The organism is Geobacillus sp. PK12 (assembly GCF_004123125.1).
GTDB lineage: Bacteria > Bacillota > Bacilli > Bacillales > Anoxybacillaceae > Geobacillus > Geobacillus zalihae.
On the sequence record NZ_SDKL01000021.1, the window covers coordinates 1 to 44410 of the forward strand.

Below are 44410 nucleotides of genomic sequence, written 5' to 3' on the forward strand. Positions count from 1 at the left end.
AGTGAACCGAAAAAATGTTCTCCACAAAGTCTTGACTGACTCGGGACGAAGATGACGGTTGACGGACGGCCGTTTCTATGTTACGATAGATGACGTTGTAGACTTTTTGTCCTGCCAACAAGGGCAAAAGAGGGCGGCTGTCGCAAAAAGACGCACCCGCACTACAACCGCTCAGCGCGGGCGATGAAGCGCTCCGTCTTGGGCCGCCTTGGCGCTGGCGAGTCTGAGTCTATGAAGGAGGTGCGATGCATGTACGCAATTATCGAAACTGGCGGCAAACAATTGAAAGTCGAAGAAGGCCAAGAAATTTACATCGAAAAATTGGATGCGAATGAAGGCGATACGGTCACGTTTGACAAAGTGCTGTTCGTCGGCGGGGAAACGGTGAAAATCGGCAACCCGACAGTCGAAGGCGCAACCGTGACGGCGAGAGTGCAAAAACACGGCCGACAAAAGAAAATTATCGTCTTCAAATATAAAGCGAAAAAGAACTATCGCCGCAAACAAGGCCACCGTCAGCCGTACACGAAAGTCGTCATCGAAAAAATCAACGCGTAACGATGATCCGCGTCACGATTGAACGGGAAGCGGACGGCCGCATCCGCGCGTTTACGATGGAAGGGCACGCCCATTTTGCGAAACGCGGGCAGGACATTGTATGCGCCGGCGCTTCGGCGGTCTCGTTCGGCACGATCAACGCCATCGAGACACTTATTGGCGTAAGCCCGCATGTTTCGCTCGGCAAAGACGGCGGCTACCTCCGCTGCGAGCTTCCGGAGCTGGAAGAAGCGGCGGCAGAGAAAGTGCAGTTGTTGTTGGAAGCGATGGTCGTTTCGCTAAAGACGATCGAACGCGATTACGGAACATTTATCCGCGTGACATCCATCTAGCGGGAGGTGACTGCCATGCTGAGACTTGACCTGCAATTTTTTGCTTCGAAAAAAGGGGTCGGTTCGACGAAAAACGGCCGCGACTCGATCGCGAAACGTCTTGGCGCAAAACGGGCTGACGGTCAATTCGTCACCAGCGGTTCGATTTTGTACCGTCAACGCGGAACGAAAGTCCATCCGGGCTTGAACGTCGGCCGCGGCGGCGACGATACGCTGTATGCGAAAATCGACGGCATCGTCCGCTTCGAGCGGCTCGGCCGCGACCGCAAACGCGTCAGCGTCTACCCGGTCAGCCAAGAAGCGTAATCGATGTGAAAAAACTCTAACCGTTCGGTTAGAGTTTTTTCTTTTTGGCGTAGAAAAATCGTTCCCGTTCAATGTCAAAAAATGTTATAGTAAAAGTACATATGCCTCCCCCATGGAGGCGGAAGTCCAAGCGAGGCAGGGAGCCTACGCTTAGTGGATAGGGGAGCGTTGGATGGAGAAGCGATGGACTGTCGTTGAGGTGATGCGCCATGCCCGCCATGACTGGCTGAACAAAATCCAGCTCATCAAAGGGCATTTGGCGCTCAATAAAATCGAACGGGTGCAGGAAATCATTGAAGACATGATCGCCGAGATGCATCAGGAAACACGGTTGACGAACTTGAAAGCCGAGCAGTTCGCTGAGCTTGTCATGACTTATAACTGGGAGCCGCGCCCGCTTTTTCTTGAGTATGAAATCACGGACGGCGAAGCCGATTGGTCGCGGTGCGATGAGCAGCTGACTGAATGGTGCCGCCAATTTTTTCACCTGCTTGAAGCGCAATCCGATGAGCGGACAGAAAACCATTTATGTTTGTCCATTGAGCTGTCCGACCGACGGGCGGCGCTGTTTTTGGATTATTGCGGCACGTTTCGAGATGGCGAAGCCATTCGCACTTGGCTTAAGCGCTGCGAACCATCACCGCCGCTTCGGCTCGCGTCGTTTGCCGTTGGCGAGGGCGAATTGACGGTGGAGCTTGAGCTTTTGGCGGCGGAATCTTGACCATTGGTTGGACGAAGGAAAATGGAAGGCAAAGCTTATTTTGCCCTAAGAGGTGCGAACGGATCGATCCAATCGGACCGAAAAGCGGCGGCTGGGCTTGAACCGCCCGCCAGCCCGCAGACGGCCGATGCTTGCGTACATATTGACATCATGGAATCGACTCTGTATACAATAATAAGTATTAGTCATACTCATTTCGCCATGATACCATGATGGAAGCGAATCGGAGGAACAGCCATGTTTGTTGATCAGGTGAAAATTTATGTGAAAGGCGGGGACGGCGGCAACGGCATGGTCGCGTTCCGCCGGGAAAAATACGTCCCAAAAGGCGGGCCGGCCGGCGGAGACGGCGGCAAAGGCGGCGATGTCGTCTTTGTCGTTGATGAAGGGCTGCGGACGTTGATGGATTTCCGCTACCAGCGCCATTTTAAAGCGCCGCGCGGCGAAAACGGCATGTCGAAAAACCAGCATGGCAAAAATGCGGAAGACTTGATTGTCAAAGTGCCCCCAGGCACCGTTGTCATCGATGCGGATACGAACGAAGTGCTCGCCGATTTGACCGAGGCGGGGCAGCGGTTTGTCGTCGCCAAAGGCGGGCGCGGCGGGCGCGGCAACACCCGATTTGCGACGGCGTCCAACCCAGCGCCGGAAATTGCGGAAAACGGCGAACCGGGCGAAGAGCGCAACATCATTTTAGAGCTGAAGCTTCTCGCTGACGTCGGGCTGGTCGGGTTTCCAAGCGTCGGCAAATCGACGCTGCTGTCGGTCGTCTCCGCAGCCCGTCCGAAAATCGCCGAGTACCATTTTACGACGCTCGTTCCGAACTTGGGCGTTGTCGAAACGGAAGACGGGCGCAGTTTTGTGATGGCCGACTTGCCGGGATTGATTGAAGGGGCCCATCAAGGGGTCGGGCTCGGGCATCAGTTTTTGCGCCATATTGAACGGACGCGTGTCATCGTCCATGTCATCGACATGGCGGCGGTCGAAGGGCGCGATCCGTACAACGATTATCTCGTCATCAACGAAGAGCTGAAACAGTACAATTTGCGCTTGACCGAGCGGCCGCAAATTGTTGCCGCCAATAAAATGGACATGCCGAACGCCGAAGAAAATTTGCGCCGCTTCAAAGAGAAAGTCGGCGATGCGGTGCCAGTCTTTCCGATTTCTGCAGCGACAAGACAAGGAGTGCGCGAGCTGTTGTTTGCCATCGCCGACCTGTTGGAAACGACGCCGGAATTCCCGCTTCATGAACGGGAAGATCCGGCCGTGCAGCGCGTCGTGTACAAATATGAAAAAGAGGAGCCGCCGTTTACGATCACCCGCGCCAGCGACGGAGCATTCATTTTGGCGGGCGACAAAATTGAAAAGTTGTTTAAGATGACGGATTTCTCGCGCGAAGAATCGGTGCGCCGCTTCGCCCGCCAGCTGAAGGCGATGGGGGTGGATGATGCGCTGCGCGAGCGCGGCGCGAAAGACGGAGACACGATCCGGTTGCTTGATTACGAGTTCGAGTTTGTCGACGACTGGGATGAATAGAGCGGGGGAAGGTGCGGTGGAGAAAAAATTTTATTTGGTGCGCGAAGACGTCCTGCCGGAAGCGATGAAGAAAGTCGTGCTCGCGAAACAGCTGCTTGAGCGGAAAAAAGCCGCCTCGGTCGCCGAGGCGGCGCAGCTCGCCAACATCAGCCGCGGTGTGTTTTACAAATACCGCGATGCCATTTTTCCGTTCCAAGCGGTGACGAAAGAAAACATCGTCACGCTCTTTTTCCATTTAGAAGACCGCTCCGGAACGTTGTCACAGCTGCTTGGCGTTGTGGCGGCGGCCGGCTGCAACGTGCTGACCATCCATCAAACGATTCCGCTTCAAGGGAGGGCGAACGTGACGCTGTCGGTCAGCACAAACGATATGAACGAGGAGATCGATGAACTCCTCGCTAAGCTCAAACAGCTCGAATTTGTCGAAAAAGTGGAAATTGTCGGTTCGGGAGTGTATTAAAGCAAGGGAGAGGCAAACGAGATGAAAATCGGTTATTTAGGACCGAAGGCGACGTTCACCGAAGCGGCGGCTGCTCTTCTTTTTCCGTCGCAGCCGCGGGAGCCATATGACACGATTCCCGATTGCATTGACGCCGCGGCGGCCGGAGAGATTGAAGCGGCCGTGGTGCCGCTCGAGAACGCCTTGGAAGGATCGGTCAATTTGACACTCGACTATTTAATTCACGAACAGCCGTTGCCGATCATCGGCGAAATCGTTGTGCCGATCGAGCAACATTTGATGGTGCACCCATATTTCACCCCTCATTGGCGCGAAGTGAAAGAAGTGTATTCCCACTCGCACGCCATTGCCCAATGCCGGAAGTTTTTGCATACGGTGCTGAAAGGGGCGAAGCAAGTGCCGATGACGTCAACGAGCGCCGCCGCGAAATTTGTGAGCGAGCATCCGCACTTGCCGGCGGCGGCGATCGCCAACCGGCTGGCGGCGGAAAAATACGGGCTAGTGATCGTGCAGGAAAACGTCCACGATTACGATTACAACCATACGCGCTTTATTGTCGTCAGCCGGCGCAAAGAGCCGCTTTCGCCTGCTTCGCCTCTTTATGCCGGCGACAAGACGACCGTGGTCGTCATGCTGCCGCAAGACCGTCCGGGCGCACTCCATCAAGTGTTATCAGCGTTTGCCTGGCGGCGGCTCAACTTGACGAAAATCGAATCGCGCCCAGCGAAAACGGGCCTTGGAAATTATTTCTTTATTATTGACATCGACGCGCCGATGGATGACGTCCTCATCCCGGGGGCGATCGCGGAAATTGAGGCGCTCGGCTGCACTGTGCAGCTGTTGGGCAGCTATCCATATTATTTTGCTTGACACAGACAAAAACACGCGGGCGGTCTGCTGCCGTCCGCCTGTTCCTTTTTAGACGGCCCGCCGCGCAGTATTCCGCAGGGAATGAACCGATGTTCGGCCAGGTCCAGTTTACGCTTCGATGAGAAAGCCGGCTTGTTTCAAGGCGCGGCAGGCGGCGTCAAGCTTCACTGGTGAATCGGCTTCCAGCGTATGCAAATGGGTTCCGTCCGTCAGCTGCAACAAATACGACGATTTTGTCGCCTCGATTTTGGCGATGAATTGGTCGACTTCCAGGCGGTTGCTCACCATGATCGAGGCGGTTAAATCGCCGTAAACCGGATGCTCGATTTTGACGTCCTTGACTGTCACGCCGCAATCCACGAGCAAATACAACTCTTCTTTCGTCTGTTCTGGCGTATGGAAGCAGGCGACCGTCCTCGTGTACGTTTTGGCCGGTTCAGCCGGCTTTAAATACAAATAGCCTTGGCTTGTGGCGATGATTGGTTCGTTGCGCGCCTTTAACAGTGAAATGTCTTGGACGATCACTTGGCGGCTGACGTTCGTTTTCGCTGCCAGCTCAGCCCCCGTGAGCGGCGCTTCGCTTTCTTTCAACCATTGCAAAATGAGCTGGCGCCGCCTTTCCCCTAAAATTTTCTTTTCCTCTTTCACCTGCCATTCCTCCTTTCATGCCGATGTAAGTCGCTCCAATGTGGAAACGAACTGGTCGATCTCCGCTTCGGTCGTGGCCGCGCCCAATGAGACGCGGATGAATTGCTTCGCTTCTTCAGGCGTTTTCCCGACGGCGAGCATCGTCCGCGACGGCGCTTGCAGCCCGACTTGGCAGGCGCTGCCGGTGGAAATGGCGATGCCGGCGCGGTTGCATTCAAGCATCACAAGCTGCCCTTCGTACCCAGCGACGGACAAACCGATAATATGGGCAAGACGGAAATCGGGATGGCCTTCCACCGCCACCGGCAGCTGTTTGGCGGCGATGGCGTGAAGCAACCGATTCCGCAGTCGTTCCAAACGCGACTGTTCGTCCGCCATTCGTCGATGGAGCTGCTGCGCGGCCGTAATGAAGGCGGCAATACCCGGTACGTTGACCGTTCCCGGCCGAAAGCCTGATTCGTGCGTCGCTCCCGGGAATACCGGCTTCCAATGCCGGCGCGGGTTGATGTACACAGCGCCGACCCCTTTGGGACCGTACACTTTATGGGCGGAAACGGATAGGCTGTCTAGTCCTATCTCTTGAACATCTAGCTGTATTTTAGCAAAAGTTTGCACGCAGTCGCTATGAAAAAGGACGCCGTGCGCCCGCAGGAGGCGGCCGATGTCGGCAAGCGGCTGAATCGTGCCGATCTCTGAGTTGGCATGCTGAATGGAAACGAGAACGGTCTGCGGCGTGATGGCGCGTTCCAAATCGGCCAGCCGAATGCGCCCGAATCGGTCAACGGGCAAATACGTGACCGTATATCCTTCTGTTTCCAGCTGTTTGAACAGGTGATGGAGCGAGGCATGCTCGATTTCGGTCGTGATCAGGTGGTTTCCCTTATGCCGGTAGGCGGCAGCTAGCGAACGGATCGCGAGCACGTTCGCTTCCGTTCCGCCGCTTGTGAAATAGATCCCTTCCGCTTCTCCGTTAATCATGGCGGCGAGTTCGCGCCGGCATAAGACAAGCAGTTGTTTCGCTTTCGTTCCGATGTCATGCAAGCTGCTTTCGTTGCCAAAGTAAACGGACGCCGCTTCAGCGTAAGCGGCGATCGCCTCTTGGCACATTGGCGTCGTTGCCGCGTAATCCAAATAAATCATATTCCCCCGCCTTTGCATCATTTTTTTCGCCAAACCTCTTGCCATTAGTTTAAATATGTGTAAATATAGATGTCAAGACAGGTGAAAAGAAAGGGGCGTCCGAGAGTGAAGGAAGGTGGCGTGATTATCGTCGGAAGCGGGCTGGCGGTGTTAACGGTCGCGTATCATTTATCTGAGCTCGACCATGTGATGATATTCACGAAAAAACGTTGCACCGACAGCAATTCATGGCGGGCGCAAGGAGGGGTGGCCGCGGCGCTGGCAGAGAGCGACGATTGGCGCGCTCATTTCCGCGATACGATGGTCGCCGGCTGCTTTCATAACGATGAACGAATGGTCGAACGGCTCGTCCGCGAAGGGCCGAGGCGGCTGCAAGAATGGATCAACGCCGGCATGGCGTTTGATCGGGACGAACGCGGCCGGTTTTGTTTCGGCCTTGAAGGCGGGCATAGCCACCGCCGGATTTTGCACGCCGGCGGCGATCAAACGGGCAAAGCACTCGTTTCGTTTTTGCTTGAGCGGCTCGAGGGACGCGTATGGATGGAAGAAGGCGAGCAGGTGATTGATTTGCTTGTGGAAGAGGGGCGTTGCGTTGGGGTGAAAACGAAGCGGGAAGACGGTTCGGTGTCCATTTGGCCGGCGTCGGCCGTCGTGTTGGCGACCGGTGGATGCGCCGGATTGTATACGTTCACTTCCAATGCGCCGACGGCGACTGGCGACGGCATTGCCATGGCGTACCGCGCCGGTGCGGCGGTGGCGGATATGGAGTTTATCCAATTTCATCCGACGATGCTCGTTGCCGGCGGAAAAGCGGTCGGGCTCGTCTCGGAAGCGGTGCGCGGCGAAGGGGCGGTGCTTGAGGCGGAAGATGGAAGACCGCTGATGGACGGCGTCCATCCGCTTCGCGATCTCGCTCCGCGCGACATCGTCGCCCGAGCGATCGCGGCGGAACTCGATCGCGGCGGCCGCGTCTATTTGAATATTTCCCGCGTGTCCCACTTCCGCCGCCGCTTTCCGACGATCGCCGCGCTATGTGAGGCCTATGGCGTCGACCTTGAAGCCGGCCGCCTTCCTGTCGCGCCGGGCGCCCATTTTTTAATGGGCGGCGTTGTCGTCAACGAGTGGGGGCAGACGACGGTTCCGGGCTTGTACGCCGTCGGGGAAGCGGCGTGCACCGGTGTGCACGGCGCCAACCGGCTCGCGAGCAACTCGTTGCTTGAAGCGATCGTCTTTGGATTCCGTGCGGCCTGCGCCATCCGCCGTCAAGCGGCGTGGCCGGAAACGGTGCACCGAGCGGATTCATCCAGCCCGCGTCGTTTGATTGTACCACGGCTGCCAGAGCGGGCGTTGCTCCGCGAACAGCTGTCAACGTTTGTCGGCATCGTCCGCAACGGCGATCGGCTTCGCGAAGCGGTCGACTGGTTGGAACAGTTTTCGTTGCCGGATTGGCTGGATGGCGACCTTGAACGATTGTCGGCAGAGGAGATTGAAACAGGATATATGTTGCTAGTGGGCTGGCTTGTCGCTTCATCAGCGCTTGGGCGCACGGAAAGCCGCGGCGGCCATTACCGGAGCGATTTTCCGCGTGAACGCCCGGAGTGGCGGGGGCGGCGCCTCGTGCGGACGAAAGAAGAGTGGGCCCGCCTTGGGGCTGGGAGGTAAAGCGGCAAAGAAAACGGAGGGATGAAAGATGAACCGGTTGAAGCTCGAACAACTGTTGCGACAGTTTTTTCTTGAAGATATTGGCGACGGCGATGTGACGAGCGAGACGATTTTTCCGGCTCATGAACGGGCATCAGGCATGTTTATGGCCAAAGCGGACGGGGTGGTGGCCGGCGTCGGCATTATTGCGGCGGGCTATCAGCTGCTGGATCCGCGCGTCGAAGTAACCATCATGAAACAGGACGGCGAACGGGTCCAAGCCGGCGAAACGATCGCCGTCGCATCCGGACCGGTCGGGCCGCTGTTGTCCGGTGAGCGCGTCATTTTAAACTTGCTGCAGCGGTTAAGCGGCATTGCCACCGTGACGCGACAGGCCGTTGACTTGCTTGGCAATAGCTCCACACGCATTTGCGACACGCGGAAAACGACGCCGGGGCTGCGCATGCTTGAAAAATATGCCGTCACATGCGGCGGCGGCTACAATCACCGCTTTGGCTTGTACGACGGTGTCATGATTAAAGACAACCATATCGCCTTTTGCGGATCGATCGCCCTCGCCGTCAAAACGGTGCGGGAGCGGCTTGGGCATATGGTGAAAATCGAAGTAGAGACCGAAACGGAAGACGAAGTGCTCGAGGCGGTCGAGGCCGGGGTGGATGTCATTATGTTTGACAACCGGACGCCGGATGAGGTGCGGGCGTTCGTCCGGCTTGTGCCAAAGCCGATCATCACGGAAGCGTCGGGGGGAATTACGCTCGCCAATGTGGCGGCGTACGGCGCGACCGGAGTCGACTACATTTCGCTCGGATGTTTAACCCATTCCGCCCCGGCGCTCGATATGAGTTTCAATTTGCGATAATGGAGGGGAGAACCGTGAACGTCCTTGAACAGTTGAAACGGCTGGATGAGATGCCCAAACGGTATAAAACGATGGAACGAAGCGAGCTCGAAGCACGCGCCCGCGCGGTGAAAGAACGGTTCGGCCGGCGCCTTTTCATCCCGGGTCATCACTACCAAAAGGATGAGGTCATTCAGTTCGCCGATGCGACCGGCGATTCGCTTCAGCTTGCCCAGCTCGCGGCAAAGAACAGCGAAGCCGAATATATTGTGTTTTGCGGCGTCCATTTTATGGCGGAAACCGCCGATATTTTAACGAGCGACGACCAAACGGTCATTTTGCCGGACTTGCGCGCCGGCTGTTCAATGGCCGATATGGCCGATATTTTTCAAGTCGAGCGGGCATGGGCGGCGCTTATTGAGCGGTTTGGCGAGACGATCGTGCCGCTTGTGTACGTCAATTCAACCGCGGCGATTAAAGCGTTTGTCGGCCGCCATGGCGGAGCGACCGTCACCTCGTCGAACGCGAAAAAGATGATGGCTTGGGCGTTTTCACGGAATGAACGGATTTTCTTTTTGCCGGATCAGCATTTAGGGAGAAATACGGCCTATGCGCTCGGCATCCGTCTTGACGAGATGGCGGTGTGGGATCCGCATGAGGAGACGCTCCAAGGGGCGGACGATCTCGACAAGGTGAAAGTCATTCTTTGGAAAGGACATTGCTCCGTGCATGAAAACTTCACCGTGCGACAAATCGAGCATATTCGACGGATGAAGCCGGGAATCCATGTCATCGTCCATCCGGAATGCAGCTGGGAGGTCGTCCAGCAAGCAGACTACGCCGGTTCGACAAAATACATTATTGAAACGATCCGCAATGCTCCACCCGGCACCCAGTGGGCGATTGGAACGGAAATGAATTTGGTGAACCGGCTGAAGCATGAACATCCAGACAAAGAAATTGTTTCTCTCAATCCATATATGTGCCCGTGTTTAACGATGAATCGAATTGATTTGCCGCATTTCGTCTGGGCGCTCGAATCGCTTGAGCAAGGAGCGATCGTCAATCGCATCACCGTTCCGAAAGACATCGCCGCAGAGGCAAAAGAGGCGCTCGACCGCATGCTTTCGCTTGCCTAGCTTTTTCCCTGGCTTGACGAGGAGGGATCCTCGTTCGGTCAGGGATTTTTTTATCATAAATCAACGATCATCGTCATACATTGTGTTGAAAGACGATAACGGGAAACAAGCATCGGTTCGATCGAGCGTAAACAGTCTCGGTTTAGGAGGGGAATGGAGTGAAAATCCATATTGTCCAAAAGGGCGACACCCTTTGGAAAATCGCCCAAAAATATGGAGTGGATTTTGAACAATTGAAAAAAATAAATGGGCATTTGAGCGACCCGAATATGATTATGCCTGGAATGAAAATCAAAGTGCCGACAGCAGGGGTGCCGGTCAAAAAAGAGACGAAGGCGCCTGTGTCACCCAAAAAAATGCACGTAAAAGAGCACCCGTACGCGGAGGCGAAACCGTTCGTCTCATTCCACATTGATACCGAGCTTGACACTGCTGTCGCCCCTGCTCCGGAAGGCGAGGCAGCGGTAAACGAACCGGCGGGTGAGGCGCCGAAAGCAGTGGTAAAGAAAACGCCCAAAGCAGTCGTAAAGGAAACACCGAAAGCGCCGGAGAAGAAGGCGGAGAATGTGCCAGTGAATGAAGCGCCAAACGTGCCGGTGAACGAAATGCCAAATGTATCAGTGAATGAAACGCCAAATGTGCCCATCAATGAAGCGCCAAAGGCCGTCGAGAAGGAAGCGCCAAAAGCGGCACCAAAAGCAGTGGTGAATGAAGCGCCGAACGTACTGGTGAACGAAACGCCGAATGCGCCCATCAATGAAGCGCCAAAGGCACCGGCGGGTGAGGCGCCGAAAGCGGCGATGAACGAAACGCCAAAGGCTGTCGAGAAAAAAGCGCCAAAAGCAACGGCACAAGAAGCACCAAAAACGCCGAAAGCGGAGGCAAAAGAAGGGGCAAAAGCGAAAGGCGCCTCTGTGCCGCCGCTTGTGCATACGATTCCGCCGGTGGCCCCGCCTCCTCAACTTTCGTTCGCTCAATCGCTGGCCAACGTGCCGCCGATTCCGCCGAAGCCGAGCAATATTTTGCCCAACATGATGAAAGAGGAGGACAATGAAAGCCCAGCTGAATGGAAAGGGGAACCGGCGGCTGAGAGCGAAGACGCGCCGCCGCTGCCGAACATTCCATACGTTCCTGTCGCCCCGCCGACGATCCCAATATTTGGCACTGACCAAGGATGTACGCCAGTGCCGCCAGTTTGGCCGGGGAGCGGTTTTTACGCGCCGCCGCTGCCGATCATGCCGACGTCCTATCCGCCATCGTCTGCGCCGTCGGCCGTTGGGAAAAGCGGTGAAAGTCCGGAAAACGGTTCGGCGCCGTTTCCCGGCATTCACGAAAGCAGCAGTGAATCATTAGAGCCGCCGTTTTCTGGGCCTGGGGCTGCCGCCCCGTTTGTCCCGTCCGCAGGGGGCGTTCTCCCGCCGCCCGGCGCTGCAACGCCAGTTTATGCGCCGCCTGCGGCGCACCCCTCGCCTGTCGGCTATCCGCCTTTTGGGTATGCACCGGCCTATGCGCCGCCCCCGTACTATTATGGAGGGTACGCCCTGCCGGCTCCATACGGATATGCGCCGCAGTCAGCGCCGCCGCTTCCGTGGCCAGGCGTCGTTTATCCGACAAGTCCAGCGGGATACTCGCCGCCATCCTACCCGCCATCATCCGCCCCGCCGGTTGCCGGCCCCCGTTTGTTTAGCGAACCGCCGGATGAGGAGAGCGGGCATGGCGAGGAACAATAACCAAGTGAAAAGAGACGCCGCCGGCCGTCTCTTTTTTCTTCTTGACCGCCAATATCGGCTTGTTATTCAACAAGTTGTGGCATTGAAACCGCATGTCTTAGCCATTGCCGCCCGGCAAGGAATGTTTGTCGCCAAAGCGTATCGCTTTCCTGTTGCGGCCGCGCGGCACGCCTGGCTTCTTGCCGCATTAAGGAAGACCGGTTTTTCCGCCGCGCCGGCCCCTATGCCGATCGGGCGCGGAGGAGTGGTTGAAGCCGGCGGATGCTATTGGCTGCTGACGGAATATGTAGCCGGAGCGCGTCCAATCTCGTTTGCCGCTTGGGCTGACGCCGCTGACGGACTTCATTTGCTCGAACGTTACCATACCATAACGGCAAACATCGCCAGCAGCAAGCAGGAGGCGATGGGGCTGCCGCGTGCGCAGCTGTATGACAAATGGCGGCGCCGCTATGAGGAGTTTTGCCGACATTTGCCTGTTGTTGAAACGATCATGGACAAAGAAGACATTTTATTTACGCTGCGCTGGGCGGATTACTGTCTATCAACGTGTCGCGAGCATGCTCCAGAGTTGACGGCGGATTCTGCTGCCATCATTCATGGTGATGTCGCCTCCCATAATTTTTTGCGCACCACAACCGGCCAGATGTACCTCATCGACTATGACGCGGCCGCTCTTGCCTCGCCCGGGCTTGACTATTGCCAATACGCCAATCGCCTCTTGCCGTATATCGGTTGGTCATATTCAACACTCGCCCGTTTCGCTCCGCTTCGCCGTTGGTTGGAAAAACGCTGGTTTTTGCATGCGCTCTTATTTCCGGCTGATGTGTTTCGCGAATGGCGGTCAGCCGCCGCGCGCCGCCGCCCCCTTGTGTTTGACCGCAAGCGGAGAGAACGGTTTGTCCGCCGCCTTTATGCTATGCTACAATGAAGAATGGAATCTTTGGAAAAGGAGTCGAGGGCGGATGCAAGAAAAAATTGACAAACTCGTGCAATGGTTGCGTGACCAAGTCTCATCAGCCGGTTTAAACGGGGCGGTCGTCGGCATTAGCGGCGGCATCGACTCGGCGGTTGTCGCCCATTTGATTAAGCGTGCCTTTCCGGACGATTCGCTGGGGCTGATCATGCCTTGCAAAAGCAATCCGAAAGATATGGAAGATGCGCTGAAAGTGGTGAAAAGCTGCGGCATCCGGCATTTGGTCATCGATTTGACCGAGGCGCACCGGACGTTGTTTGGCGCGGTCGAGGCCGAGCTGAAAGCCATCGGGGAATGGAGCGAAGAGCGCGCGCGCCTCGGCGATGCGAATACAAGGGCGCGTTTGCGCATGACGACGTTGTATGCGGTCGCCAACAATTACGGCTATCTCGTCGTCGGTACGGACAACGCCGCCGAATGGCATACGGGCTACTTTACGAAATACGGTGACGGTGGAGTCGATGTAGTGCCGCTCATTCACTTTACAAAAGGCGAAGTGCGCGAAATGGGCCGTCTGCTCGGCGTCCCGGAAGAAATTATCAAGAAAGCTCCAAGCGCCGGACTGTGGGAAGGGCAGACGGATGAAAGCGAAATGGGCACGACGTATGAAATGATCGATAAATATTTAAAAGGGGAAGAGATTCCAGAACGCGATCGAAACATTATTGAACGGCTTCATGAACGTTCGCATCATAAACGGCAGTTGGCGATTGCGCCGCCGAAGTTTTAGCTGTCACCTCGTTGGGTTGAACTGACAGCGATAAACCCCCCGCGTTTGCCGCAAGCTAAACGTAAGGCTGGCTTCATGCCAGCCTTGGGCGAAGGAAACCAAGGGGGGTTTTCCATTGAGATACGCGGTCAGATGGATCGGCGCGTTGTCGGTCGCCGGATTGCTCGCCTCATGCACCAACTACCGGGCGAATGAGGAAGGGGCGCAGCGTTATCATGATGCGGCGAGACCGATCGGTTTTTACTCGACGGAGCGAGGCGACGATTTCCGCTATGGCCGATACGGGACGAATGCGCTCAATTATGACAACCGTTATATATGGGCGCGCCGCGGTCCGGTCACCGATTATTTGACGGACGGCGGCCGCCTCGGAGGACCAGCAGCGACCCGGTTTGACACGGACGTTCCGGCTCTTCCGCCCGACGTCGATTTCGGTGACAGTGATTACAACTACCATGGGCATTTGCACTCGCTAAACGTCGATCCGCACCCGTCGTACTACCGAAGCTATGCCGGCGGTTTGGCTGAGAAGCTCTCCCGCCGCGCCGCAGCGGTGAACGGAGTCGACGATGCCCGCGCGGTTGTGTATGGCGATCAGGCGCTCATCGCGATTGCCACAGACGCCCGCCATCCCAAGCGGCTTGAGAAGCGTGTCGAGCAAGCGGTCGCTCCGTACGCGGACGGCAAGCGGGTGCGCGTCACCTCGAATCCGAGCATGTACCACCGCATTCGCACGATTGACAACGCGCTTCGACGCGGGACTCCAATCAATATGGAAGAAATCCGCCGTGATTTGCGCACCATTTTTATCGATGGCACGATTCAAGAACGGCCGGAAAACACTCGGTGACAAACGAAAAAGGCGTCCCAAAAAAGCGGGGCGCCTTTTTTCATGGCTGCTCCTTCGCTGGAGCTTGGCTGACAATTTCCGCGTTTTTTGCTATAGTAATAGTCGGAACATTCCGTTGCGATGAGAGGAGAACTGTCGATGGCTGGACATTCGAAGTGGAAAAATATCCAACGGCGGAAAAATGCTCAAGATGCCAAACGCGGCAAACTGTTCATGAAACTGGCGAAGGAAATTTATGTGGCCGCCAAAAGCGGCGGAGGCGATCCAGCGTCCAATCCGAGCCTGCGCCTTGTCATTGAGAAGGCGAAAGCGGCCAACATGCCGAGCGAAAACATTGAACGGGCGATTAAAAAAGCAACTGGAACCCAAGAACATACCAACTATGAGGAAATTCGCTACGAAGGATATGGACCAGGCGGCGTTGCCGTCATGGTCGTTTGCCTGACGGATAATAAAAACCGCACCGCCGCCAACGTGCGTGCGGCGTTTGCGAAAAACGGCGGCAATTTAGGGGAAACGGGCTGCGTCTCCTATTTGTTCGAGCGCAAAGGGCTGCTCGTGATTGACCGCGAACAGCACAACGTTGATGAGGATGAATTGCTGCTGTTGGCCATTGAAGCGGGCGCCGAGGAGATGGAAACAACGGACGAATCGTTCGAAATTTATACAGCGCCCGAATCGTTTGAAACGGTGAAAGACGAGCTGGAACAGCAAGGATTCACGTTTGCCAGCGCGGAAATTACGATGATTCCGCAAACGTATACGACGCTTGAGGGCGACGATTTGAAAAAAATGCTGAAGTTGATCGATACGCTTGAAGATGATGATGACGTCCAAGAAGTGTACCATAATTTGGACGAATCGGTGCTTGAGGAGTAGCGGCGTCCGTCGGCGAAGCCGGCGGATTTTTTTGTACATACGTTCGAAGGTCGTGGAACATAATGGAATATGATGATCGAGCGCCGTTGGCTCGAATCCCCGCCCCACTTTTTGGATCGGCGGCAGCTTGCTTGGCAAAAAAGCTGATGGATCAAGGAATAAAATGGCGTCCGCTGGTGAAACTAGTGGCGTAAAGGAACCATCATCCGAGAAGAGAGGAACAAACGATGCGAATTCTTTCCCTCATACTGTGGATCGCCGCCATCGTGTTGCCGGTTCATTCGGCCTCCGCCGCACCGGTTAAGATGACGATTGTGCTCGAGCGGCAATACTTGGACGGAGAGATGAGCGAAGAGAAAGTCACCGAAACCGTCGATTCGATGACAGAAATATGGAAAAAATATCGCGGTTGGCAACTCGTGACGCTCGATGATCAGACGATCGTGTTTCGCAAAACCATCAACGACATTTCGCCGTTGTTAAAAACAAACGGCTACTTCGGAATTACGGACGATGGCACGTTGTCTATCTTCAACGGCAAACCGGGCCGGTCGAGCGAAATCATCCAGTCGTTTTTCCAAATCGACGTGCAAAAGCTCGAAAGCCGTCAGCAAGAAAAGCTGAAGCAAGGAATTCGCGTCCTCTCGAAAGAACAATACGAACAAGTGATTGAAATGTACCGCCATTTTGCGGTTGTCCAGTAAAGCGGCGACAAGCCCGTGGTGCGATGCGCATCACGGGATTTCTTTTTGCTATAATGAAATCATATGATACAATGAAAGGACGAAAAAAGGAGAGGAGCATCCATTGATCGAGTTTATCCGTGGGTATGTCGATTACGTCTGCCCGGAATATATCGTCATCGACCATAACGGCATCGGCTACGAAATTTTTACGCCGAATCCGTTTGCCTTTCGCGAGAGCCGCGAGGCGGTGGTGACGGTGTATACATACGAATATGTGCGCGAAGATGTGCACGCTTTATACGGGTTTTCCACGCGCGAAGAGCGCAACTTGTTCACAAAGCTGCTTCAAGTGTCCGGCATCGGTCCGAAAGGCGGCCTCGCCATTTTGGCGGCCGGGCGTCCTGATGAACTGGCGCGGGCCATCGAGGAAGAAAACGAGGCGTTTTTATGCAAGTTTCCAGGCGTAGGCAAAAAGACGGCTCGGCAAATGATTTTGGATTTAAAAGGGAAGCTCGGGGCGCTTGCGGCGCCGGCGGCTGCACGTTCGGCCGCACCGCTTTCCGGTGCGCTCGCCGAGGCGGTGGCGGCGCTCAAGGCGCTCGGCTACGCTGAACGGGAGATCGAGAAAATCATTCCGGCGCTCCGCGAAGAAGCGATGTCGACGGAACAGTATGTGAAGCGGGCGCTGGCGCTGCTTTTGGGATAAACAGCGGCCAAAGGGAGGAATGACGGTGAAGGAACGGCTTGTATCCGGGGAGGTCTTAGGGGAAGAAACTGCGCTTGAACCGAGTTTGCGCCCGCAATATTTGCATGAATATATCGGGCAAGATAAGATCAAAGAAAACTTAAAAGTGTTCATTGAAGCGGCCAAGCTCCGCGAAGAGACGCTCGACCATGTGCTGCTGTACGGACCGCCGGGGCTTGGGAAAACGACGCTCGCCGTGATCATCGCCAATGAAATGGGCGTCAAGCTGCGAGCGACATCTGGACCGGCGCTCGAGCGGCCGGGAGATTTGGCGGCGCTTCTCACTTCGCTTGAGCCGGGGGATGTGCTCTTTATTGATGAGATCCACCGGCTGCCGCGGGCGGTGGAAGAGGTGCTCTATCCGGCGATGGAAGATTATTGCTTAGATATCGCGATTGGCAAAGGGCCGGATGCGCGCACGCTTCGCCTCGACTTGCCGCCATTTACGCTCGTCGGGGCGACGACGAGAGCCGGGGCGCTGTCGGCGCCGCTTCGCGACCGGTTTGGTGTCATCAGCCGGCTCGAATACTATCACGTCGACCAACTCGCCCAAATCATTGAGCGGGCGGCGGCCATCTTGCAAATCGGCATCGAGCGCGAAGCGGCGCTTGAGCTTGCCCGTCGGGCGCGCGGCACGCCGCGCATCGCCAACCGTTTGCTGCGGCGCGTCCGCGATTTTGCGCAAGTGCGCGGAGAGGGGGGAATTACGCTGCCGCTTGCTGTCGAGGCGCTCGAGCGGCTGCAAGTCGACCGGCTCGGGCTCGACCAAATCGACCATAAGCTGCTTTCAGCGATGATTGAAAAATTCGCCGGCGGCCCGGTCGGGCTCGAAACGCTGGCGGCCGTCATCGGCGAAGAAGCACAAACGATTGAAGAAGTGTATGAGCCGTACTTGATGCAGATCGGTCTCTTGCAGCGTACGCCGCGCGGGCGCGTCGTCACGCCGGCTGCGTACACCCATTTCGAAATGGAGGTTCCGAAGCGGTGAACAGCTTGCCAAAGTTGATCATGACGATCGGCGTTGTGCTCATCATGGTCGGGTTTGTCATGCAGTTTGTCAAACTCGGCCGCTTGCCGGGGGATATCGTCATCCGCAAAGGGAATATGACGTTTTATTTTCCCGTTGTGACATCCATCTTGCTGAGCGTTGTGTTATCGTTGATTTTTTACGTGCTCGGACGATTTCGCTGAAGGAAGGAGAACTGCGTCAACTACCCCCACTTAGCTAACGCTTGAAGTGGGGGCTTGNNATTGGAGTGCCTTTATTGAACGGTTTTCTCCACGCCTTTATTATATCATACACAAAAGAAAGGGGGGAACGCGCATTCCTCTCCCACTTACTCCCTTTGGTCGTTGAAGTGGGAGTCTCCTGCGCGAAATAGGATGAAAGTCGATTTGTTTGATTTTCATTTGCCGGAAGAGTTGATTGCGCAAACGCCGCTTCCAGACCGGGCGGCATCAAGGCTCATGGTGCTCGATAAACGAACGGGCGCCATTCGCCATGAAACGTTTCGCAACATTATTTCGTACTTGAATCCGGGCGACTGCCTCGTTTTAAACGATACGCGCGTCATGCCGGCGCGGCTTTACGGCGAAAAAGAGGAAACGGGCGGAACAGTCGAAGTGCTGCTGTTAAAGCAATTGGACGGCGACCGTTGGGAGACGCTCGTCAAGCCGGGAAAACGAGTCAAGCCAGGAACGAAACTCACCTTTGGCGGGGGGAAGCTTGAAGCCGTCTGCCTCGATACGCTGGAACACGGCGGGCGAGTGCTTGAGTTTTCGTATGACGGCCTGTTTTATGAAGTATTGGCCGAACTTGGGGAGATGCCGCTGCCCCCGTACATTAAAGAAAAGCTTGACGACCCGGAACGGTATCAGACGGTGTACGCCCGTGAAATTGGTTCGGCAGCGGCGCCAACCGCCGGTTTGCATTTCACCGAAGAGCTGCTTGACGCCATTCGCGAAAAAGGGGTGCATATCGTCTTCATCACCCTTCATGTCGGGCTTGGCACGTTTCGGCCGGTGCAAGTGGACGACGTCGAGAAGCACGATATGCACGCCGAATTTTATCAAATGAGCGAGGAAACGGCCGAGACGTTAAACCGCGTCCGGGAGCAGGGCGGCCGCATCATCGCCGTCGGCACGACGTCGACACGGACGCTCGAGACGATCGCCGGCAAACATAACGGCCGATTTGTCGCCGAAAGCGGCTGGACCGACATTTTCATCTATCCCGGCTATGAGTTCAAAGGGATTGATGGGCTGGTGACGAACTTCCACCTGCCGAAATCGACGCTCATCATGCTCGTGAGTGCGCTCGCCGGGCGCGAAAATATTTTGCACGCGTATCAAGTAGCGGTCAAAGAGCGATACCGCTTTTTCAGCTTCGGTGATGCGATGCTCATCATTTGAGAAAGGAGACGAGCACGTTGACGACACCGATTCGCTTTGAACTGATCAAAACGTGCCGGCAGACGGGCGCGCGCCTTGGCATCCTCCATACGCCGCACGGCTCGTTTGAAACGCCGATGTTTATGCCGGTTGGGACGCTCGCCACGGTCAAGACGCTGTCGCCGGAAGAGCTGAAGACAATGGGGGCCGGCGTCATTTTAAGCAACACCTATCATCTTTGGCTGCGCCCGGGGCATGACATTGTCGCGGAAGCGGGCGGGTTGCATGCGTTTATGAATTGGGATCGCGGCATTTTGACGGATTCCGGCGGCTTCCAAGTGTTCAGCCTCAGCGAATTCCGCCGCATCGAGGAAGAAGGCGTCTATTTCCGCAACCATTTAAACGGCGATAAGCTGTTTTTATCGCCGGAAAAAGCAGTCGAAATTCAAAATGCGCTTGGCGCCGACATCATCATGGCGTTTGATGAGTGCCCGCCGTATCCGGCGACGTATGAATACATGAAACAGTCCATCGAGCGGACGAGCCGTTGGGCGGAGCGCTGCTTGAAGGCGCACCGCCGCCCGAATGAGCAAGGGCTGTTTGGCATCGTCCAAGGCGGCGAGTATGAGGAGTTGCGCCGGCAGAGCGCCCGCGATTTAGTGTCGCTCGATTTTCCCGGCTATGCGGTCGGCGGATTGTCGGTCGGCGAGCCGAAGGAGGTCATGAATCGGGTGCTTGAGTTTACGACGCCGCTTCTGCCGGCGGACAAGCCCCGCTATTTAATGGGCGTCGGTTCGCCGGATTCGCTCATCGACGGGGCGATCCGCGGCATCGACATGTTCGACTGCGTATTGCCGACGCGCATCGGCCGCAACGGGACGGTGATGACGAGCGAAGGACGGGTGGTGATCAAAAATGCCCAGTACGCCCGCGACTTCTCGCCGCTCGATCCGAACTGCGACTGCTACACGTGCCGGAACTATACGCGCGCGTACATCCGCCATCTCATCAAATGTGATGAAACATTTGGCATCCGCCTCACGTCTTACCATAACGTCTATTTTTTGATAAAATTGATGGAGCAGGTGAGACAAGCGATCCGCGAAGATCGACTCGCCGATTTCCGTGAGGAATTTTTCGAACGCTACGGCTTCAACAAGCCGAATGCAAAAAACTTTTGACGACCGGAAAGGAGGGGGATTGCATGAACGCAGCGATCGCCAATTTGTTGTCGATTGTGCTGTTTTTTGTGATTTTCTACTTTTTGTTCATTCGCCCGCAACAAAAACGGCAACGCGCCATCCAGCAAATGCAGGCGAATTTGAAAAAAGGCGATAAAATCATCACGATCGGTGGATTGCACGGCATCATCGACTCGGTCGATGAGGACAAAATCATCGTTCGCGCCGGCGACGGCACGCGACTGACGTTCGACCGCTCCGCGGTGAGAGAAGTGGTGGCGGAAAGCAAGGCGTAGCGAAAGCGCGGCCATCGGCGTCTAAGCTTGAGCGCCGATTTGAACGGCGGTGTGAAAAGCGCGAGCGAGACGCAATCTCGTTTCTTACCATCGCGCTCTCCATCACAAAAGGTGTCCCGTTTGCTTTGAGGACACCTTTTGCTTTTGCGCTGGTTTGTCGTTTTTACGTCCGTTCATAGCGCGACGATGACAAATTGACCCCGACGATGCCGCCTAAGGAAGCAGCGGCGAAAAAGGCAAGGTGGTACAGCCATTGTTCGACGGTAAACGATTTTTCCATGCCAAGAAATTGAAACAAAAAGATGATCGCCGTAAATAAGAGGCCGGTCAGCCCGCCGGCGAGCCATCCTTTTTCTTGGCTTTTTCCGCCGGCGACAACGCCGCCGATAAACAGCGAGACAACCGAGGCGGCAAACACGATCCAGGTGAGCGACGATTCGTGAATGTCCGTCCATTTGAGCAACAACGAAAAAATGAAGCTGACGAGCGCCGCCAACACAAAAACTGTGGCGATTCCATACACCAGTGCGCTGCCAAGCCGTGACACCGCGATCCCTCCTTGGCCCAAACGCTTTTTACCACAATATATTCACCGCCGGACAGGTTTAGACGTTTATTTTCGCTTGTTTTTGCCGGCCAGCCAGTGCAGCCCCGGAAGGTAGACGAGCTCTTCGCGCCGGATGAGCCGGAACAGAACGAGGCAGGCGGCATATAGGGCGGCTGTCGCGGCCATGGCAAGCAGCGTCCAAAGCGGTGCGGGCACCGCCAAAAGCGGATGGCGGGAGAGCGCATAGCCGATTGCGCCCGCAGCGATGATGGCGCCAAGCGCTTTGATGTACTCGCGCGCATCGATGGAAAAAGACACCACCTTGACGACCGTGGCAAAGTGAAGCAACGTCACAAGAACGGTGCTGACTGCAGTCGCCAGCGCCGCGCCCATAATGCCCAAACTTGGACGGGAAGCAAGGACGAAGATGCACACGAGCTTCACCACTGCTCCGATCAAGCTGTTCGTCATGGCGGCGTTCGCCAAGTCCAGTCCTTGCAAGACCGCCTGCAGCGGGCCTTGGAAATAATACAATAAGAAAAACGGCGCCATCACTTGAATAAAGATCGCGGCTTCACTTGTGCCGTACATCCAGCGCATGAGCGGCTCGGCGAACAAGTAAAGAACGACGGTGGAAAGGCCGCCGGTGACAAGCGACAAGCGCATCGCCTGGGCGATCCGGTATTCGACCAAAAGCAGCTTGCGTTGCGCCATGGCTTCGCTGATGGCCGGCACCAGGGCGGTCGAAAGCGCGTACGTAATAAACGACGGCAACGTCAACAACGGCAGCGCGTAGCCGACAAGCTGTCCGTATTGCCTTGTGGCAGTGGAGGCGGCGATGCCGGCCAATGCCAAGCTGTTGGCGACGACGATTGGCTCAAAAAACCAAGAAAGCGAGCCGATCAAACGGCCGCCGGTCGTCGGCAAGGCAATGCGCATGAGGCGGACGAACGTCTCTTTGCCGGCTTGGACGTAGTGAAAAAACTTTGTCCGCAGGCGAATCGATTTTTTAACCTTAAATAAAAACAGCAAATACAATAATGCTGCCAGCTCGCCGAGAACGGAAGACGCCATGGCGCCGGCGGCGGCATACTCGACGCCGTACGGCAAAAGCGGCTGTGTGCATAAAGCGATCAAGCTGATGCGGACGATTTGTTCCATCAAGAGCGAGTAGGCGTACGGTTTCATTTGCTGGCGTCCTTGAAAGTAGCCGCGCAGCACCGAAGAGATGGCGACGATCGGCACAATTGGAGCGATGGCAAGAAGCGGATAGTACGTGCGCGGGTCGGTGAACATCGTCCGGGAGAGCCATGGCGCAGCAGCGATCAACGCCGGCAGAAGCACGATGCTTAGCGTGCCGGTGGTGGCCAGCGACACGACGAGAATTTGTTTCACCCGCTGCCGGTCGCCGGCCGCCTCTGCTTCGGCGACGAGTTTGGAAATGGCGACCGGCAGCCCGATCTGCGTCGCGGTAATCGCTAAAACGAGCGTCGGCACGGCCATCATGTACAGCCCGACTCCTTCATCGCCGATCATGCGGGCGACGACAATTCGGTTGATGAAGCCGAGAATTTTCGTAATAAAGCCAGCGGCGATTAAAATGACCGTACCTTGTAAAAATTTAGACATTTTCTCCCCCTGCCTTCTCAAATGCCTCCGTCTTTTATACAATATATGCAAGGCCCATGGCCAAGCATGACAAGATTGGCAGGCGGCAATGGATACAAGGGGGTATGGGGGATGGATGAAAACCGGAAGCTGCGCGAACAGCTCATGCCGGCGCTCGAGTCGAAGTGCGATGAGTTTCGTCTTCTCGGCTATACGCAAGTGACGATGGACGGGCTGTGGGAATGTTTATGTTCCCGCAAGTGGAAGCATCGGCCGGCGGAAAAAAAACTGCATGAGTTGGTCAGCGACATTTTCTCTCTTTCGCCGAGCGAGTATATGATGTTTTTGACGATGCGTTCGTATAAGCAGCAGGCGGCCGGCGATGATGAGTTGGAGCGGGTTTTAAAGGAATTGTTATAGTGGAAAATTGACACTTGCCGGCTGCTGTTTCATAATGGAAGGCGAGGCCAATGTTTTGCTTGGCGCTGCGGCGGACGGCGCCGAGGCAAGTTGAAGGAGGATCTTAAGGAGAATGGTAAAACGAAGCCGCATCGTCGCCTTTTTTCTGCTCCTGCTTTTGTTCGCCGGAGTGATGGGGCCGACGATTCAAGGAATTGTACATAACATCAAACTGGGCCTTGACTTGCAAGGCGGTTTTGAAGTGCTGTATGAAGTGAAGCCGGCCAAAAAAGGCGATAAGATTGATCAAGAGACGCTGCAAAGCACCGTCAGCGCGCTGAATAAACGGATCAACGTCCTTGGCGTCAGCGAGCCGCGCGTTGACATCGAGGGAGGAAACCGCATCCGCGTCCAGCTCGCCGGGGTGAAAGACCAAAATGAGGCGCGCGAAATTTTGTCCACGCAGGCGAAATTGACGTTCCGCGATGTCAATGACAACGTGCTTATGGACGGAAGCGACCTCGTCCAAGGCGGAGCGAAGCTGTCGTTTGATGAAAACGGCCGGCCGAGCGTCGCTCTGAAATTGAAAGACGCCGACAAGTTCCGCCAGGTGACGGAAAAAGTATATAAAATGGGGCCGCCAAACAACATTTTAGTCATTTGGCTCGATTTTAAAGAAGGGGTGGACTCCTACCGGAAAGAAGCGGGCAAAGCTGATCCGAAATTTATTTCCGCCGCTTCAGTCAACCAAGTGTTCAATCAGACGGATGTGTCGATCGTCGGCAATTTTACGGTCAAAGAAGCGCAACAGCTGGCCGATTTGCTCAATGCCGGCGCGCTGCCGGTCGAGCTGCATGAAATTTACTCCACGTCCGTCGGCGCTCAGTTTGGGAAAAACGCCCTGCAAAAAACGGTGTTGGCCGGCATCATCGGTGTGGCGGCGATCTTCTTGTTCATGATTTGGTTTTACCGGCTTCCCGGGATCATCGCCGTCATTACGCTGTCGGTATACATTTATTTGATTTTGCTTTTGTTTGATTGGATGAACGTCGTTATGACGCTGCCGGGCATTGCCGCCCTGATTTTGGGGGTTGGGATGGCGGTCGATGCCAACATTATTACGTACGAACGGATCAAAGAGGAGCTGAAGCTCGGCAAGTCGATGCTGTCGGCGTTCCGTGCTGGCAACCGCGGGTCGTTTGCGACGATTTTTGACGCCAACCTTACGACGATCATCGCCGGCGCTGTTCTTTTTATTTACGGGACAAGCTCGGTGAAAGGGTTTGCGACGACGCTCATCATCAGCATCGTCGTCAGCTTTCTCACCGCCGTTTACGGCACGCGGCTGTTGCTCGGACTGCTTGTGTCAAGCCGCTGGCTCGATAAAAAGCCGGAGTGGTTTGGCGTCAAAAAGTCGGAAATCTTAAACATTGCCGAAACGACCGAGGAAACGGAAGTGCCGACGAAGTTTGACCGCTGGGATTTTGTCAAACATAGCAAAAAGTTTTTCATTTTCTCTGGCGCATTGACGATCGCCGGCGTCATCTCGTTGTTTGCCCTGGGGCTGAATCTTGGCATTGACTTCACGAGCGGAACGCGCGTTGAGGTGACGAGCAGCCAGCCGATCGATGCAAAAGAGTTGAGCGGCTATTTCGAGCGGCTCGGCTACAAGCCGGAAGATGTCGTCCTGTCCGGCACGGATGGGAAAACAGGCGTCGTCCGCTTGATTGGCGTGCTCGATAAGCAAGAAATTGCCAAGCTGAAAAATGAATTGAAGCAAGCGTATGGCAACGAACCAAACATCAGCACCGTCTCTCCGGTCGTCGGCAAGCAGCTGGCTCGCAACGCGCTCATTGCTGTGCTTATTTCATCCATCGGCATCATTCTTTACGTGACGATTCGCTTTGAGTGGCGAATGGCGCTCGCAGCCATTGTCGCCTTATTGCACGATGCGTTTTTTATTATTACCGTGTTCAGCTTGACGCGTCTTGAAGTCGATTTGACATTCATCGCCGCGGTGCTGACGATCATCGGGTACTCGATCAACGATACGATCGTCACGTTTGACCGCATCCGGGATTTGATGAAAAAGCGGAAAGTGAAAACGGTCGACGACTTGAAGCATATCGTCAACCGGGCGTTGCAGCAAACCTTTACGCGCTCGGTCAATACCGTATTGACCGTCTTGTTTACGGTCATCGCGTTGCTCATCTTTGGCAGCGAAGCGATCCGCAATTTCAACCTCGCCTTGCTCGTTGGACTTGTGTGCGGCGTCTATTCGTCGCTTTGCATCGCTTCTCAGCTTTGGGTCGTTTGGAAAGGACAGGAGCTCAAAAAAGGGAAAGGAGCCAAAAAAGCGGCGGCCGAGGCCGAACCGCAGGTGTAACAGCGCGCCGGAAAAGTGAATGTGCTTTTCCGGCGCCTTTTTTGTTCGGTGCAATGCTCGGGGCGGAAAATGGATACACTAACCGTCAGATGCAACATAGGCAGCGCGTGAGGCTGCTGAATGCAAAGGTGGGGGAGATGGCCATGGAACACGAACAGCGGTTCAGGCAGGCGAAAACAGCAGCGGTCGTCGGCATCGCCGGCAACATGGCGCTCGCCGTCGTCAAGGCGGCGGTCGGCGTGTGGAGCCAAAGCCAAGCGTTGATCGCTGATGCCGTCCATTCAGCGTCCGATGTTGCCGGCTCGTTCGCCGTTTGGGTCGGACTGCGGGCCGCTGCGCGCCCGCCGGATGAGGATCATCCGTACGGGCATGGGAAAGCGGAATCCATCGCCGCCATTATTGTGGCGGTTCTTCTATTTCTCGTTGGGATCGAGATCGGGCGCTCGGCGTTTCTGTCATTTTTCGCCCCACTGTCGCCGCCCGGGGCGGCCGCCATTTACGTCTTGTTGTTGTCGATTGCTGTCAAAGAAGCGATGTTTCGCTATAAATACCGGCTCGGGAAAAAGCTAAACAGCGATGCGCTGATCATCAACGCCTATGAGCACCGATCGGATGTGTTTTCGTCGTTTGCTGCGCTCATCGGCGTCGGCGCCGCCATTGTCGGTGGAAAATGGGAGATTGACTGGCTTGTATATGCCGACCCGCTCGCCGGATTGTTCGTCTCGCTGCTTGTTCTGAAAATGGCATGGGACCTTGGCCGACAGTCGGTCCATACGGCGATCGACCATGTGCTTCACGAGGAGGAGGCCGGCTATTTGCGCGAGGCGGTCTTGTCCATTCCCGATGTGCGGCAAATCAATGAGCTGCATGCGCGCGAGCACGGCCATTACGTCATCGTCGATTTGAAAATCGCCGTCGATCCGCGATTGACGGTCGAAGAGGGGCACCGGATCGGAAAGAAAGTGAAAGAAAAACTGCTGACGCTGCCGCGCGTCCGCAATGTCATGGTTCACATCAACCCGTACAACCCGGAAAAAAAACCGTAATGTCGTTGCCTGCCCTTTTCTCCTTTTTGTATAATAAGGAGAGTTGAGGTGGGAGACATGTTGAAAGCGAAAACGCGTTGGGAGGTGGAGCGCCTCGATGAGCAGACGGTGAGGCGGCTGGCTGAGGAAGCCGGCGTCACGCCCTTATTGGCGAGGCTTCTCGTCCGCCGCGGGGTGCGGACGGCCTCGGAGGCGGCGGCGTTCCTCAATCCGCTTCGCCAACCGTTTCATGATCCGTTTTTGCTTGACGGGATGGAGCGAGCGATTCAGCGTCTAAAGCGGGCGATTGACGCGGGCGAACGCGTGTTGGTATACGGCGATTACGATGCCGATGGCGTTTGCAGCACGTCGGTGATGGTGAGTGCTCTCAAGGAGGCGGGGGCGTCGGTCGAGTTCTACATTCCGAACCGATTTACGGAAGGATACGGGCCGAACATGGCGGCGTTTCGCTCCGCAAAAGAGCGCGGCGTTTCCGTCATTGTGACCGTCGACAATGGGATTGCGGCGGTCAAGGAAATTGCGGCCGCCAACGAGTGGGGGATGGATGTCATCGTAACGGATCACCACGAGCCAGGTCCGGTGTTGCCGGAGGCGCATGCGATCATTCATCCGAAGCAGCCGGGAAGTACATATCCGTTTCGCGATTTAGCCGGCGTCGGCGTTGCGTTTAAGGTAGCCCATGCCTTGCTTGGGCGGGTGCCGCGCCATTTGCTTGATTTGGTCGCGATCGGCACGATCGCTGATTTGGTTCCGCTTGTTGGGGAAAACCGCCTCTTTGTTGCACACGGGCTTGAAGCGTTGCGAGCGACGGAGCGCATCGGGCTGCGCGCTCTTTTTCGGCAATGCCGCATTGATGCGGCGGCCATCAACGAACAGACGGTCGGATTTGTCATCGCTCCGCGCTTGAACGCGGCGGGGCGCCTCGGCGGCGCCGATCCGGCAGTGGCGCTCTTAATGACGGACGATGAGAACGAAGCGGTGCAGCTGGCGGCGGAGATGGACGAGTTAAACCGCGAACGTCAGCAGCTTGTGGCACAAATCGCTGAAGAAGCGGCGGACATGGTGCGCCGCCAATTTCCTCCTGAGGAACATCGCGTCTTGGTTGTGGCAGGCGAAGGATGGAATGCCGGAGTGGTGGGCATTGTCGCTTCTAAGCTTGTCGAGCAGTTTTACCGCCCGGCGGTCGTGCTTTCCATCGACCGGGAAAAAGGGATCGCCAAAGGGTCAGCCCGCAGCATTCATGGGTTTGACTTATTCGCCAGCCTGTCGCAATGCCGCGACCTGTTGCCGCACTTTGGCGGCCACCCGATGGCGGCGGGGATGACATTGGCGCTTGATGATGTCGAAGAATTGCGGCAACGGCTGAACGCCATCGCCGCCGAAACGTTGTCTGAGGACGATTTTACGCCGCCGACGTTCATCGATGCTTCCTGTTCGATTGCTGAGTTGACGCTCGACGCCGCCCGCGGTCTTGAGCGGTTCGCTCCGTTTGGCGTCGGCAATCCGCGGCCGCTTGTTCTCATTGAAGGGGCGTCCGTTGAAACGATGCGGCGCGTCGGGGCGAACGGAGCCCATATGAAAGCCGTCTTTTCCCAAGACGGGGCCGCGATCGATGCCATCGGCTTCGGCCTCGGGCCGTTATGCGAAGAAATCGCTCCGGATGCGCGCATTTCGGCGGTCGGGGAGCTGTCGGTGAACGAATGGAACGGGTTCGCCAAGCCGCAGCTGTCGTTGTGTGATCTGGCGGTCAGCGACTGCCAGCTGTTTGACGTCCGCGGCTGCCGCGACGTCCGTCCACTTCTTGAGCGGCTGCCAAAAGAGAAGCGGCTAGTCGTCTCCTTTCGCTGCGAAACTGGGCAGCGCCCCGACGTGGCGCCATTTCGCGGGGAGCTTCATTGCGTGCCGACCGAAGAAGAGGCGGGCGCCTTATCGATTGACGACCGCTATGTCGTGCTGCTTGACGTGCCGCCGCGGCTGGCCTTGCTGTCGGCGCTTCTTGGCAGCGGGCGGCCGGCGCGCATTTACGCGGTGTTCGCCCAGCCCGAGGCGCAATTTTTCCGCACGTTTCCGACGCGCGAACATTTTAAATGGTTTTACGCCTTTTTGCATCAACACCGTTCGTTTCCGCTCGCCAAGCGCGGCGGTGAGCTGGCCCGCGCCCGCGGTTGGACGGAAGAGACGGTTCATTTTATGGCGAAAGTATTTTTAGAGCTTGACTTTATCAGCGAACAAAACGGCGTCATTTCGCTCGTTCATCAGCCGGCGAAGCGCGATTTGCACGAATCGCCGACGTACCGCCGGCGGCGGGACGAGCTCGAGGCGGAGCATCAGTTAGTCTATTCCACTTACGAGCAATTGAAACGCTGTTTGGCGGAAATGACACGTTCGCAAACGCACGAGGAGGCAAACGTATCATGGACTTAAAACAATACATTACGATTGTGCCCGATTTCCCGAAGCCGGGCATCATGTTTAAAGATATTACCACGCTGATGGACAACGGTCCGGCGTACAAATACGCGACCGACCAAATTGTTCAATATGCGCGCGAAAAACAAATCGATATCGTCGTTGGTCCGGAAGCGCGCGGCTTTATCATCGGATGCCCAGTCGCCTATGCGCTTGGCGTCGGATTTGCGCCGGTGCGCAAGGAAGGGAAGCTGCCGCGCGAAGTCGTCCGTGTGGAGTATGGCCTGGAATATGGAACAGATGTCTTGACGATGCATAAAGATGCCATTAAGCCAGGGCAGCGCGTGTTGATCACCGACGACTTGCTGGCGACGGGCGGGACGATGCGGGCGACGATCGATTTGGTGGAACAGCTCGGCGGAGTGGTGGCCGGATTGGCGTTTTTGATTGAGCTTACCGAGCTTGGCGGCCGCAAAAAATTGGAAGGCTACGACATTTTGACGCTGATGCAGTTTTAAACAGTCGACATTGTTCGCATCTTCGGATACAATAAAGAAAAAAGGGGCACTCACACATGAGTGCTCTTTCTTATTAACCGTATGAACGCAACGGACCTCTGTGCTTTGCAGCTTCAATTTTAATCGATTAAAAAGGTGATTCAACCCTATGGCCAATGAACAAGTGCTGACAGCGGAGCAAGTGTTTGAACGAGCGAGCTGTTATTTGTCGGAACAAGACGTCGCCTTTTTGAAAAAGGCGTATGAGTTTGCCAAGCACGCCCATCGCGACCAATTTCGGAAATCGGGCGAACCATACATCATCCATCCGATTCAAGTCGCGGGCATTTTGGTGGACTTAAAGATGGATGCCACGACGATCGCCGCCGGGTTTTTGCATGATGTCATCGAAGACACCGAGGCGACAAAAGAAGACCTTGAGCGCGAGTTCGGCGCGGAAGTGGCGATGCTTGTCGACGGGGTGACGAAGCTTGGAAAAATTAAATATAAATCGCAGGAAGAACAGCAGGCGGAAAACCACCGGAAAATGTTTTTGGCCATGGCGCAAGATATCCGGGTCATTTTGATCAAGCTCGCCGACCGGCTGCACAATATGCGGACATTGAAACATTTGCCGGCCGAAAAACAGCGGCGCATTGCCAATGAGACGCTCGAAATTTTCGCTCCGCTCGCGCATCGGCTCGGCATTTCGAAAATCAAATGGGAGCTTGAGGATACGGCGCTTCGCTATTTAAACCCGCAGCAATATTACCGCATCGTCAATTTAATGAAGAAAAAGCGGGCTGAGCGCGAGCAATATTTGGAGGAAGTCATTCAAGAAGTGCGCGAACGGCTCAACGAAGTGCATATTCCTTGCGAAATTTCCGGGCGTCCGAAACATATTTACAGCATTTATCGTAAAATGGTGATGCAAAATAAACAGTTTAACGAAATTTACGATTTGCTCGCTGTCCGCATCATCGTCAACAGCATCAAAGACTGCTACGCTGTATTGGGGATTATTCATACATGTTGGAAACCGATGCCCGGGCGCTTTAAAGACTACATCGCCATGCCGAAGCCGAACATGTACCAATCGCTCCATACGACGGTGATCGGCCCAAAAGGCGAGCCGCTTGAGGTGCAAATCCGCACATTTGAAATGCACCAAATCGCCGAATTCGGGATTGCTGCCCACTGGGCGTACAAAGAAGGAAAGACGATCAAGCCGAACTCGTTTGAAGAAAAGCTGTCTTGGTTTCGGGAAATTTTGGAATGGCAAAACGACGCGAGCAATGCCGAAGAGTTCATGGAATCGCTCAAGATGGATTTGTTTTCCGACATGGTGTTCGTCTTCACGCCAAAGGGCGATGTCATCGAGCTGCCGGCCGGATCGGTGCCAATCGATTTCGCTTACCGCATCCATTCGGAAATCGGCAACAAGACGATCGGGGCGAAAGTGAACGGCAAAATGGTGCCGCTTGATTACAAGCTGCAAACGGGCGACATCGTCGAAATTTTAACTTCCAATCATTCGTACGGTCCGAGCCAAGACTGGCTGAAACTGGCGAAAACGTCGCAGGCGCGCAACAAAATCCGCCAGTTTTTCAAAAAGCAACGGCGCGAAGAAAACATCGAAAAAGGCAAAGAGATGGTCGAAAAAGAGGTGCGCAGCCTCGGCTTTGAGCCGAAAGAAGTGATGACGGCCGACAACGTAAAGCGCGTCGCCGAAAAGTTCAACTTCTCGAACGAAGACGATATGTATGCGGCAGTCGGCTATCATGGCATCACAGCGGCGCAAATCGCCCATCGGTTGACGGAAAAATGGCGAAAGCAGCGCGATCTCGAGGAACAGCAGCGCAAACTGGCCGAAGCGGTCTTCGAAGCCAAGCTGCCAGCTGGCAAAAAGCGCGACTGCGGCATTCGCGTCCAAGGAATGGACAACTTGCTCATCCGTTTGTCGCGCTGCTGCAACCCGGTGCCGGGCGATGAAATTATCGGCTTCATTACCCGCGGCCGCGGCATTTCCGTCCACCGCGCCGATTGCCCGAACGTCAAGACCGAAGAAGCGGCCGATCGGTTGATTGCCGTAGAATGGGAGAGCGGAGCAAACGGCGAGCGTGAATATAACGTGGACATTGAGATCACCGGATTTGACCGCCGCGGTTTGCTGAATGAGGTGCTGCAGGCGGTGAATGAAACGCGCACCGATATTTCCGCCGTCTCGGGACGCTCAGACCACCGACATAAAATTGCGACGATCCATATGACAATCGCCATTCATAATTTGAGCCACTTGCAAAAAGTCGTCGAACGAATCAAACAAATTCCCGACATTTATTCCGTCCAGCGCTTGATGAACAACTAAGGGCGGCGAAAGGAGGGATGCAAGTGAGAGCGGTCATCCAGCGGGCGAAAGAGGCAAAAGTCACCGTCGGCGGCGAAGTCGTTGGTGCCATTGATGCGGGTTTTGTCGTCCTTCTTGGCATCACGCATGAAGATACAGAAGACGATGCTGCCTATTTGGCTGAGAAAATCGCTCATTTGCGCGTTTTTGAAGATGAAGACGGAAAAATGAACCGCTCCTTGCTTGACGTCGGCGGGGCGGTGCTGTCGGTGTCGCAGTTCACCCTTTACGGCGACTGCCGAAAAGGCCGGCGCCCGAACTTTATGGCGGCGGCCAAGCCCGACCATGCCTTGCCGCTGTATGAGGCGTTCAACGCCGCTTTGCGCGAAAGAGGCGTTCATGTAGAAACCGGCGTATTCGGTGCGATGATGGACGTATCGCTCACAAACGACGGGCCAGTCACCTTGATCATCGACAGCAGCGAGAAACTGGGAAACAGATGAAGTTTCCCGGTTTCTTTTTTATTTTCGGCGAAAAATGGGAAAGATGAAAACAAGTGCGGCGATAGAGAAAGGAGGAGCGCGATGCGGCAAACCAAAAGAGGCGAGCAGGCGCACCGGACAAACGATGTGCTGTCCGTCGACTTTCACGAATGGGTGCGGCTCGAGGCCCAATATAGAGCGTTTGAGTTGGCATCCGAATTCGGTGTGGCGCCGAAAGACGTACAAATGTTGAAAAAACAGCAGCCCCGCCCGTAAACATGGCGAGTTGGAAGGAGCGCACGGGGCGTGTGGATGTTTCGTGGGCCTAGGCGGTGTGGCCGTTCAGACGAAACAGCTGCGAATGAGCGCTGCGCATCCGCTCAACACTGATCCAGCTCGGTAGAGGAAAAAATCCATTGCATATGTATTGACAAACATATGCCCCTATATGATAATAAGTATTGGTTTAAAATTATTATAAATTAACAGTCGCAGGAGGTAGATGAAGCAATGTCTTTGGTTGGGAAAAAAGTACAACCATTCCGTGCCCAAGCGTATCACAACGGCGAATTCATCGAAGTGACAGAGCAAGACTTCATGGGGAAATGGAGCATCGTTTGCTTCTATCCAGCGGACTTTACGTTCGTCTGCCCGACGGAGCTCGAAGATTTGCAAGATCACTACGCGACGTTTAAAGAACTTGGCGTGGAAGTGTACTCGGTTTCGACCGACACTCACTTTACTCATAAAGCATGGCACGATACATCGCCAGCCATCAGCAAAATCGAATACGTGATGATTGGCGATCCTTCGCATCAACTGTCGCGCATGTTTGATGTGCTCGATGAAGAACAAGGATTGGCGCAGCGCGGCACGTTCATCATCGATCCAGACGGCGTCATTCAAGCGGTGGAAATCAATGCGGACGGCATCGGCCGCAACGCCAGCACGCTGATTGATAAAATTAAAGCGGCCCAATATGTGCGCAACCATCCGGGTGAAGTCTGCCCGGCGAAATGGAAAGAAGGAGCGGAAACGCTGAAGCCAAGCCTAGACCTCGTCGGCAAAATTTAAGGGGGGCTTAGGCGATGCTGCTGGATGCTGACATCAAGGCGCAACTAGCCCAGTATTTGCAATTGCTTGAAAATGATATTGTCTTGACGGTAAGCGCGGGAGACGACAACGTTTCCCGCGATATGCTTGCTTTAATCGATGAATTAACGGCGATGTCGCCGAAAATCAAAGTGGAAAAAGCGAAGCTGGAACGAACGCCAAGCTTCAGCGTCAATCGGGTCGGCGAAAACACCGGCATCACCTTCGCCGGCGTGCCGCTCGGCCATGAATTTACGTCCCTCGTTTTGGCGCTGCTTCAAGTGAGCGGGCGGCCGCCGAAAGTCAGCCAAGACGTCGTGGACCGCATTCAACAAATCAGGGGCAAACATCATTTTGAAACGTACGTCAGCCTGACCTGCCACAACTGCCCGGACGTCGTGCAAGCGCTCAACATCATGAGCGTGTTAAACCCGAACATTTCGCATACGATGATCGACGGGGCGGCGTTTAAAGAAGAAGTGGAGCAAAAAGGGATTATGGCCGTACCGACGGTGTTTTTAAACGGCAAACTGTTCGCGAGCGGCCGCATGTCGCTTGAAGATATCCTCGCCAAATTAGGGAGTGCTCCGGACGCTTCTTCCTTCGCCGACAAAGAGCCGTTTGATGTGCTGGTGATCGGCGGCGGCCCTGCAGGTGCGACAGCAGCCATTTACGCAGCGCGCAAAGGCATTCGCACTGGCATTGTCGCGGAGCGCTTCGGCGGACAAATTTTAGATACGCTCGGCATTGAAAACTTTATCAGCGTCAAATATACGGAAGGACCGAAGCTTGCGGCCAGCATTGAAGAACATGTAAAGCAATACAACGTCGACATCATGAGCTCGCAGCGGGCAAAACGGCTCGAGAAAAAAGACTTGATTGAAGTCGAGCTGGAAAACGGCGCTGTGTTGAAAAGCAAAACCGTTGTCATCGCAACGGGCGCCCGTTGGCGCAACCTTGGCGTGCCGGGCGAGGAAGAGTTCAAAAACAAAGGGGTCGCCTATTGCCCGCACTGCGACGGCCCGCTGTTCGAAGGGAAGCACGTGGCGGTCATCGGCGGCGGGAACTCTGGAGTCGAAGCGGCGATTGACCTCGCTGGCATCGCCAGCCATGTGACGCTGCTGGAGTTCGCCCCTGAACTCAAGGCGGATGCTGTTTTGCAAGATCGTTTGTACAGCTTGCCGAACGTAACGGTGATTAAAAACGCGCAAACGACGGAAATCACCGGCACGGACAAAGTCAACGGCTTGACGTACATTGACCGGGAAACAGGAGAAGAACATCATATCGAATTGCAGGGCGTGTTCGTGCAAATCGGCCTTGTTCCGAACACCGAATGGTTGGAAGGAACGGTGGAACGGAATCGCTTCGGTGAAATCATTGTTGATAAACGCGGCGCAACGAACATTGAAGGCGTCTTTGCCGCAGGCGACTGCACGGACAGCGCCTATAAGCAAATTATTATCTCGATGGGCTCGGGTGCAACCGCGGCGTTAAGCGCGTTTGATTATTTGATTCGCCATTAAGAGGGCCGAAGGTGGACCGCCTCTTCGATCCCATGGAGGGGCGGTTCAACGAGTCGGCTCTCTTTTTTTAACATCTTTCCGAAAGAAGTCTCCCACTTTGAAGCGAAGTGAAAGTGGGAGATGAATGTCGGTTGGCGTCAGCCNNAAGCCCCCATCTCTAAGCGAAGCGTAGGTGGTGGGTAGTTCACACAAGGTGAAAAATGTGATGAGACATCAAAGTTTTTCTCTTTGCGAAAAACCATGGATCACACCGCTAGGACAACTTGACAAACGGCCGAGATTGTCCGTAATATAAAATTACATCTTTCTCATACGGAACAACCGATGATGGAGAAAAGTAGTTAAGGCCCACATGGCCAGAGAGGAAACGCCCAAGGCTGCGAGCGTTTCTCCATGATGGCTTAACGAAAGACACTCCGTAGGTTTCCTTTTGAACGCACTTTGCGCCAGTAAAAAGGAACGCGCGTCATGCGTTAATGGCGACAAGCGGAAGCCGGATCGGCTTCAATTAGGGTGGCACCGCGGGAATCACGCTCTCGTCCCTATCGATGACAGGGACAAGGGCGTTTTATTTTGGCAAAGGAGGATGAGCATGGCTTTTCAAATTCCAAGAGGGACGCAAGATGTGCTGCCAGGGGACACGGAAAAATGGCAATATGTCGAACATGTCGCCCGCAACCTTTGCAGCCGATATGGGTATCGGGAAATCCGGACGCCGATTTTTGAACATACGGAGCTTTTTTTGCGCGGCGTGGGGGATACAACGGACATTGTGCAAAAAGAAATGTACACGTTCGAAGACAAAGGGGGGCGCGCGCTGACGCTCCGCCCGGAAGGCACGGCGCCGGTTGTCAGAGCGTTTGTCGAGCATAAGCTGTACGGCAGTCCGCACCAGCCGCTGAAACTGTATTACAGCGGGCCGATGTTTCGCTACGAGCGGCCGGAAGCGGGACGGTTCCGCCAGTTCGTCCAGTTCGGCGTCGAGGCGCTCGGCAGCAGCGATCCGGCGATTGACGCCGAGGTGATGGCGCTAGCGATGCATATTTACGAAGCGCTTGGCTTAAAACGGATCCGGCTTGTCATCAACAGCTTGGGCGACCTTGACAGCCGCCGGGCGCACCGAGAGGCGCTTGTTCGCCATTTTTCAAGCCGCATCCACGAGCTGTGCCCGGACTGCCAGACGAGGCTTCATACGAATCCGCTCCGCATTCTCGACTGCAAAAAAGACCGCGATCATGAGCTGATGGCGACGGCGCCGTCGATTTTGGATTATTTGAACGAAGACTCGCGTGCTTATTTTGAAAAAGTCAAACAATATTTAACTAACCTTGGCATTCCGTTTGTCATTGATTCGCGTCTTGTGCGCGGACTTGATTACTACAATCATACGACGTTCGAAATTATGAGCGAAGCGGAAGGATTTGGCGCGGCGGCGACGCTGTGCGGCGGCGGGCGTTACAACGGGCTTGTCCAAGAAATCGGCGGTCCGGAGACGCCGGGCATCGGCTTTGCCTTGAGCATCGAGCGGCTGTTGGCCGCCCTTGACGCCGAAGGTGTGGAATTGCCGGTGGAGAGCGGGCTTGACTGCTATGTCGTCGCTGTCGGTGAGCGGGCGAAAGATGAGGCGGTCCGCCTCGTTTATGCATTGCGCCGCTCCGGATTGAGGGTCGATCAAGATTATTTGGGCCGAAAATTGAAGGCGCAGCTGAAGGCCGCCGACCGGCTTGGGGCATCGTTTGTCGCCATTATCGGCGATGAAGAACTCGAGAGACAGGAAGCGGCGGTAAAGCATATGGCGAGCGGCGAGCAAACGAATGTACCGCTCGGCGAGTTGGCGCACTTTTTGCATGAACGGATCGGGAAGGAGGAGTGAGCGAATGGAACGCACATATTATTGCGGAGAAGTGCCGGAAACGGCCGTCGGCGAGCGCGTCGTGCTCAAAGGCTGGGTGCAAAAGCGCCGCGACTTAGGCGGCCTCATTTTCATTGACTTGCGCGACCGAACGGGCATCGTCCAAGTTGTCGCCAGCCCGGACGTGTCGGCTGAAGCGCTGGCGGCAGCGGAGCGCGTGCGGAGCGAATACGTTTTAAGCGTCGAAGGAACGGTCGTCGCCCGCGCGCCCGAGACGGTCAATCCGAACATCGCGACCGGCCGCATTGAAATTCAGGCGGAACGAATCGAGATCATCAACGAGGCAAAAACGCCGCCGTTTTCGATTTCCGATGACACGGATGCGGCGGAAGACGTGCGCTTAAAATATCGGTATTTGGATTTGCGCCGCCCAGTCATGTTTCAAACACTGGCGCTTCGCCACAAAATCACAAAGACGGTGCGCGACTTTTTGGATAGCGAACGCTTTTTGGAAATTGAAACGCCGATGTTGACGAAAAGCACGCCGGAAGGGGCGCGTGACTATTTGGTGCCAAGCCGCGTCCATCCGGGCGAATTTTACGCCTTGCCGCAGTCACCGCAAATTTTTAAGCAGCTGCTCATGGTCGGCGGCGTGGAACGGTACTACCAAATCGCCCGTTGCTTCCGTGACGAGGATTTGCGCGCCGACCGCCAGCCGGAATTTACGCAAATCGACATCGAAATGTCGTTTATCGAACAAGAGGATATTATCGATTTAACCGAACGGATGATGGCTGCCGTCGTGAAAGCGGCAAAAGGGATCGACATCCCGCGCCCGTTTCCGCGCATCACGTATGACGAGGCGATGAGCCGCTACGGCTCGGACAAGCCGGATATACGCTTTGGCCTCGAGCTCGTCGACGTATCGGAAATCGTTCGTGATTCAGCGTTTCAAGTGTTCGCCCGCGCCGTCAAAGAAGGAGGCCAAGTGAAGGCGATCAACGCGAAAGGCGCTGCCCCTCGCTATTCGCGTAAAGATATTGACGCCTTAGGAGAATTTGCCGGCCGCTACGGGGCGAAAGGGCTCGCCTGGCTGAAAGCGGAAGGCGAAGAGCTGAAAGGACCGATCGCCAAGTTTTTCACCGATGAGGAACAGGCGGCGCTGCGTCGAGCGCTTGCTGTCGAAGACGGAGATTTGCTTTTGTTTGTCGCCGACGAAAAAGCGATCGTCGCCGCGGCGCTCGGCGCGTTGCGGCTGAAGCTTGGCAAGGAGCTCGGCTTGATCGACGAAGCGAAGCTCGCGTTTTTGTGGGTGACGGATTGGCCGCTTTTGGAGTATGACGAAGAAGAAGGGCGCTATTACGCCGCTCACCATCCGTTTACGATGCCGGTGCGCGACGACATTCCGCTGTTGGAGACAAACCCGGGCGCCGTCCGCGCGCAGGCGTACGACCTCGTCTTAAATGGCTATGAGCTTGGCGGCGGCTCGCTCCGCATTTTCGAGCGGGACGTGCAAGAAAAAATGTTCCGCGCCTTAGGGTTCAGCGAAGAAGAAGCGCGCCGTCAGTTCGGATTCTTGCTTGAGGCGTTTGAATACGGCACTCCGCCGCACGGCGGCATTGCGCTTGGCCTTGACCGGCTGGTGATGTTGCTCGCTGGGCGCACGAACTTGCGCGATACGATCGCGTTTCCGAAAACGGCGAGCGCGAGCTGCTTGCTTACCGAAGCGCCGGGGCCGGTCAGCGACAAGCAGCTCGAGGAGCTGCACTTGGCGGTTGTGCTTCCGGAAAACGAGTGACAGCGGCATCTGAAAAAGAAACGTTGGCAATAGGTGTTCACAAAGGCTGAAAAATGTGTTACAATCAAACTAACAACCGTCCTAATGTGTTCGTCGGATCACTGATCGTTTTGACCGAACAGTTTATGATCCGGGAGCTCGGGGTTTCCAAGCGGCGTGCACGCCTCTTCGTCACAGGGGAAGCGCAAACCTTGGAACAGGGCACCCACCTATGGGAGAGCGGGTTCAAAACGAAGGCATCGACGGCACGATTGGGACTGGCAACAGTAAGGAATCAACAACATTTCCCCTATGCGGATGGCCGCGTAGGGGTTTTGTTTTGCCAGCAAAATGCCGTTGCCTCTTTTGCTGTCTTGATGGTAGGATAAAAAGCGGCATAAACACCAATTTTGGAGCAAACGGAGAGGAGAACGATGCTGCATCAATTTTCCCGCAATGAACTCGCGATTGGCCCTGAAGGGTTGGAACGCTTAAAAAACGCCACCGTCGCCGTCCTTGGCGTCGGCGGCGTGGGGTCGTTCGCCGTCGAGGCGCTCGCCCGTTCCGGCATTGGCCGCTTGGTGCTTGTTGATCGCGATAACGTCGATATCACCAACATCAACCGGCAAATCCATGCGTTGCTCTCGACCATCGGGCGTCCGAAAGTGGAGCTCATGAAAGAGCGCATCGCCGACATCAACCCGGCGTGCGAGGTGATCGCTTTGCAAATGTTTTATACGGAAGAGACGTATGAGCAATTTTTCGCCTATGATCTGGATTTTGTCATCGATGCGTCCGACACGATTGTGTACAAAGTGCATTTGATGAAACAATGCCTCAAGCGCGGCATTCCGATCATCTCCAGCATGGGTGCGGCGAACAAAATGGATCCGACCCGGTTCCGCATTGCCGATATTTCGAAAACACACACCGATCCGATCGCGAAAGTCATCCGCGCCAAGCTGCGCAAAGAAGGGATCCGCCGCGGCATTCCGGTCGTCTTTTCCGACGAGAAGCCGGTGAAAATCCGCGAAGATGTCCGCCAGGTTGTCGGCAATGACGCTTCGCCGATCCGCAAGGCGAAAATGCCGCCGTCTTCGAATGCTTTCGTTCCATCAGTTGCCGGGCTCATTATGGCTTCCTACGTGATAAATCGTCTATTAGAGGGAATTCCTATAAGGCGCGTTGGCGACGATTGAACTCTTCCACCTTCATCCTATTTCGCGCAGGAGACTCCCACTTCAACGACCAAAGGGAGGAAGTGGGAGAGGAATGCGCGTTCCCCCTTTCTTTTGTGGTATGATAGAATAAAGACGTGGAGAAAACCGTTCAATAAAGGCACTCCAATAACGGCTGCTCGATGGATGGAGTTGGTTGCAGGAAACGTTGCAACCGTCAAATATCGAGCGTAGGTCTGTCTGTTGTGTGTGGAAGCCAAGTACTGCCAACAGACACACCGAGAGAATCGGTAACGATGCAGGCATGACCTGCGTCGTTGGGCAGCTGTCAACCTGCCCCCTGATGCAACCCCAAGTCAAGGAAGGAGGACGAAGTCCGCTCGCACTTCTGGGGAGTGGCAAGCCCCCACTTCAAGCGTGAGCGAAGTGGGGGTAGTTGACTTCGAACAAAATGGGAAGGCGAAGGTTCCTGTAAACATCCGGTGCATTCACCGGTTTGTTGCGGGCGCTGTCCGTCGTTCCAGCGGTGAAAACGTGTCCCGATACTTTGTTGGGGCACCTTCTTTTTTTATGAATGGGCGAGCGATTCGTTCGATCCGTTCGCCTCGGCGGCAAACAGCTCGGCAAGAGAGAAGCGGTCGCCTTCTTCGGAAGCGAGCTGGCGGGCGCGAGCCATGATTTTCACGAGCGCCTCATAATCTTCTTGCACGGTGGTCTGCCTCGTTTCAAGGCGTTCGAGTTTTTGAGCAAGCTGTTCGTTCCGCGCCTGCCATTCCGCCCGCTCGCGTTTCAGGCGCTCGTTGTCTTGGCGGATCGCTTCCATCTCCTCGATGCCGCGCCGCAATGTTTGCAAAAATGAAATGCACTGCTCCAGTGTCAATGGGGCTGCCGGGAGAAAAGGCGATGACCCTTCGGCGCCGTCCCGTTCTCCAGAAGGACTCCAAGCAGCAACCGTATTGTCTTTTTGCCACTTTTTCATCATTTCGAGCGCCCGTTTCCGTTCTTTCCGCTGCTTTTTTGCCTGTTCGATCGCCTCAACGTACCGTTTGCGCACCTCGGCGTTCCAACGGAATCCGCATGCTGCCGCTGTGCGGTGCAGTTGTCTCCCAACGACTTCAAAAGCGGCAAGTTGCGTTTTTCCTTCGCGTATATATTGCAGCACCGTTTCAGCCAACAGTACATCTTCTTCATGTGACCAAGCATCCTGTCTTGTTTTCATGTTGTCCACCCCATCAAATGGTAATGTTGATATGGTCATAGTTTTTCCGTTTGATTTCCACTTTAAACTTCGCCCTTTTCATTTTTCCCATTTTCATGTATCATAGAAATAGTTTTGTATGACCGGTCAGTTCAAAATAATTAGACTGATTGGTCAAAATCGTGGGATGAGAGGTGGCATGATGACGTTTTTGACTAGGTTCAGTTTGAAAAATGCGGCAGCTGTGTTTGTATGTTCGTTTTTGCTCATGTTTCTAGGACTGTATTCCTTCTCCTCCTTGAAGGTCGATTTGCTGCCGAACATTGAATTTCCCCAGTTGTCGATTGAAGCGGTCTATCCTGGGGCTTCTCCGCAAGACGTGAATGAGGAGGTCACGGCCAAGCTCGAGGAAAAACTGAAGTCCCTTGACGGGCTTAAGCAAATGCAGAGTTCTTCCTATGAAGGAATGGCTGTTATCAATCTTGAATTCCCGTTTCGGACAGATATGGAGAAAATGGAGCGGCAGGTCGAATCGCTCATTGATAAGGCAGGATTGCCCGATCATGTCCAAACGGAAGTCAATCGGTTTTCATTCGGTTCCATCCCGGTTTTCAACATTTCCTTGTTTGCCAAAAACGAAACCGATCTGCAAACGTTGCTGGAAACCGAAGTGATTCCAGAATTGAATAAAATCGACGGGGTGAATTCCGTTTCGATCGGTGGAGACAGCGAGCGCCTCATCCGGATCACAGTCGATCGGAAAAAGGCCGCTCAGGCGGGATTGACCTTGTCAGAGATTAAAAACCAAATCAATGAAAAGGTGTTGGCGTTCCCGGCTGGAACGTTGCAAACCGATACATGGCAAATTCCGGTTCGCGTCGAGGAAAAATTGAACACCATCCATGAGTTGAAAAATCTGAAACTCGTGCCGACAGCTGTTCCTATGGCGGCGAATGGATTGCAGCGCGTCTCTCCCGTGAAGCTTGGGGATATTGCGACGATTGAGGAAGTCAACGAGCAAAGCGAATTCACCCGCTATAATTTGAAGCCATCGCTGTCGATGGCCGTGACGAAAAAACAAGATGCCAATACGATTGAAGTGGCAGACCAAGTGATCAACGTGCTGAATTCCTACAAACATCAGTTTGATTATTCCATCGGGTTTGATTCGTCAGCTGGCATCAAACAATCCGTTGAATCGCTTGTCCGTGAAGGGCTGCTCGGGGCGCTGTTCGCTTCGTTGGCCGTCTTGCTCTTTTTGCGCAACGTTCGGGCGACTGTGATTGCCATCGTCTCGATTCCGCTCTCGCTGCTTGTATCGGCCATTTTTCTCAATCGTATGGATATTACCCTCAATGTCATGACGCTTGGCGGCATGGCCGTCGCCGTCGGCCGAGTCGTGGATGACAGCATTGTCGTGATCGAAAATATTTTCCGCCGCGTCCGCCGGGAGAAAACAGGCATGAGCGATGATTTAGTCGAGCAATCAACGAAAGAAATTGTCAAAGCGATTGTGTCCTCGACCATCACAACGGTTGTCGTCTTTTTGCCTCTCGGGCTTGTTGGGGGCATTACAGGGGAATTTTTCCTGCCTTTTGCCTTGACGATTACGTTTGCCCTGTTGGCCTCTTTGTTGGTGGCCGTGACGGTTGTGCCGATTTTAGCGAAATTTTCGTTCCGCCGTGTGCCGCCAGAGGAAAAAGAAGGAGCGCTTCAGCGTCTGTATGGCCGAATCATTGAATGGGCGCTCAACCATAAAGCGATTGTCTTTGTGTTGTCGGTTGTGCTATTGGTTGGTTCATTGGCGCTCGTGCCGAAACTTGGATTTACGTTTTTGCCGAACGAAGAGCAGAAAACGCTGGTGGCGAGCATTGAACTGCCGGCTTCCACATCGGTGGTCAAAACGAATGATGTGTCGTTGGAGATGGAAAAGATGTTTTTAAAACGAAGCGATGTCGAGAGCGTCACCGCCGCAGTGGGAAGCCGCGATTTCCGCACAGGATTGAAACGGCCCAATCAAGCCAGCTATTATATTCTATTAAAGGACAGCGCTGACACCGCGAAAACCGTGGCCGTTCTCGAAAAAGAAATGCGCCGCATCGCCAATCAGCTCGCGCCCGGGGCCAAAGTGGGCGTGCAAGAGATGTCGAGCGGAGGGCCGCCAACGAATAATAACGTGAATATTGACTTATACTCCAATGACTTGGAGGCGCTCCAAACAGCAGCCAAACAGGTCGAGACGTATTTAAAACAACGCGATGATGTCAAAGATGTGACGAATAACTTGACGGAAAAGCAAAAACAAGTGATTGTCGCCATTGATCCGGAAAAGGCGGCCGCTTATGGCGTTTCGGGCATGCAATTGCTCGGGGCGGTGGCCGATGCAACCAAACCGGTCGATGTAGGGACGCTGAAACTCGGCGGCAAGGATGAGCAAGTCGAACTTTCGTATGATGAAACGTTGGGATCGATCGATGAGTTGAAAGAGCTTCCGATCGTGACGAGAAACGGAGTGATTCCACTTTCAGCTGTCGCCGAAGTGAAAGAGGCGGACGTGTATACGTCCATTCAAAAGCTGGACGGAAAAGTGTTTGCCCGCGTATCCGCCCAGATTGTCGGCGACAACATTCAGAAAGTCACGAATGATATTTCGAAACATGTAAATGATTTGAAGATCCCATCCGATGTCACAGTGAAAACGGGCGGCGGAAGCGATGAGACGGTGCAGACGTTCCGCGAGCTCGGTGTGGCCATGGCGGCGGCCATCGGGCTTGTGTATTTGACGATGCTGATTACATTTGGCAAAGTGCGGGTGCCGCTGATCATTTTATCTTCCCTTTTGTTTGTTCCCATCGGTTCGCTGTTTGCTTTGTATGTGGCCGATGAGCCGCTTTCCATCAGCGTCATGATCGGCTTGTTGATGCTCATTGGCATCGTGACGACCAATGCGATCGTGCTGGTGGATCGAATCGGGCAAAACCGCGAACAAAAACGGATGACGGTGCGAAGCGCCATCATTGAAGCCGGCAAAACACGGCTGCGGCCGATTTTAATGACAGCCTTTGCGACTGTGACAGCGCTCATTCCGCTTGCGCTGACGAATGAGGCCGGCACGTTGATTTCGAAAGGGCTGGCCATCACTGTCATCGGCGGCCTGACGTCGTCGACGTTATTGACGCTTGTGTTCATTCCTGCGATGTATGAGGCGTTTTTCTTCCGGACGGCAAAACGCGAACCGATGGCAAAATGACAGGGCTGGATGGCCGGATAACGGGCCGTCCGGCATTTTTTTTCATGGCAAGATCGACTATAATGGACATGAAGAAGGAGTAAGGAAGGAGAAAACATTGGGACGGAAAGAGGACATCATTGAAACGGCGATGAAATTATTCGCC

41 protein-coding genes, 1 other RNA gene and 2 other annotated features are annotated in these 44410 nt (G+C 55.0%); of the genes, 37 read left to right on the forward strand and 5 right to left on the reverse strand.

Annotated elements, in window-relative coordinates; translation table 11 throughout:
* The first annotated feature begins 155 nt into the window (after nt 1-155).
* Nucleotides 156-235, forward strand: a sequence feature (ribosomal protein L21 leader region).
* A 14-nt stretch (nt 236-249) separates the two neighbouring features.
* From rplU to pheA, 7 genes are all read left to right on the forward strand, one after another.
* Nucleotides 250-558, forward strand: a complete 309-nt coding sequence (gene rplU / locus ETR37_RS09160) for a 50S ribosomal protein L21 (RefSeq protein ID WP_011232086.1) — start codon at nt 250-252, stop codon at nt 556-558.
* 2 nt (nt 559-560) lie between these two features.
* Nucleotides 561-890, forward strand: coding sequence for a ribosomal-processing cysteine protease Prp (locus ETR37_RS09165; RefSeq protein WP_011232085.1), 330 nt, complete (start codon nt 561-563; stop codon nt 888-890).
* Nucleotides 891-905: 15 nt separating this feature from the next.
* Complete coding sequence (gene rpmA, locus ETR37_RS09170) at nt 906-1196, forward strand: 50S ribosomal protein L27 (RefSeq protein WP_011232084.1); 291 nt, start codon at nt 906-908, stop codon at nt 1194-1196.
* A 172-nt stretch (nt 1197-1368) separates the two neighbouring features.
* Complete coding sequence (locus ETR37_RS09175) at nt 1369-1917, forward strand: sporulation initiation phosphotransferase B (protein WP_015375495.1); 549 nt, start codon at nt 1369-1371, stop codon at nt 1915-1917.
* 237 nt (nt 1918-2154) lie between these two features.
* Nucleotides 2155-3453: a GTPase ObgE gene (obgE, locus tag ETR37_RS09180; protein WP_011232082.1), complete on the forward strand. Its 1299-nt coding sequence runs from the start codon at nt 2155-2157 to the stop codon at nt 3451-3453.
* Nucleotides 3454-3469: 16 nt separating this feature from the next.
* Nucleotides 3470-3913 carry an ACT domain-containing protein gene (locus tag ETR37_RS09185; protein ID WP_011232081.1) on the forward strand — a complete coding sequence of 148 codons (444 nt, stop codon included), beginning with the start codon at nt 3470-3472 and terminating at the stop codon, nt 3911-3913.
* A gap of 21 nt (nt 3914-3934) precedes the next feature.
* Nucleotides 3935-4783, forward strand: a complete 849-nt coding sequence (gene pheA / locus ETR37_RS09190) for a prephenate dehydratase (protein WP_011232080.1) — start codon at nt 3935-3937, stop codon at nt 4781-4783.
* 108 nt (nt 4784-4891) lie between these two features.
* Here the strand turns inward: pheA and ETR37_RS09195 are convergent, their stop codons facing one another.
* Nucleotides 4892-5431: a transcription repressor NadR gene (locus ETR37_RS09195; RefSeq protein WP_013144620.1), complete on the reverse strand. Its 540-nt coding sequence runs from the start codon at nt 5429-5431 to the stop codon at nt 4892-4894.
* 15 nt (nt 5432-5446) lie between these two features.
* Nucleotides 5447-6571 carry an IscS subfamily cysteine desulfurase gene (locus tag ETR37_RS09200; protein WP_129447168.1) on the reverse strand — a complete coding sequence of 375 codons (1125 nt, stop codon included), beginning with the start codon at nt 6569-6571 and terminating at the stop codon, nt 5447-5449.
* A 69-nt stretch (nt 6572-6640) separates the two neighbouring features.
* Between ETR37_RS09200 and nadB the strand changes: the two genes are divergently transcribed.
* The 15 genes from nadB to yajC all read left to right on the forward strand — a co-directional run bounded on the left by nadB (nt 6641) and on the right by yajC (nt 20671).
* A complete protein-coding gene (gene nadB, locus ETR37_RS09205) occupies nt 6641-8233 on the forward strand; it encodes an L-aspartate oxidase (protein WP_205728142.1) in 1593 nt (530 codons plus the stop codon).
* A 28-nt stretch (nt 8234-8261) separates the two neighbouring features.
* Complete coding sequence (gene nadC, locus ETR37_RS09210) at nt 8262-9092, forward strand: carboxylating nicotinate-nucleotide diphosphorylase (protein ID WP_129447170.1); 831 nt, start codon at nt 8262-8264, stop codon at nt 9090-9092.
* Between the two features lie 14 nt (nt 9093-9106).
* Nucleotides 9107-10210: a quinolinate synthase NadA gene (gene nadA / locus ETR37_RS09215; protein ID WP_011232075.1), complete on the forward strand. Its 1104-nt coding sequence runs from the start codon at nt 9107-9109 to the stop codon at nt 10208-10210.
* 158 nt (nt 10211-10368) lie between these two features.
* Nucleotides 10369-11940, forward strand: coding sequence for a SafA/ExsA family spore coat assembly protein (gene safA, locus ETR37_RS09220; protein WP_129447171.1), 1572 nt, complete (start codon nt 10369-10371; stop codon nt 11938-11940).
* A complete protein-coding gene (locus tag ETR37_RS09225) occupies nt 11924-12868 on the forward strand; it encodes a phosphotransferase (RefSeq protein ID WP_011232073.1) in 945 nt (314 codons plus the stop codon). The genes safA and ETR37_RS09225 overlap by 17 nt, the downstream gene beginning before the upstream one ends.
* A gap of 34 nt (nt 12869-12902) precedes the next feature.
* Nucleotides 12903-13643: an NAD(+) synthase gene (nadE, locus tag ETR37_RS09230; protein ID WP_025949349.1), complete on the forward strand. Its 741-nt coding sequence runs from the start codon at nt 12903-12905 to the stop codon at nt 13641-13643.
* Between the two features lie 115 nt (nt 13644-13758).
* Nucleotides 13759-14493, forward strand: coding sequence for a YhcN/YlaJ family sporulation lipoprotein (locus tag ETR37_RS09235; protein WP_011232071.1), 735 nt, complete (start codon nt 13759-13761; stop codon nt 14491-14493).
* A 138-nt stretch (nt 14494-14631) separates the two neighbouring features.
* A complete protein-coding gene (locus ETR37_RS09240) occupies nt 14632-15372 on the forward strand; it encodes a YebC/PmpR family DNA-binding transcriptional regulator (RefSeq protein WP_011232070.1) in 741 nt (246 codons plus the stop codon).
* Between the two features lie 227 nt (nt 15373-15599).
* Nucleotides 15600-16076 carry an intercompartmental signaling factor BofC gene (locus ETR37_RS09245; RefSeq protein ID WP_129447172.1) on the forward strand — a complete coding sequence of 159 codons (477 nt, stop codon included), beginning with the start codon at nt 15600-15602 and terminating at the stop codon, nt 16074-16076.
* 103 nt (nt 16077-16179) lie between these two features.
* Entirely contained in the window at nt 16180-16764 is a 585-nt protein-coding gene (gene ruvA / locus ETR37_RS09250) for a Holliday junction branch migration protein RuvA (protein ID WP_020756204.1), read from the forward strand.
* Between the two features lie 25 nt (nt 16765-16789).
* Nucleotides 16790-17791, forward strand: a complete 1002-nt coding sequence (gene ruvB, locus ETR37_RS09255; protein WP_033006369.1) for a Holliday junction branch migration DNA helicase RuvB — start codon at nt 16790-16792, stop codon at nt 17789-17791.
* The gene (locus ETR37_RS09260) at nt 17788-17994 is read left to right on the forward strand and encodes a DUF2905 domain-containing protein (protein WP_011232066.1); all 207 of its coding nucleotides are present in this window, start codon (nt 17788-17790) and stop codon (nt 17992-17994) included. The genes ruvB and ETR37_RS09260 overlap by 4 nt, the downstream gene beginning before the upstream one ends.
* A 192-nt stretch (nt 17995-18186) precedes the next feature.
* Nucleotides 18187-19215 carry a tRNA preQ1(34) S-adenosylmethionine ribosyltransferase-isomerase QueA gene (queA, locus tag ETR37_RS09265; RefSeq protein ID WP_129447173.1) on the forward strand — a complete coding sequence of 343 codons (1029 nt, stop codon included), beginning with the start codon at nt 18187-18189 and terminating at the stop codon, nt 19213-19215.
* Between the two features lie 17 nt (nt 19216-19232).
* Nucleotides 19233-20375, forward strand: coding sequence for a tRNA guanosine(34) transglycosylase Tgt (gene tgt / locus ETR37_RS09270; RefSeq protein WP_060787735.1), 1143 nt, complete (start codon nt 19233-19235; stop codon nt 20373-20375).
* Between the two features lie 23 nt (nt 20376-20398).
* Nucleotides 20399-20671 (forward strand): preprotein translocase subunit YajC, encoded by a 273-nt coding sequence (yajC, locus tag ETR37_RS09275; RefSeq protein WP_119877909.1) that lies wholly within the window; start codon nt 20399-20401, stop codon nt 20669-20671.
* A 163-nt stretch (nt 20672-20834) separates the two neighbouring features.
* Here yajC and ETR37_RS09280 read toward each other — a convergent pair whose 3' ends face one another.
* A complete protein-coding gene (locus tag ETR37_RS09280; RefSeq protein ID WP_033006360.1) occupies nt 20835-21218 on the reverse strand; it encodes a TIGR04086 family membrane protein in 384 nt (127 codons plus the stop codon).
* Between the two features lie 66 nt (nt 21219-21284).
* Entirely contained in the window at nt 21285-22847 is a 1563-nt protein-coding gene (spoVB, locus tag ETR37_RS09285) for a stage V sporulation protein B (protein ID WP_129447174.1), read from the reverse strand.
* Nucleotides 22848-22958: 111 nt separating this feature from the next.
* Here spoVB and ETR37_RS09290 point away from each other — a divergent pair, with 111 nt between their 5' ends.
* From ETR37_RS09290 to ETR37_RS09350, 14 genes are all read left to right on the forward strand, one after another.
* Nucleotides 22959-23246, forward strand: a complete 288-nt coding sequence (locus tag ETR37_RS09290) for a post-transcriptional regulator (RefSeq protein WP_013524218.1) — start codon at nt 22959-22961, stop codon at nt 23244-23246.
* A 112-nt stretch (nt 23247-23358) separates the two neighbouring features.
* Nucleotides 23359-25611 carry a protein translocase subunit SecDF gene (gene secDF / locus ETR37_RS09295; protein ID WP_047758105.1) on the forward strand — a complete coding sequence of 751 codons (2253 nt, stop codon included), beginning with the start codon at nt 23359-23361 and terminating at the stop codon, nt 25609-25611.
* 143 nt (nt 25612-25754) lie between these two features.
* Complete coding sequence (locus ETR37_RS09300; RefSeq protein WP_164977995.1) at nt 25755-26657, forward strand: cation diffusion facilitator family transporter; 903 nt, start codon at nt 25755-25757, stop codon at nt 26655-26657.
* 57 nt (nt 26658-26714) lie between these two features.
* Entirely contained in the window at nt 26715-29081 is a 2367-nt protein-coding gene (recJ, locus tag ETR37_RS09305; protein WP_015375482.1) for a single-stranded-DNA-specific exonuclease RecJ, read from the forward strand.
* Complete coding sequence (locus ETR37_RS09310; RefSeq protein ID WP_013144641.1) at nt 29072-29584, forward strand: adenine phosphoribosyltransferase; 513 nt, start codon at nt 29072-29074, stop codon at nt 29582-29584. The genes recJ and ETR37_RS09310 overlap by 10 nt, the downstream gene beginning before the upstream one ends.
* 148 nt (nt 29585-29732) lie before the next feature.
* On the forward strand, nt 29733-31931 hold the full coding sequence (locus ETR37_RS09315; protein WP_011232055.1) for a RelA/SpoT family protein: 2199 nt from the start codon (nt 29733-29735) through the stop codon (nt 31929-31931).
* Nucleotides 31932-31954: 23 nt separating this feature from the next.
* On the forward strand, nt 31955-32413 hold the full coding sequence (gene dtd, locus ETR37_RS09320; protein WP_011232054.1) for a D-aminoacyl-tRNA deacylase: 459 nt from the start codon (nt 31955-31957) through the stop codon (nt 32411-32413).
* An 81-nt stretch (nt 32414-32494) separates the two neighbouring features.
* The gene (locus ETR37_RS19115; RefSeq protein WP_020756192.1) at nt 32495-32668 is read left to right on the forward strand and encodes a hypothetical protein; all 174 of its coding nucleotides are present in this window, start codon (nt 32495-32497) and stop codon (nt 32666-32668) included.
* Nucleotides 32669-32902: 234 nt separating this feature from the next.
* Nucleotides 32903-33466, forward strand: a complete 564-nt coding sequence (ahpC, locus tag ETR37_RS09325) for an alkyl hydroperoxide reductase subunit C (RefSeq protein ID WP_011232052.1) — start codon at nt 32903-32905, stop codon at nt 33464-33466.
* Nucleotides 33467-33480: 14 nt separating this feature from the next.
* Entirely contained in the window at nt 33481-35010 is a 1530-nt protein-coding gene (gene ahpF, locus ETR37_RS09330; protein WP_129447176.1) for an alkyl hydroperoxide reductase subunit F, read from the forward strand.
* A gap of 315 nt (nt 35011-35325) precedes the next feature.
* Nucleotides 35326-35557 (forward strand) — a binding site (T-box leader).
* Nucleotides 35558-35602: 45 nt separating this feature from the next.
* Nucleotides 35603-36883 carry a histidine--tRNA ligase gene (hisS, locus tag ETR37_RS09335; RefSeq protein ID WP_013524212.1) on the forward strand — a complete coding sequence of 427 codons (1281 nt, stop codon included), beginning with the start codon at nt 35603-35605 and terminating at the stop codon, nt 36881-36883.
* Between the two features lie 4 nt (nt 36884-36887).
* Nucleotides 36888-38660, forward strand: a complete 1773-nt coding sequence (aspS, locus tag ETR37_RS09340) for an aspartate--tRNA ligase (RefSeq protein WP_129447177.1) — start codon at nt 36888-36890, stop codon at nt 38658-38660.
* 75 nt (nt 38661-38735) lie between these two features.
* Nucleotides 38736-38922, forward strand: a non-coding RNA gene (gene ssrS, locus ETR37_RS09345) — 6S RNA.
* A gap of 151 nt (nt 38923-39073) precedes the next feature.
* Entirely contained in the window at nt 39074-39838 is a 765-nt protein-coding gene (locus ETR37_RS09350; protein ID WP_020756171.1) for a tRNA threonylcarbamoyladenosine dehydratase, read from the forward strand.
* A 547-nt stretch (nt 39839-40385) separates the two neighbouring features.
* On the opposite strand, the gene ETR37_RS09360 is transcribed toward ETR37_RS09350, so the two are convergent.
* Nucleotides 40386-41036, reverse strand: a complete 651-nt coding sequence (locus ETR37_RS09360) for an RsfA family transcriptional regulator (protein WP_033005212.1) — start codon at nt 41034-41036, stop codon at nt 40386-40388.
* Nucleotides 41037-41217: 181 nt separating this feature from the next.
* On the opposite strand from ETR37_RS09360, the gene ETR37_RS09365 reads away from it, so the two are divergent.
* Nucleotides 41218-44265, forward strand: coding sequence for an efflux RND transporter permease subunit (locus tag ETR37_RS09365; protein ID WP_129447178.1), 3048 nt, complete (start codon nt 41218-41220; stop codon nt 44263-44265).
* Nucleotides 44266-44410: the final 145 nt, after the last annotated feature.

What these genes read in the sequence shown, in the direction of transcription:
- rplU (WP_011232086.1), top strand. Translation starts at nt 250, where the DNA reads ATGTACGCAATTATCGAAACTGGCGGCAAACAATTGAAAGTCGAAGAA.
- ETR37_RS09165 (WP_011232085.1), top strand. Translation starts at nt 561, where the DNA reads ATGATCCGCGTCACGATTGAACGGGAAGCGGACGGCCGCATCCGCGCG.
- rpmA (WP_011232084.1), top strand. Translation starts at nt 906, where the DNA reads ATGCTGAGACTTGACCTGCAATTTTTTGCTTCGAAAAAAGGGGTCGGT.
- ETR37_RS09175 (WP_015375495.1), top strand. Translation starts at nt 1,369, where the DNA reads ATGGAGAAGCGATGGACTGTCGTTGAGGTGATGCGCCATGCCCGCCAT.
- obgE (WP_011232082.1), top strand. Translation starts at nt 2,155, where the DNA reads ATGTTTGTTGATCAGGTGAAAATTTATGTGAAAGGCGGGGACGGCGGC.
- pheA (WP_011232080.1), top strand. Translation starts at nt 3,935, where the DNA reads ATGAAAATCGGTTATTTAGGACCGAAGGCGACGTTCACCGAAGCGGCG.
- ETR37_RS09200 (WP_129447168.1), bottom strand. Translation starts at nt 6,571, where the DNA reads ATGATTTATTTGGATTACGCGGCAACGACGCCAATGTGCCAAGAGGCG.
- nadB (WP_205728142.1), top strand. Translation starts at nt 6,641, where the DNA reads ATGTCAAGACAGGTGAAAAGAAAGGGGCGTCCGAGAGTGAAGGAAGGT.
- nadC (WP_129447170.1), top strand. Translation starts at nt 8,262, where the DNA reads ATGAACCGGTTGAAGCTCGAACAACTGTTGCGACAGTTTTTTCTTGAA.
- ETR37_RS09225 (WP_011232073.1), top strand. Translation starts at nt 11,924, where the DNA reads ATGGCGAGGAACAATAACCAAGTGAAAAGAGACGCCGCCGGCCGTCTC.
- nadE (WP_025949349.1), top strand. Translation starts at nt 12,903, where the DNA reads ATGCAAGAAAAAATTGACAAACTCGTGCAATGGTTGCGTGACCAAGTC.
- ETR37_RS09240 (WP_011232070.1), top strand. Translation starts at nt 14,632, where the DNA reads ATGGCTGGACATTCGAAGTGGAAAAATATCCAACGGCGGAAAAATGCT.
- ETR37_RS09245 (WP_129447172.1), top strand. Translation starts at nt 15,600, where the DNA reads ATGCGAATTCTTTCCCTCATACTGTGGATCGCCGCCATCGTGTTGCCG.
- queA (WP_129447173.1), top strand. Translation starts at nt 18,187, where the DNA reads ATGAAAGTCGATTTGTTTGATTTTCATTTGCCGGAAGAGTTGATTGCG.
- yajC (WP_119877909.1), top strand. Translation starts at nt 20,399, where the DNA reads ATGAACGCAGCGATCGCCAATTTGTTGTCGATTGTGCTGTTTTTTGTG.
- spoVB (WP_129447174.1), bottom strand. Translation starts at nt 22,847, where the DNA reads ATGTCTAAATTTTTACAAGGTACGGTCATTTTAATCGCCGCTGGCTTT.
- ETR37_RS09290 (WP_013524218.1), top strand. Translation starts at nt 22,959, where the DNA reads ATGGATGAAAACCGGAAGCTGCGCGAACAGCTCATGCCGGCGCTCGAG.
- secDF (WP_047758105.1), top strand. Translation starts at nt 23,359, where the DNA reads ATGGTAAAACGAAGCCGCATCGTCGCCTTTTTTCTGCTCCTGCTTTTG.
- ETR37_RS09300 (WP_164977995.1), top strand. Translation starts at nt 25,755, where the DNA reads ATGGAACACGAACAGCGGTTCAGGCAGGCGAAAACAGCAGCGGTCGTC.
- recJ (WP_015375482.1), top strand. Translation starts at nt 26,715, where the DNA reads ATGTTGAAAGCGAAAACGCGTTGGGAGGTGGAGCGCCTCGATGAGCAG.
- ETR37_RS09310 (WP_013144641.1), top strand. Translation starts at nt 29,072, where the DNA reads ATGGACTTAAAACAATACATTACGATTGTGCCCGATTTCCCGAAGCCG.
- ETR37_RS09315 (WP_011232055.1), top strand. Translation starts at nt 29,733, where the DNA reads ATGGCCAATGAACAAGTGCTGACAGCGGAGCAAGTGTTTGAACGAGCG.
- ETR37_RS19115 (WP_020756192.1), top strand. Translation starts at nt 32,495, where the DNA reads ATGCGGCAAACCAAAAGAGGCGAGCAGGCGCACCGGACAAACGATGTG.
- ahpC (WP_011232052.1), top strand. Translation starts at nt 32,903, where the DNA reads ATGTCTTTGGTTGGGAAAAAAGTACAACCATTCCGTGCCCAAGCGTAT.
- ahpF (WP_129447176.1), top strand. Translation starts at nt 33,481, where the DNA reads ATGCTGCTGGATGCTGACATCAAGGCGCAACTAGCCCAGTATTTGCAA.
- hisS (WP_013524212.1), top strand. Translation starts at nt 35,603, where the DNA reads ATGGCTTTTCAAATTCCAAGAGGGACGCAAGATGTGCTGCCAGGGGAC.
- aspS (WP_129447177.1), top strand. Translation starts at nt 36,888, where the DNA reads ATGGAACGCACATATTATTGCGGAGAAGTGCCGGAAACGGCCGTCGGC.
- ETR37_RS09350 (WP_020756171.1), top strand. Translation starts at nt 39,074, where the DNA reads ATGCTGCATCAATTTTCCCGCAATGAACTCGCGATTGGCCCTGAAGGG.
- ETR37_RS09360 (WP_033005212.1), bottom strand. Translation starts at nt 41,036, where the DNA reads ATGAAAACAAGACAGGATGCTTGGTCACATGAAGAAGATGTACTGTTG.
- ETR37_RS09365 (WP_129447178.1), top strand. Translation starts at nt 41,218, where the DNA reads ATGACGTTTTTGACTAGGTTCAGTTTGAAAAATGCGGCAGCTGTGTTT.